This window comes from Mycobacterium dioxanotrophicus (assembly GCF_002157835.1).
In the GTDB taxonomy this organism is placed as follows: domain Bacteria; phylum Actinomycetota; class Actinomycetes; order Mycobacteriales; family Mycobacteriaceae; genus Mycobacterium; species Mycobacterium dioxanotrophicus.
This window is the reverse complement of sequence record NZ_CP020809.1, coordinates 7,190,608-7,248,278: the sequence shown is the minus strand read 5'-3', so window position 1 is coordinate 7,248,278 and position 57,671 is coordinate 7,190,608. Positions and strand designations below refer to the sequence as shown.

51 protein-coding genes and 2 pseudogenes (2 of these 53 only partly in view) are annotated in these 57,671 nt (G+C 66.4%); 29 read left to right on the top strand and 24 right to left on the bottom strand.

Going from position 1 to position 57,671, the window contains the following annotated elements:
- Nucleotides 1–586, bottom strand: partial view of a 1-acyl-sn-glycerol-3-phosphate acyltransferase gene (locus BTO20_RS35015; protein ID WP_087080896.1) — the 5' portion only. The gene continues 224 nt to the left of window position 1, outside the view; the window shows 586 of its 810 coding nt (coding positions 1–586); it begins with the start codon at nt 584–586; its stop codon lies off the left edge, out of view.
- Nucleotides 587–691: 105 nt separating this feature from the next.
- Nucleotides 692–1,264 carry an HD domain-containing protein gene (locus tag BTO20_RS35010; RefSeq protein ID WP_087080894.1) on the bottom strand — a complete coding sequence of 191 codons (573 nt, stop codon included), beginning with the start codon at nt 1,262–1,264 and terminating at the stop codon, nt 692–694.
- Nucleotides 1,265–1,322: 58 nt separating this feature from the next.
- Here BTO20_RS35010 and BTO20_RS35005 point away from each other — a divergent pair.
- From BTO20_RS35005 to BTO20_RS34970, 8 genes and pseudogenes are all read left to right on the top strand, one after another.
- A pseudogene (locus BTO20_RS35005) lies at nt 1,323–2,173 on the top strand (arylamine N-acetyltransferase family protein).
- Between the two features lie 54 nt (nt 2,174–2,227).
- The gene (locus tag BTO20_RS35000; RefSeq protein WP_087080892.1) at nt 2,228–3,139 is read left to right on the top strand and encodes a helix-turn-helix domain-containing protein; all 912 of its coding nucleotides are present in this window, start codon (nt 2,228–2,230) and stop codon (nt 3,137–3,139) included.
- A 2-nt stretch (nt 3,140–3,141) separates the two neighbouring features.
- On the top strand, nt 3,142–3,669 hold the full coding sequence (locus BTO20_RS34995; protein WP_087083136.1) for a dihydrofolate reductase family protein: 528 nt from the start codon (nt 3,142–3,144) through the stop codon (nt 3,667–3,669).
- Between the two features lie 587 nt (nt 3,670–4,256).
- A complete protein-coding gene (locus tag BTO20_RS34990) occupies nt 4,257–4,640 on the top strand; it encodes a cupin domain-containing protein (protein WP_087080890.1) in 384 nt (127 codons plus the stop codon).
- 332 nt (nt 4,641–4,972) lie between these two features.
- A complete protein-coding gene (locus tag BTO20_RS34985; protein WP_087080887.1) occupies nt 4,973–6,457 on the top strand; it encodes an NAD(P)-binding domain-containing protein in 1,485 nt (494 codons plus the stop codon).
- Nucleotides 6,458–6,534: 77 nt separating this feature from the next.
- Nucleotides 6,535–7,155 (top strand): TetR/AcrR family transcriptional regulator, encoded by a 621-nt coding sequence (locus BTO20_RS34980; RefSeq protein ID WP_332460255.1) that lies wholly within the window; start codon nt 6,535–6,537, stop codon nt 7,153–7,155.
- A 343-nt stretch (nt 7,156–7,498) separates the two neighbouring features.
- Nucleotides 7,499–7,909, top strand: a complete 411-nt coding sequence (locus BTO20_RS34975) for a cupin domain-containing protein (protein WP_232490962.1) — start codon at nt 7,499–7,501, stop codon at nt 7,907–7,909.
- A 302-nt stretch (nt 7,910–8,211) separates the two neighbouring features.
- The gene (locus BTO20_RS34970) at nt 8,212–9,702 is read left to right on the top strand and encodes an APC family permease (RefSeq protein ID WP_087080881.1); all 1,491 of its coding nucleotides are present in this window, start codon (nt 8,212–8,214) and stop codon (nt 9,700–9,702) included.
- A 94-nt stretch (nt 9,703–9,796) separates the two neighbouring features.
- On the opposite strand, the gene BTO20_RS34965 is transcribed toward BTO20_RS34970, so the two are convergent.
- Together BTO20_RS34965 and BTO20_RS39650 are read right to left on the bottom strand one after the other, a co-directional pair.
- Nucleotides 9,797–10,459, bottom strand: a complete 663-nt coding sequence (locus BTO20_RS34965; RefSeq protein WP_232490961.1) for a TetR/AcrR family transcriptional regulator — start codon at nt 10,457–10,459, stop codon at nt 9,797–9,799.
- Between the two features lie 22 nt (nt 10,460–10,481).
- Entirely contained in the window at nt 10,482–10,649 is a 168-nt protein-coding gene (locus BTO20_RS39650) for a hypothetical protein (RefSeq protein ID WP_157680407.1), read from the bottom strand.
- A 162-nt stretch (nt 10,650–10,811) separates the two neighbouring features.
- On the opposite strand from BTO20_RS39650, the gene BTO20_RS34960 reads away from it, so the two are divergent.
- Nucleotides 10,812–11,615: a crotonase/enoyl-CoA hydratase family protein gene (locus BTO20_RS34960; protein WP_087083132.1), complete on the top strand. Its 804-nt coding sequence runs from the start codon at nt 10,812–10,814 to the stop codon at nt 11,613–11,615.
- A gap of 85 nt (nt 11,616–11,700) precedes the next feature.
- Here BTO20_RS34960 and BTO20_RS34955 read toward each other — a convergent pair whose 3' ends face one another.
- The 3 genes from BTO20_RS34955 to BTO20_RS34945 form a co-directional block, all read right to left on the bottom strand.
- Nucleotides 11,701–11,922 (bottom strand): hypothetical protein, encoded by a 222-nt coding sequence (locus BTO20_RS34955; RefSeq protein WP_087080879.1) that lies wholly within the window; start codon nt 11,920–11,922, stop codon nt 11,701–11,703.
- A 111-nt stretch (nt 11,923–12,033) separates the two neighbouring features.
- Nucleotides 12,034–13,518, bottom strand: a complete 1,485-nt coding sequence (locus tag BTO20_RS34950) for an aldehyde dehydrogenase (protein ID WP_198344181.1) — start codon at nt 13,516–13,518, stop codon at nt 12,034–12,036.
- A 57-nt stretch (nt 13,519–13,575) separates the two neighbouring features.
- A complete protein-coding gene (locus BTO20_RS34945) occupies nt 13,576–14,337 on the bottom strand; it encodes a class I SAM-dependent methyltransferase (protein ID WP_087080877.1) in 762 nt (253 codons plus the stop codon).
- A gap of 33 nt (nt 14,338–14,370) precedes the next feature.
- Here BTO20_RS34945 and BTO20_RS34940 point away from each other — a divergent pair, with 33 nt between their 5' ends.
- Nucleotides 14,371–15,531 carry a glycosyltransferase family 4 protein gene (locus BTO20_RS34940; RefSeq protein ID WP_087080874.1) on the top strand — a complete coding sequence of 387 codons (1,161 nt, stop codon included), beginning with the start codon at nt 14,371–14,373 and terminating at the stop codon, nt 15,529–15,531.
- A 70-nt stretch (nt 15,532–15,601) separates the two neighbouring features.
- Entirely contained in the window at nt 15,602–16,606 is a 1,005-nt protein-coding gene (locus tag BTO20_RS34935; protein WP_232490960.1) for an NADP-dependent oxidoreductase, read from the top strand.
- Here the strand turns inward: BTO20_RS34935 and BTO20_RS34930 are convergent.
- Both BTO20_RS34930 and BTO20_RS34925 read right to left on the bottom strand, forming a co-directional pair.
- Nucleotides 16,603–18,228, bottom strand: coding sequence for a hypothetical protein (locus tag BTO20_RS34930; protein WP_198344610.1), 1,626 nt, complete (start codon nt 18,226–18,228; stop codon nt 16,603–16,605). The two genes, BTO20_RS34935 and BTO20_RS34930, sit on opposite strands and share 4 nt — an antisense overlap.
- A 17-nt stretch (nt 18,229–18,245) precedes the next feature.
- On the bottom strand, nt 18,246–19,442 hold the full coding sequence (locus BTO20_RS34925) for a DUF3068 domain-containing protein (RefSeq protein WP_087080873.1): 1,197 nt from the start codon (nt 19,440–19,442) through the stop codon (nt 18,246–18,248).
- A gap of 228 nt (nt 19,443–19,670) precedes the next feature.
- On the opposite strand from BTO20_RS34925, the gene BTO20_RS34920 reads away from it, so the two are divergent.
- Entirely contained in the window at nt 19,671–20,798 is a 1,128-nt protein-coding gene (locus tag BTO20_RS34920) for an acyltransferase family protein (protein ID WP_198344609.1), read from the top strand.
- 17 nt (nt 20,799–20,815) lie between these two features.
- Here BTO20_RS34920 and BTO20_RS34915 read toward each other — a convergent pair whose 3' ends face one another.
- Nucleotides 20,816–21,556 carry a FadR/GntR family transcriptional regulator gene (locus BTO20_RS34915; protein ID WP_087080868.1) on the bottom strand — a complete coding sequence of 247 codons (741 nt, stop codon included), beginning with the start codon at nt 21,554–21,556 and terminating at the stop codon, nt 20,816–20,818.
- Between the two features lie 145 nt (nt 21,557–21,701).
- Here BTO20_RS34915 and tcuA point away from each other — a divergent pair, with 145 nt between their 5' ends.
- From tcuA to BTO20_RS34890, 5 genes are all read left to right on the top strand, one after another.
- Nucleotides 21,702–23,198, top strand: a complete 1,497-nt coding sequence (gene tcuA, locus BTO20_RS34910) for an FAD-dependent tricarballylate dehydrogenase TcuA (protein ID WP_087080866.1) — start codon at nt 21,702–21,704, stop codon at nt 23,196–23,198.
- A gap of 250 nt (nt 23,199–23,448) precedes the next feature.
- Nucleotides 23,449–24,792, top strand: a complete 1,344-nt coding sequence (locus tag BTO20_RS34905; protein ID WP_087080864.1) for an MFS transporter — start codon at nt 23,449–23,451, stop codon at nt 24,790–24,792.
- A gap of 87 nt (nt 24,793–24,879) precedes the next feature.
- The gene (locus BTO20_RS34900) at nt 24,880–25,341 is read left to right on the top strand and encodes a hypothetical protein (RefSeq protein WP_087080862.1); all 462 of its coding nucleotides are present in this window, start codon (nt 24,880–24,882) and stop codon (nt 25,339–25,341) included.
- Nucleotides 25,338–27,011 (top strand): GMC family oxidoreductase, encoded by a 1,674-nt coding sequence (locus BTO20_RS34895; RefSeq protein WP_198344180.1) that lies wholly within the window; start codon nt 25,338–25,340, stop codon nt 27,009–27,011. The genes BTO20_RS34900 and BTO20_RS34895 overlap by 4 nt, the downstream gene beginning before the upstream one ends.
- On the top strand, nt 27,008–28,510 hold the full coding sequence (locus tag BTO20_RS34890; protein ID WP_087080860.1) for an aldehyde dehydrogenase: 1,503 nt from the start codon (nt 27,008–27,010) through the stop codon (nt 28,508–28,510). Before BTO20_RS34895 ends, BTO20_RS34890 begins: the two co-directional genes overlap by 4 nt.
- Before the next feature lie 6 nt (nt 28,511–28,516).
- Here BTO20_RS34890 and BTO20_RS34885 read toward each other — a convergent pair whose 3' ends face one another.
- From BTO20_RS34885 to BTO20_RS34875, 3 genes are read right to left on the bottom strand one after another with little or no spacing between them, the layout of a single operon-like run.
- Complete coding sequence (locus BTO20_RS34885) at nt 28,517–29,494, bottom strand: phosphotriesterase family protein (protein ID WP_087080858.1); 978 nt, start codon at nt 29,492–29,494, stop codon at nt 28,517–28,519.
- A 19-nt stretch (nt 29,495–29,513) separates the two neighbouring features.
- Nucleotides 29,514–29,930, bottom strand: coding sequence for a PPOX class F420-dependent oxidoreductase (locus tag BTO20_RS34880; RefSeq protein WP_087080856.1), 417 nt, complete (start codon nt 29,928–29,930; stop codon nt 29,514–29,516).
- The gene (locus BTO20_RS34875) at nt 29,927–30,412 is read right to left on the bottom strand and encodes a MarR family winged helix-turn-helix transcriptional regulator (RefSeq protein WP_087080854.1); all 486 of its coding nucleotides are present in this window, start codon (nt 30,410–30,412) and stop codon (nt 29,927–29,929) included. The genes BTO20_RS34880 and BTO20_RS34875 overlap by 4 nt, the downstream gene beginning before the upstream one ends.
- Before the next feature lie 110 nt (nt 30,413–30,522).
- Between BTO20_RS34875 and BTO20_RS34870 the strand changes: the two genes are divergently transcribed.
- Nucleotides 30,523–31,137, top strand: a complete 615-nt coding sequence (locus tag BTO20_RS34870) for a class I SAM-dependent methyltransferase (RefSeq protein WP_087080852.1) — start codon at nt 30,523–30,525, stop codon at nt 31,135–31,137.
- On the opposite strand, the gene BTO20_RS34865 is transcribed toward BTO20_RS34870, so the two are convergent.
- Nucleotides 31,134–31,451 carry a GNAT family N-acetyltransferase gene (locus BTO20_RS34865; RefSeq protein WP_198344179.1) on the bottom strand — a complete coding sequence of 106 codons (318 nt, stop codon included), beginning with the start codon at nt 31,449–31,451 and terminating at the stop codon, nt 31,134–31,136. The two genes, BTO20_RS34870 and BTO20_RS34865, sit on opposite strands and share 4 nt — an antisense overlap.
- Before the next feature lie 40 nt (nt 31,452–31,491).
- On the opposite strand from BTO20_RS34865, the gene BTO20_RS34860 reads away from it, so the two are divergent.
- From BTO20_RS34860 to BTO20_RS34850, 3 genes and pseudogenes are all read left to right on the top strand, one after another.
- Nucleotides 31,492–33,078, top strand: a complete 1,587-nt coding sequence (locus BTO20_RS34860; protein WP_087080850.1) for an MFS transporter — start codon at nt 31,492–31,494, stop codon at nt 33,076–33,078.
- A gap of 54 nt (nt 33,079–33,132) precedes the next feature.
- A pseudogene (locus BTO20_RS34855) lies at nt 33,133–33,850 on the top strand (TetR/AcrR family transcriptional regulator).
- On the top strand, nt 33,823–34,761 hold the full coding sequence (locus BTO20_RS34850) for a R2-like ligand-binding oxidase (protein WP_087080845.1): 939 nt from the start codon (nt 33,823–33,825) through the stop codon (nt 34,759–34,761). Before BTO20_RS34855 ends, BTO20_RS34850 begins: the two are co-directional and overlap by 28 nt.
- Here the strand turns inward: BTO20_RS34850 and BTO20_RS34845 are convergent.
- Genes BTO20_RS34845 through BTO20_RS34830 form a run of 4 tightly spaced genes read right to left on the bottom strand, consistent with a single transcriptional unit; the run spans nt 34,695 to nt 42,041 of the window.
- Entirely contained in the window at nt 34,695–38,981 is a 4,287-nt protein-coding gene (locus BTO20_RS34845; RefSeq protein ID WP_232491299.1) for an alpha-(1->3)-arabinofuranosyltransferase, read from the bottom strand. The two genes, BTO20_RS34850 and BTO20_RS34845, sit on opposite strands and share 67 nt — an antisense overlap.
- Before the next feature lie 18 nt (nt 38,982–38,999).
- On the bottom strand, nt 39,000–39,173 hold the full coding sequence (locus tag BTO20_RS34840) for a DUF2613 domain-containing protein (RefSeq protein WP_064941712.1): 174 nt from the start codon (nt 39,171–39,173) through the stop codon (nt 39,000–39,002).
- 46 nt (nt 39,174–39,219) lie between these two features.
- Entirely contained in the window at nt 39,220–40,989 is a 1,770-nt protein-coding gene (locus BTO20_RS34835) for a SulP family inorganic anion transporter (RefSeq protein ID WP_087080842.1), read from the bottom strand.
- Nucleotides 40,989–42,041, bottom strand: coding sequence for a sulfate ABC transporter substrate-binding protein (locus tag BTO20_RS34830; RefSeq protein ID WP_087080840.1), 1,053 nt, complete (start codon nt 42,039–42,041; stop codon nt 40,989–40,991). The genes BTO20_RS34835 and BTO20_RS34830 overlap by 1 nt, the downstream gene beginning before the upstream one ends.
- A 179-nt stretch (nt 42,042–42,220) precedes the next feature.
- Here BTO20_RS34830 and BTO20_RS34825 point away from each other — a divergent pair, with 179 nt between their 5' ends.
- Entirely contained in the window at nt 42,221–43,357 is a 1,137-nt protein-coding gene (locus BTO20_RS34825; RefSeq protein WP_083168626.1) for a glycoside hydrolase family 3 N-terminal domain-containing protein, read from the top strand.
- A 3-nt stretch (nt 43,358–43,360) separates the two neighbouring features.
- Here the strand turns inward: BTO20_RS34825 and BTO20_RS34820 are convergent, their stop codons facing one another.
- From BTO20_RS34820 to BTO20_RS34800, 5 genes are read right to left on the bottom strand one after another with little or no spacing between them, the layout of a single operon-like run.
- Nucleotides 43,361–44,812, bottom strand: coding sequence for an aminotransferase class I/II-fold pyridoxal phosphate-dependent enzyme (locus BTO20_RS34820; RefSeq protein WP_232490959.1), 1,452 nt, complete (start codon nt 44,810–44,812; stop codon nt 43,361–43,363).
- On the bottom strand, nt 44,809–45,981 hold the full coding sequence (locus BTO20_RS34815) for an amidohydrolase family protein (protein WP_087080838.1): 1,173 nt from the start codon (nt 45,979–45,981) through the stop codon (nt 44,809–44,811). Before BTO20_RS34815 ends, BTO20_RS34820 begins: the two co-directional genes overlap by 4 nt.
- A complete protein-coding gene (locus BTO20_RS34810) occupies nt 45,968–47,263 on the bottom strand; it encodes an aspartate aminotransferase family protein (RefSeq protein ID WP_087080836.1) in 1,296 nt (431 codons plus the stop codon). The genes BTO20_RS34815 and BTO20_RS34810 overlap by 14 nt, the downstream gene beginning before the upstream one ends.
- On the bottom strand, nt 47,260–48,756 hold the full coding sequence (locus BTO20_RS34805) for an APC family permease (RefSeq protein WP_087080833.1): 1,497 nt from the start codon (nt 48,754–48,756) through the stop codon (nt 47,260–47,262). The genes BTO20_RS34810 and BTO20_RS34805 overlap by 4 nt, the downstream gene beginning before the upstream one ends.
- A gap of 49 nt (nt 48,757–48,805) precedes the next feature.
- Nucleotides 48,806–50,116, bottom strand: coding sequence for a type I glutamate--ammonia ligase (locus tag BTO20_RS34800; protein WP_087080831.1), 1,311 nt, complete (start codon nt 50,114–50,116; stop codon nt 48,806–48,808).
- A 118-nt stretch (nt 50,117–50,234) separates the two neighbouring features.
- Between BTO20_RS34800 and BTO20_RS34795 the strand changes: the two genes are divergently transcribed.
- Genes BTO20_RS34795 through BTO20_RS34785 form a run of 3 tightly spaced genes read left to right on the top strand, consistent with a single transcriptional unit; the run spans nt 50,235 to nt 52,559 of the window.
- Nucleotides 50,235–51,032 carry a class II glutamine amidotransferase gene (locus tag BTO20_RS34795; protein ID WP_087083120.1) on the top strand — a complete coding sequence of 266 codons (798 nt, stop codon included), beginning with the start codon at nt 50,235–50,237 and terminating at the stop codon, nt 51,030–51,032.
- 5 nt (nt 51,033–51,037) lie between these two features.
- The gene (locus BTO20_RS34790) at nt 51,038–51,922 is read left to right on the top strand and encodes a MurR/RpiR family transcriptional regulator (protein WP_232490958.1); all 885 of its coding nucleotides are present in this window, start codon (nt 51,038–51,040) and stop codon (nt 51,920–51,922) included.
- 16 nt (nt 51,923–51,938) lie between these two features.
- Nucleotides 51,939–52,559 (top strand): TetR/AcrR family transcriptional regulator, encoded by a 621-nt coding sequence (locus tag BTO20_RS34785; RefSeq protein WP_087080829.1) that lies wholly within the window; start codon nt 51,939–51,941, stop codon nt 52,557–52,559.
- 160 nt (nt 52,560–52,719) lie between these two features.
- Here BTO20_RS34785 and BTO20_RS34780 read toward each other — a convergent pair whose 3' ends face one another.
- On the bottom strand, nt 52,720–53,808 hold the full coding sequence (locus BTO20_RS34780) for a methyltransferase (protein WP_198344178.1): 1,089 nt from the start codon (nt 53,806–53,808) through the stop codon (nt 52,720–52,722).
- A gap of 62 nt (nt 53,809–53,870) precedes the next feature.
- Here BTO20_RS34780 and BTO20_RS34775 point away from each other — a divergent pair, with 62 nt between their 5' ends.
- The 4 genes from BTO20_RS34775 to BTO20_RS39645 form a co-directional block, all read left to right on the top strand.
- On the top strand, nt 53,871–54,308 hold the full coding sequence (locus BTO20_RS34775; protein WP_232490957.1) for a hypothetical protein: 438 nt from the start codon (nt 53,871–53,873) through the stop codon (nt 54,306–54,308).
- A gap of 205 nt (nt 54,309–54,513) precedes the next feature.
- The gene (locus tag BTO20_RS34770) at nt 54,514–55,428 is read left to right on the top strand and encodes a type VII secretion target (RefSeq protein WP_232490956.1); all 915 of its coding nucleotides are present in this window, start codon (nt 54,514–54,516) and stop codon (nt 55,426–55,428) included.
- Nucleotides 55,429–55,762: 334 nt separating this feature from the next.
- Nucleotides 55,763–56,779, top strand: a complete 1,017-nt coding sequence (locus tag BTO20_RS34765; protein ID WP_232490955.1) for a hypothetical protein — start codon at nt 55,763–55,765, stop codon at nt 56,777–56,779.
- Nucleotides 56,780–56,899: 120 nt separating this feature from the next.
- On the top strand, nt 56,900–57,671 hold the 5' end (the start) of the coding sequence (locus BTO20_RS39645) for a hypothetical protein (RefSeq protein WP_198344177.1). Its footprint extends 1,367 nt past the window's final position; 772 of the gene's 2,139 nt are visible here — the first part of the coding sequence; it begins with the start codon at nt 56,900–56,902; its stop codon lies off the right edge, out of view.

Genomic DNA, 57,671 nt, shown 5'->3' with positions numbered 1-57,671 from the left:
TCTTGGTGCGCGCCAACCGCGCGATCGGTCCGAGCGCCTTGGCGATCCCGGTGCCACGGGACAGGAAGATCTGCGTCTCCTGGCCACCGATACCGACCATGGGCACGATCGGCACGCCGGCGTTGATCGCGGCCTTGACGTAGCCGCGCCGGCCCGCGAAATCGATCCTGTTCGCGGCCAGGGTGGGGCGGTAGACGTCGTAGTCGCCGCCGGGAAACACCACCACGACGCCGCCGGAGCGCAGTGCCTCGTCGGCGTTCTCGTGGTTGGCCCGGATGAAGCCGGTCTTCTTGAAGAACGCCGCGGTCGGACCGGTCATGAGCATGTCGTGGCTGAGCGTGTACACCGGCCGCTCATAACCGAACTTCTCGTAGAAGCCCGTCGCGAACACCGGCACGTCCAACGCGAACAGGCCACCCGAATGGTTCGACACCACGAGCGCGCCGCCCTTGGGGAAGTTCTCCAGACCGCGTACCTCGGAGCGGTGGTAGCCCTTGATGAGCGGACGCAGGACGCCCATGACCTTCTCGGTCAGGCCCGGATCCCACTTGGTGATTTCGGACGGGTTGATGTCGGTCGCGGCCACCGGGTCCCCCTGGGGTGAATTGGAACGTGTTCTAATTTTCCATGATAGCCAGGTAGTGGGGTAAAAGCCGATTCACTTCTGCACGCTGGGGCTCATCGGTGCATGTCAGCTGGTCAGCGCGGCAATCTCGGCAGTCACATTGCGCCGGGCCTGCTCCTCCCAGCGATTGCGGCCGGGCATCGTGTGGAAGATCGACCCGCCCAGCAAGTCGGTGAGAATCCGCGCCCGGGCCGGCTTGAACACGTCGTCGGGGACCGCGTCGTACTCGGCGCGCACGGCGGCCGCGTAGCGCTCATAGCGCGCCGCGTTCGCGCCGAGCACCGACAGATCGGCGTCGCTGAGCACCGCCGCGTTGATGTCGCCGTCGGCGACCTTGTGGCTCTTGGTGGCCATCACCAGCCGGGCCACCTCGTCGCGCATCGGCGACGACCACAGCAGCTCACGTGCCAACTCGGCCGAGCGGTCCTCGTTGTCGTCACGACCGATCTCGTAGATCGCATCGTGGAACCACGCCGCCAGTTCGACGGCCTCCCGATCGAAACGCAGCCCCTCCTCGGCCAGCGACTGGACTGCGTCCAGGAGTTCGTGCAGATGTGTGACGTTGTGGTGCTTGCGATGGGACTCCGACCAGCGGGCCAGCAGATCTTCCCGCAGGTCCTCGGTGAGATGCGCGGACATGATGCCAGTCTGCTCCGGTTTGACCTGAACCGCTGTTGAGGACGCATCATTGGCGATCGTGGGCACATCGGCACTCGACCTCGACGGATACTTCGGCAGGATCGGCTACCCCGGACCCGCGCGTCCCGACCTGGACACGTTGCAAGACATCGTCGCCGCGCACAACCGGTCCATCCCCTTCGAAAACCTCGACCCGTTGCTCGGCGTCCCCGTGGCCGACCTGAGCGCGGAGGCGCTGGCCGACAAGATGGTGAACCGGCGCCGCGGCGGCTACTGCTACGAGCACAACGGCCTGCTCGGGTATGTACTCGACGCGTTGGGTTTCGGAGTCGACCGGTTGGCGGGCCGGGTGGTGTGGATGCGCCCCGCGCACGCGAGGAGCAGATCAAGCCACTGCCTGCCGAAACGCACAACGTGCTTGCGGTGACGGTGCCAGGTCTTGGCGACCGCTACCTGGTCGACGTCGGGTTCGGCGGGCAGACGCTGTCGTCGCCGATCCGGCTGGTGGCCGGCCCGGTGCAACAGACGCGACATGAGCCGTACCGGCTGCTCGAACACGAGGGCGGCCTGGTCCTGCAGACGTTGATCCACGACGACTGGAAGTCGCTGTACACCTTCACCACCGCACCGCGCCCACGCATCGACCTTGAGGTCGGAAGTTGGTATGTGTCAACGCATCCCGGTGGCATCTTCGTGGTGGGGCTGACCGCGGCGCTGATCACCGACGACGCACGATACAACCTGCGGGGCCGCAACCTGGCCATCCACCGGGGCGGCGCCACCGAGCGGATCCGGTTCGACACCGCGGCCCAGGTGCTCGATGCGTTGACCGGCCGATTCGGCATCGACCTGGGCGACGTCGACCGGTCGGTGCTCGCCGCGAGGGTCCACGACGTGCTCGACAGCTGACACAGCAGGAATCGTCATGTCGCAGACGGCGCAAGGCGACCATACTCGGACAGCGTGAGCGCGCCACCGAACGGACGAGACCGACTGCGAGAGTTGCTCGACGCCGTCGTCGATGCCGACAACACCGCCGTCGGCGAGATGGCTCGCAGCAGCTACGTATCGGAGTTCCACTTCTCGCGGGAGGTACGCCGGCTCACCGGTGAGCCGCCCGCCGCGATGCGTCGCCGCATCATGCTCGAACGCGCGGCGTGGCGGTTGCAGCGCGGGCAAGGGGTGGCCGATGTGGCTGCCGCGGAAGGCTGGTCGTCGGCCGAGGTGTTCTCGCGGGCGTTTCGGCGGGCCTTCGGCGTACCGCCGTCGCGGGCAGGCGATGTCGCATTCCGGCTCGCCGCACCCAACGGCGTGCACTTCCATCCACCGCAGTCGCTGTGGTGTGACAGCGACGGGGGCACCGGTGCCGGGCCGGATGTATCGCAGTTCATGCTCGTGCACGACGTCGCCGACACCGAGTACCTGCTCGGACTCGCCGCCGGCCTCAGTGAAAGTCAATGGGTGCAAGAGATTTCACCCGGGCAGGTGGTGCTGGAGTGGGACGGGCCCGAGCCGAGCGTGGCGGCGGTCCTCGGCGCGACGGTGTGGACCAAAGAGGTCTGGCTGGCCACCATCGAGGGCGGGGACTTCCCGTCGCGGACTCTTGCGGCAACCCCGGAGGAACTTGCCGAACGCCATGGCACCATCGGGAAGCGTTGGACCACATTGATTTCCGAGTACTCCGCAGCCGGTCGACTGGCCGACACCGTGATCGACGCGCTGTGTGATCCGCCGGAATCCTTTCAGCTGTACGGCATCGTCGCCCATGTGTTGACGTACTCGGCGCAACGCCGGGGCATTACGCGCGCGATGCTGGCGCGCCACGGCGTGATCGCTGACAACGGTGACCCATTGGCATGGATGAGGAGAGAGTGAACGTGAAAACGGTCTATTACACCGGCTCAAGCCTGGACGGCTACCTCGTGGACGCAGAGGGCAGCCTGGACTGGCTGATCTCCCGGATGATCGACGCCGACGGGCCGTTCGGCTACGACGGTTTCATCAAAACCGTTGGGGCCCTGGCGATGGGCGCGGACACCTACGAGTGGATCGTGAAGAACAACGGGGACTGGTCGTACGAACAGCCGGCGTGGGTGCTCACTCACCGGCCGGACATCGTCGCCGCCGTGGGCGCCGGACATCCGGTGCAGGCTTTCGACGGTGAGGTCACCGACTTGCACCCGCAGCTTGTCGCGGCGGCAGCGGGTAAGGACGTCTGGGTGATCGGCGGTGGTGATGTCGCGGCGCAGTTCGTCGCAGCCGGGCTGGTGGACGAGTTGGTGGTCAGCTACGCGCCGTGCACGCTCGGCGCGGGCTCGCCGGTGCTGCCGTTGCGCTCGGAGTGGGTGCTGGAATCCTCGGCCGTCAACGGTGACTTCGTGTGTGCCCGTTGGACGAGGGCCTGACTCGCCGCCCGAACTCCGCGTAACCGGCTCGGTTTCCGAGTCGTCCTCGGCGTGGCCCCGGAGGTGAAATCGCCTGATTGGCAACCTCTCTGACGTCTTGTCGCACGGTGATCCGCATCTGCCGGGCGACAGTTCGGGGTAACCGCCGATTCGGCAGGGTCCCACACCCCCTGCGGACAACCCGCCGTGTTCGTGCCGGCGGCCGCATGGCGTGGGATACCCCTGCAGGCTCATGCGCCGGCGTGGGTACCGCCCCGTCGGCCTCGCTCAGGTCATGGATCCGTGATCGTTCCTGGCAAAAACCGGGGCGCCGACGTTCCAAAAAAAATCTCTCTTGAACGGTTGACATGAACGGGCGTCCATGTCAGATTCATTGGACACACGAACGTGACTGGCATCACACCGGAGGAGTTAGGAGCAGAATTTCGGTCAGCCCTCCAAGGGGCGAGAACGTCGGATTGCAGACGACTTCGACGCACTCGCATATCTGACCAAGGTGCAAATTCCCAATCCGGAAAGGTGCACCGAAGATCGACAGTTCGGCTGAGTAGTCGGGCTATTTCCACACCACATGAATTGGAGTAACCATGGCAGAAATCACGACCGTCGGAACCCTGACCAAGGCCGGATCCATCCACAAGGTGGAGAAGGGCTACGAGGGGCTGCCGAGCATGAACGAGCCCGGTGTCGTCGCCGCCATCGCCGACTCTTTCCACAACCCGGAGGGCACCGTCATGAGCTCGGGGTTCTTCGAGCTGAAGAAGTCGGAGCCCTTGGTGTACACGTACACCTACGACGAGATGAAGCTCGTCGTCAAGGGTGAGTTCATCCTCACCGACCAGGACACCGGCGAGGTCACCCACGCCAAGGAACGCGACGTGCTGTTCTTCCCCAAGGGCACCACCGTCAAGTTCGAGACCCCCGAATACGGCCTCGGCTTCTTCGCCGGCGACCGCACCTTCGCCCCCTAAGGCTTTCTCCGCTGCGGTCGCTCGGATGGGGAGAAGACCCTCTAATGCGACGAATGCAGGTTCTGTTTTTCTCCGCATCTACCGCCACCGAAACGGTCCAGCCGGTCGGTTCCGAAGCGTCTAGGGATGCGATCAACTGTCCCGGTTATCTCTGACTCTTTCTTCTCGTCAGTGGGTACCTGGAATTCATGTCTGGTCACCGGGAAAATACCCGGGACAAAAGGCATCAGCCGCGACCGGAAACATAATCGCTGAATTACCGGCATTGATACGCGGCCTCCTTCACGACGTTGGATACCAACGTCCCACGAAATCAAGAAGAGGTAAGAAAGATGGCTTTACGAGTCGGAATTATCGGTGCTGGGCCCAGTGGCTTGGCGCAGTTGCGGGCTTTTGAGTCGGCGCGGCAGAAGGGGATCGCGATCCCGCAGATCACCTGTTTTGAGAAGCAGGAGGATTGGGGCGGTCAGTGGAACTATGGCTGGCGCATCGGGTTGGACGCCGATGGCGAGCCGGTGCATTCCAGCATGTACCGCCACCTGTGGTCCAACGGCCCCAAGGAGTGCCTGGAGTTCGCCGATTACTCCTTCGATGAGCACTTCGGCCGTCCCATCTCCTCCTTCCCGCCGCGCGCGGTGCTGGTGGACTACATCAAGGGCCGGGTGGAGAAGTCCGACGTGCGCAAGTACGTCAAGTTCAACACCGTGGCCCGGCACACCAGCTACAACGCCGACACCCAGGAATTCACGGTCACCGTGGAGAACCTCAAGACCCACCAGACCGAAACCCACGTGTTCGACAAGCTGGTGGTGGCCACCGGACACTTCCACGTGCCGGCGGTGCCCGAATTCGAGGGCATCAAGACCTTCCCCGGGGAGGTGCTGCACGCCCACGATTTCCGCGGCGCGGAACGCTTCTACGGCAAGCGGCTGCTGATGATCGGCAGCAGCTACTCGGCCGAGGACATCGGGATGCAGGCCCACAAGATGGGGGCGGCGTCGATCACCATGAGCTACCGCACCAACCCGATGGGCTACGACTGGCCGTGGAACACCGTGGAACGCCCGCTGGTCACCCGCTTCGAGGGCAACACCGCGTTCTTCAGTGACGGCACCCAGGACGATTTCGACGCGGTGGTGCTGTGCACCGGCTATCAGCACAAGTACCCGTTCTTGCCCAGCGAGCTGTCGCTGTCCTCGCCCAACGTGCTCTACCCGGCCAACCTGTACAAGGGTGTGGTGTGGCAGCAGAACACCAACCTGTTCTACCTGGGCGCCCAGGATCAGTACTACACGTTCAACATGTTCGACGCCCAGGCGTGGTTTGCCCGCGATGTGATGACCGGGGTGATCGAACTGCCCGACTACGACAAGCGCGAGGCCGACATCGAGCTGTGGTTGGAGCGTCAGGCCGCGTTGCCCGATCATGACGCCGAGGCCGAGTTCCAGACCGACTACGTGCGTGAGCTGCACGAAGCCACCGACTACCCGTCGTTCGATCTGGATGCGGTGTGCCAGTTGTTCAAGGACTGGATGCACAACAAGCACGTGGACATCCTCGGATACCGCGACGCGCAGCACCGCTCGGTGATCACCGGGACCCTCTCGGAAAAGCATCACACCCGCTGGATCAACGCCCTGGACGACTCCATGGAGCGCTACCTCAACGGGCCCTCCCAGGACGACATCCACGCCCCGGCCGGGTTGACCGACCGCCACCGCGGCGGCCAGGACAACACCACCGGCGCCGGCGCCGGACCATCCCTGGTCCACCACACCGAAGTACTGCAATCCCGCCCGCAACCCACCCATAGCTGACCCCGATGTTCCAGTCTCCTGCAATCGCAAGATGGGAACTTCGCAGCCCAAGCAATAATCTTGGGGAGGCTTCTCAGATGAACCGAAACCAGGAGACTGGAGGGGTGGCTATGCGGGTGTCCGCAGACGAACGACGAGGACAGCTGATTTCAGCGACCCTGGAACTAATGAGGCGTAAAGGCGTTCAGTCAGTGACCATGCGGGCTATCGCCAAGGAGGCCAACGCCCCTTTGGCCACCGCGCACTATTGCTTCGACGACAAGAGCGAACTCATGGACGCGGCCGCCGAGGCGTGGTTGAAGAACTTGAACCTCTTCTCTCACGAGATTTCGGTTCACCTGGGACTTCGTAAGGCCGTGGAACAAGTGGCCGAAGAGTACTGGCGTTCATTGACCGAACAACCTGCAAGCCTCCTCGCCGAGATCGAACTCATTCTGTGGGCAACCCGTAACGCTGAGGTAAGTCCGCTGGCAGCGAAGATCTACCCCGCCTATGTGGTGGAGTTGGGAAATATCTTCTCTGCCGCGGCCAAGAACAACGGTGATCAGTGCCAGATGGAAATGACCACGCTCGTGCGGTCATTCCTGATGATCTACGACGGAGCGGCCATCCAATACATGACCGATCCGACGGCTACCGATTTCCGGTCCATGTTTTTCACGATGTTGGATGCACTTTTGATCAAGGCCGGCGTCTAAACACAACGGCCACAACGGCATCCACCCGACAGGGTGACTTGAACACTCCGCACTGGCAACAGTGAGAGGGTTCAGTTGGTGATGGGTTTTCAGGGCGTGTCTCTTCATTGACGTCGCCCCCGTCAACCTCGAGTCTCATTCGAGGTTTGACGGAAAAGGGGAACGGTTTGTCCGCAAGCCGCCAGAAACACCGCGAATCACCGACGGTCTGATAGACAAGCCGCCCACCGAGGAAGAGGGTTCGGCTCTTGGAATACCGGAAATTCGGTACGAGAAGGGCTCCCCTCAACGATTCACGAGAACTACCCGCAACGCGGATTGCTCTGAAGAAACGGATAGCGAAATGACGAAATCCAGTCCCCAGCCGTCGACGCTGACGACGGGGAATGCCATCGATTCCTGGCCCGCAAAACCCATGAAAGTCATGAAGGCCGAATGGCCCCGGATGCGCTGCAGGTTCATCAACGCCGACCCGATCGGCGCCTGGGACGAATTCGTCCTCTCCGAGTGGGAACTGGAGAGCTGCGGCTGGGAGGACTTCCATCCCCACACCGAGACGGCCTTCGTCGTGGAAGGCGAACTCCACATCGAGTGCGATGGCGAGTCCGTCATCCTGGGACCCGGCGACTCGGCTCGCGTGAACGCCGGACGCACCGGCCGGTACTCGGCACCTGTATACGCCCGGATGCTCGCCACCTACGGACCCAATCCCGATGGCATGGAATCCCACTCCTTCCGATACTTCGAAATCTGAGTTCGGTGTCCCCGCACAGCCGCGCAAGCCCAGGATCCTGACGATCTCTCCTCACCAGGCGCCGACGTGAGCCGGCCGTGGGAGAGAAGCCAGGGACGTGTTCCCGACTCCAACTGAATATGGCCGACCGATATCCGCGCACAACCCCGTGTCGTACCTCTCTACGGCGGTCAAGGATGCCGCGAGAAGCGTGCATCTCAAGAGCTGCCGGCCCGATTCATCCTGCCGGGCGCTCGCAGATCAGCCCCTCCCGCTAGCCAGCAGGACTGATTAAAGTTTCACCGCTACCAAAGGAAAATCTCATGAGTCAAGATACTTTGGATGGAGTTGATCACCTGAAAAGGTCGATCGACTGGAAGCAGGGCCTGGCCATCGCGCTGGGTGTGCCCTTGCTGATCCTGCCGTCCTTGGGCTACCTGCCGAGCTACGTGGCTGCCGCCGCGATCATGGTCTGGGGACTGTCGATCCTTCAGACCTTCTTCCAGAACACCGCCTACGCCGAATTGGCCACCACCTTCCCCGAAGCCTCTGGCCTGCCCGGTTTCGTGCAGCACGTGTTCCGCACCAAGAACTACAAGGGCAAGTACGACAAGGGCAAACTGCTCGGCGGCTTCAGTGCCTGGAGCTACTGGTTCGCCTGGAACCCCGTGCTGTCGATCTTCGCCATCCTGGTCGGCAACTACCTGCACGGGCTGTTTCCCGCGCTGGCCGCACACTTCACCGAATACCAGCTCGGCCTGCTCTCGGGCCTGGTGATCTTCACCGGCTTGTCGGTGGTGAACTGGTTCGGCCTCAGGGACGGCGCCATCCTCGGCTACATCCTCGCCGCAGTTTCCCTGATCCCCCTGGCCGTCCTGACCATCGCCCCGTTCGCCACCGGACACGTTGACATGGCCAACATCACCGGCAACTGGGTACCGGCTGACTGGGCCTGGGACGCGCACCACATCCTGATCATCTTCGGCATCTTCTCCATCGCCCTGTGGAGCACCGGCGGCTGGGAAACTGCCGCCATCTACGCCCCCGAATACAAGAAGCCCGGCAGGGACGTCCCCAAAGCGCTGTACACCTGTGGCGTCATCTGCTTCTTCTCGTTCGTGCTGGTGGAAGCGGCAGTCATCGGCGTCCTCGGCGTCGACGGGGTACTGGCCGAACCGATCTCGCCTCTCATCCCGGTCGCCCATGCCGTTTTCGGCCAAGCCGGCACCACCGTCACCATCGTCATGCTGATCGCGGCGATGATCCTGATCATCCAAACCGCTTACCTGGGTTCCGCCCGCGCCCTGCACTCCATGGCGGAGGAAGGCAACTTCCCCAAGGTGTTCGGCAAGACGAATCGGCAGGGAACCCCCTTCGTTGCCATGTTCGTCACCGCGGCATTCAACATGGCGCTGATCTTCACCGGATCCATCCCGGCGATCCTGGCAGCCGCAGCCATCGGCTACACCTGCGCCAACGGCATCAGCCTGTTCGCCTACGTCAAGGCAAAGACGAATCCGGCTTTCGCCAAACTGGAACGGCCTTTCAAGGCACCCAATGGCTGGAAGTGGGTCGCGCTGGCCTTCGGTCTGTTCAATGTGCCGCTCTGCCTGGTTGGTGTGGTCTACCTGAACAGCCTCGAAATCGGTTGGACCTCAACGTGGCTCGGCTTCGTCGTGCTGGCGATATTCATCCCGATCTGGCTGTACACGCAGCGTGAGGTGCGGTCGGACGCCGAGAAAGAGCTGAGGTCCGGCGCAGCCGGCTCAGACGATGTCGTCGCCACCCAGCAGGTGGACCGGAGCACGATCTGACTGGTGTCGTAACCGGATAATCAAAGGCCCTGCAGTTGACCAACTGCAGGGCCTTTGATTTGGATCTGTTGCAGCCCAAACCTTTTCGCGGACCTCAGATGGAGGGGGCCTCGGTCGAAGCTCTCGCTGTCGGCAGGCCGTTGCGTCGGACGAATTCGCGTGACTTGATGAGGAATTCGAGTTGCTGAGCGACTTCCCGCAGCGGCTCGACAGTGCGCGAGGATCGGCACAGCACCACGGCGCCTTCGAGTGCCGCGATACACATGACAGCCAGCGACGCGGCGTCGGCTCGGTCGAATCCGTCGGCGGTGAACGCTCGGGCCAGCGCGGCGCGCCAGCGGTCGAAGATCTCGCCTGCTGCTTCGGTCAGTTGCGGTTCGTCGTCGATCGGGCCGATCGCTGCGGCGACCACGGGACAACCTGCGGTGAAGTCACTCTCGGCGAGCAGCCGTTCCCAGAACTCGACGAAGGTGCGGACCAGCGGCAGACCTCCGCCGTCGGAGTCCCGGTCGATGACGGTTCCGATGGTGTTGCCCGCCATCTGCAGCGCTTCGGCGAGGATCTGGTTCCGGCCGTCGGGGAAATGGTGGTAGACCGAGCCGCGTGGGGCGCCGCTGCGGGTCAGCACCTCGTCGATCGTGACGCCCGCTGCGCCGCGTTCCCGCAGCACCTCGACCGCGCTGATGAGCATTCGGGTGCGGGTGGAGCCGCGCCTGTTGCGGGGCACCTGGGCGAGCGGAGCGACGGGATCGGGCATGTTGGCGAGCGGAGGGACGGGCTCAGGCAACTCGTTCCTGGAAAAGCTGTGTCGGTCGCCGCAGCAGGCCGCGTGGGCTGACGTGCAGCGTCGGGGCGTGCGGTGTGCGGACCTGGTGGGTGAACCGGTGGCCGGCGATATTGACTTCTATGACCCACATCGTGCACCACCCTTCTATGTCGATGCTCATATTAAGAGATAACCGCCAGCGAGTGACGACCAGCTAACCAGTGTGCTGACAGCGAGCAGACTAGCAGGTTAACAGCCGGAAAAGGTCTTTGCTGGCAAGATTGTGATGATATTGAAACTATGATGACTTGCATAATTTGGCGTTGTGCAGTTGACTCCGTTCATGGCCGGTAACCCTGCGCTGACCCTCGAGACGGTGACCTTGGAGCGGGACGGGCATGTCCTGCTGATCGGGCTGAACCGACCGGAGAAGCGCAATGCCTTCAACGTCACGATGCTCACGGATTTATCCCGGGCCTACGGACTGCTTGAGGCCGACGACGATCTGCGGGCCGCGGTGTTGTTTGCCCATGGCGAGCACTTCACGGCCGGTCTCGACCTCGTCGACGTCGCGCCGCACATCGCGGGCGGCAGTCTGCCTGCGCCGCAGGACGGGCGTGATCCGTGGCGACTCGACGGCGACTGGACCAAACCGATCGTGGCCGCGGTCCAGGGGCGGTGTCTGACGCTGGGCATCGAACTGCTGCTGGCGGCCGACATCCGGGTCGCCGCTGCGGACACCCGCTTCGCCCAGATCGAGGTGCTGCGCGGCATCTACCCGTTCGGCGGAGCCACACTGCGGCTGCCCCGTCAGACCGGCTGGGGCAACGCCATGCGCTGGTTGCTGACGGGTGACGAGTTCGACGCTGCCGAGGCCTATCGGATCGGCCTGGTCCAGGAGGTCGGCGAGGACGCCGCGGCCGCGATCGCCCGGGCTCGCGAGATTGCCCACACCATCGCCGACCGGGCCGCGCCACTCGGCGTGCGAGCCACCCTGGCCTCGGCGCACACCGCCGCCAATGACGGGGACGCCGCGGCCATCGCGCGGTTGCGCCCGGACGTCGCGAAACTGTTCGCCAGCGCCGACGCCGCCGAGGGTGTGCAGTCGTTCATCGAGCGACGCCCCGCGACGTTCATAGGTCGCTAGCTTTGCCGAACAGACGTGAAGGTCCCCCTTTTTGGGCAAAAAGGGGGACCTCCACGTCTGCTCGCGAGGGGAACGCGCAGAAAAATCAGCCGGCGTTCTCCAGCGCCACCAGAGCGGCGGCGACGGCGAAGAACTTGTTGGCACCCAGCTGGCGCACGGTCTTGATGTTGAACGCTTCCTCGAGGTGTTTGGCGTCGGCGTCGGTGACGCCGGCCAGCGCCGCGGGCGACGCATCCAGGATTTCCTTGAGGTTCTTCTCCTCGTAGGCCTTGTCGAGCGATTTGGCCAGATCAACCGAGACTGCCATCGGATTTCTCCCTAGAGTCGTTTGCTACGGGTGGTCGAACGGGCGCCACCGTAGCTGGGCAACCTGGACACCGCCTGCCAGTTTCCTGGCAGGGTCACCGCTCGTCGGGGGTTATTCGGGTGTGTAACCGAACGGCAGCAGCACGCTCTTGGCCTGGCAGTAGGCCTCGATACCCTCGGGTCCGTTCTCCCGACCGATACCCGAATTCTTGTATCCGCCGAACGGCGCGCCCGGGTCGAACGCGTACATGTTGACGCCGTAGGTGCCGGTGCGGATCTTGCTCGCGATCTCCATCGCCTTCGGGATGTCGGTCGTGTAGACGCTGCCGGCCAGTCCGTAGACCGAGTCGTTGGCGATGCGGACGGCGTCCTCCTCAGTGTCGAACGGGATCACCACCAGCACCGGCCCGAAGATCTCCTCCTGAGCGATGGTCATCGCGTTGTCGACGTCGGCGAACACCGTCGGCTGCACGAACCAGCCCGAATCCAGGCCCTCGGGCCGGCCGCCGCCGGTGACGATGCGGGCGCCCTCCTCGACGCCCTTGTGGATGTAGCCCTCGACCCGGTCGCGTTGCTTCTCGCTGATCAGCGGGCCGATCATGGCGGCCGGGTCGTCGGGCAGGCCGACCTTCATGGCCGCCACGCCCGCGGACACCTTCTCGACGACCTCGTCGTAACGCGATCGCGGTGCCAGGATGCGGGTCTGCCCGACGCACGCCTGTCCGCAGTTCATCAGGCCGGAGAAGATCAACATCGGCAGCGTGGAGTCCAGGTCGGCGTCCTCCAGAATGATCGCCGCGGACTTGCCGCCGAGTTCCAGCGTGCACGGCTTGAGCCGTTCGGCGGCGACCTTGCCGATCTCCTTGCCGACGGCACTGGAGCCGGTGAACGTGAACTTGTCGATCTCGGGATTGGCGATCAGGGCGCGGCCGGTGTCGGGGCCACCCGGGACGACAGACAGCACGCCTTCGGGCAGTCCGGCCTCGGCGAACGCCTGGGCCATCGCGAACACCGACAGCGGTGTCTCGGCGGCCGGCTTGAGCACGACGGTGCAGCCGGCCAGCAGCGCCGGGCCGAGCTTGTTGGCGGCCAGGAAGAACGGCACGTTCCAGGCCGCGACCGCGGCGACGACACCGATGGGCTCGCGGGTCACCAAGGTCTGGCCGTAGATACCGTCGCGGATCTCGCTCCAGCTGAACTTGTCGACCGCGGACGCGGCGTAGTAGTTGAACGACGACATCGCCGCGCCGTACTGCATCATGTCGACGATGCTGGCGGGCTGACCGGTCTCGGCGGCCAGCAGGAACTTCAGTTCGTCGGCGCGCTCTTCCATGATCTTGACCGCGCGGGCGAGGATTGCGGCCCGGTCGGCCGGCTTCATGGTGGGCCATGGGCCCTCGTCGAACGCGGTGCGGGCAGCGGCGCACGCGGCGTCCACGTCGCCCTGGGTGGCCAGCGGCACCTTGCCGACCAGCTCACCGGTGGCGGGGGAGTGCACCTCGATCACCTCGGCCGTGGCCGGCTCGACCCACTGGCCGCCGATGAACAGCTTGTCCCACTCGGTCTGAAACGCGGTCGCGGATGAGCTCTGTGTCATGGAGGTCACATTACCCAGTTTCGGGAAAAACGAGAACATGTTCCAATCGGCGGATTCTCAGGGCTGGAGAACCAGCACCAGATTGCTCACCAGAAACTCTCGCAACCGCGGTACAGACGTCATCCACCAGGCCCATCGCGGGTGGTAGCGGGGGAATGCGGCCACCAACGCCCCGGTGCTGGCCGCCCACTGCAGCCCGTCGGCGGCTGACACCGCGAACAACGACGACCCGTAGTCGTTCTTGGGTCGGTGACCGTGTTTGCGGGTGTACATCTGGGCGGCACGCGCCCCACCGAGGTAATGCGTCAGGCCCATCTCGTGACCGCCGAACGGGCCGAGCCACACGGTGTAGGACAACACCACCAACCCGCCCGGCCGGGTGACCCGCAGCATCTCGTTGCCCAACAGCCACGGGTGCGGCACGTGCTCGGCGACGTTGGAGGACAGGCAGATGTCCACGCTGCCGTCGGCGAACGGCAGCGCCATCCCGGACGCCCGCACGAACACCCCGCCGTCGGCGTCACCGGCGGGACCAGCATGCATTTCGCGGGGATCGGGTTCGACGCCGACGTAGCGCATCCCCGCGGTGTCGAACGCGGAGGCGAAGTAACCGGGCCCACCGCCGACGTCGACCACAGTCCGTCCCGTAACGAGCCCACCGGTGCAACCGGTCCACAGATCCGTGACCATCGCGACCGTGTCCTCGGCCAGGGCGCCGTAGAACCTGGCCGGGTCGGTCTGCTCGAAGCGGAACTCGCTCAGCAGACGCACCGAGCGCCGCAGGCCGGCCCGGCGGGCAACGAGTGCGGTGGGCTGCACCCGCCCAACCTACTCACCGGTACGCTCGACACGATGTCTGACCGTCCTGTCCGTGCTGTCCTGCTGCTGTGCTGGCGAGATACCGGGCATCCGCAGGGCGGCGGCAGCGAGGCCTACGTGCAGCGCATCGGTGCCTACCTGGCCGCCCGCGGAGTCGACGTCACCTTGCGCACGGCCCGTTATCCGGGGGCGCTGCGCGACGAGGTGGTCGACGGCGTACGGATCAACCGCGCCGGCGGTCCCTACACGGTGTACATCTGGGCGGGTCTGGCGATGGTGTTGGCCCGGATCGGTCTCGGACCGCTGCGGCGGGTGCGGCCCGATGTCGTCGTCGACACCCAGAACGGCCTGCCGTTCTTGGCCCGCCTGGCGTTCGGCCGTCGTGTGGCCGTGCTGGTGCACCACTGCCACCGCGAGCTGTGGCCGGTCGCGGGCCCGGTGATGGGCCGGATCGGCTGGTTCGTCGAATCGCGGCTGTCGCCGCGGCTGCACCGCCGCAATCAGTACGTCACGGTGTCGCTGCCCTCGGCGCGCGACCTCAACGAACTCGGTGTGGATTCGGGCCGAATTGCCGTGGTGCGCAACGGTCTTGACGAGGCTCCGGCGCCGAGCCTGGGATTGCCGCGCTCGGCCACCCCGCGCGTGGTGGTGCTGTCGCGGCTGGTGCCGCACAAGCAGATCGAGGATGCACTCGAGGCCGTCGCGACCCTGCGGGCCGACATCCCCGACCTGCATCTGGACATCCTCGGCGGGGGCTGGTGGCAGCAGCGGTTGATCGAGCATGCCGAGTTGCTCGGCATCACCGACGCCGTGACATTCCACGGCCACGTCGATGACATGACCAAACATCGTGTGCTGCAACAAAGTTGGGTGCATGTGCTGCCGTCCCGCAAGGAAGGCTGGGGACTCGCGGTGACCGAGGCCGCCCAGCACGGCGTGCCGACCATCGGCTACCGTGCCTCGGGCGGGCTGACCGACTCGATCGTCGACGGGGTGACCGGGCTGCTGGTCGAAGACCGGGACGGCCTGGTCGCCGGGCTCGGCCAGCTGTTGCGCGACGGTGTGCTGCGAGTGCAGCTGGGTAGCAAGGCGCAGGCCCGCAGCGACGAATTCTCCTGGGCGCAGAGCGCCGACGCGATGCGCACGGTGCTGGAGTCGGTGCGCGACGGGCGCTACATCAGCGGCCTGGTATAGCCCGCCCCGGGGGTCCCGCTGAGCGGGAACAGGACACCGGCAGTGGGCTTTTCGCCCCTACCGTCAGCACATGACTTCACAGCCGATGATGCGTGCGATGGTGCTTGACGGGTTCGGCGGCCCCGAGGTACTGCACGAGGCGACGATCGAACGGCCGTCGGCCGCACCGAACGGCGTAGTCGTCCGCGTCGCCTACGCCGGGGTGAACCCGGCCGACTGGAAGAACCGCGAAGGCTGGCTCGCGCAGTTCTTCGAATACCGGTTCCCGTTCGTGCTGGGGTTCGACGCTGCCGGCGTGATCGCCGAGGTCGGTGAGGGCGTGACCGACCTGGTCGTCGGTGACCGCGTGCTCACCGCGTCCAACATGGGCCGCGGGGAGCGCGGCACCTACGCCGAGTACGTGGCCTCCGACCGCGAACGCGTGGTCAGGCTGCCCGACTCGGTCCGGCTCGTCGAGGCCGCGGCGATGCCGACCGCCGGCTGCACCTGCTGGGAGGCGCTGTTCGACGTCGGCGACGTCGGCGCGGGCTCGACGGTGCTGATCAACGGCGGTGCCGGCGGTATGGGCAGCTACGCGATCCAACTGGCCACGATGGTCGGCGCCAGGGTCGCCGCCACGTGCGGGCCCGCCAACCTCGACTACGTGCGTGAGCTTGGTGCCGACCTGGCCATCGACTACCGGCACGCCCCTGTCGCCGACGCCGTGCGGCAGTGGGCACCGGGCGGGGTCGACCTGGTGGTCGACACCGTGGGACAGGGCACCCTGCTCGACTCGATCGAGATGGTCAAGCGCGGTGGCGTCGTCACCCCGATCGCGACGCTGATCGCCGACGAACCCATGCCGGATCCCGCGCGGGCCGCCGAGCTCGGGGTGTCGGTGATCCCGACCATGTCGAACTACGCCAATCAGGAGCGGCAGCTCACCGCGCTGGTCGACGCGCTGGCCGCCGGTCGCATCCGTGCCCCGCAGCTCGAGATCCTGCCGCTGGCAAAGGTCGCGGACGCCCACCGGCGCATCCAAGCCGGTCATGTCCGCGGCAAGATCGTCCTCGAGGTCAACGCAGACCTGGGCTAACGGCGGCGACGCGCCTCACGCACGGTCTGCGCCACCAGCCCCACACCCGCGCCGACCAACAACCCCAACCACACCAGGTGCGCGACGATGAGCAGACCGCGATGCGTCGCCACCGGCGCCGATCCGCCGATCCGCTGAACCACGACGTCACCGTCGGTTTCGCGGACCACCCAGCCCACGCCCGCGTCGGCGAGCTGCTGTGGCGTGGCACCCGAGACCAGCATGTCCTGGATGGCACGGGCGCGCACGCCCTCTCCGGGGACGACGTGCCCGGCGATCGACAGATCACCCGTGCTGAACACATCCGCGCGCAGCCAGCGGGGCAGCGGATCCAGCACCGGGGCGGGCCCCGACCAGGAGAACTGCCTCATCACGTCCGGCGGCAGCACCGCCACCGGCCGTGGGTCGGCGTTGATCTGCGCGGCCGCGGCAGCCCAACCGGCCGGATAGCGCACGGCCCGCATCTGGCCACCCACGCCCCACGCCAGATCGGGCAACACGGCGATCAACGCCACGCAGCACAGCGCGGCCGTCGCGGTCGCCGGCAGCCGTCGCCGCAGCGTCACCGGGGCCGCCGCGGCCGCCAGCGTGTACCCGGGCATGGCCAGGGCCACCCACTTCTGCCCGTCGCGCAGCACGCCGAGCCCAGGAATGGTTCGCACCGCACTCTCCACGAACGCCAGCCCGGGTCCGGTGGCCAGCAACGCCGGGCCGACGACCGCGACGGCGGCCAGGACCAGCAGCGGCAGCGTCATGCGTCTGGCAGGTGTGCGCAACACGACTGGAAGCCCCGCCACCACTACGCCGAGCAGCACCACCGTGGCCAGCACCGCGAACAGCGAGGTACGGGAAGCCGGGGTGGCCGCACTGTTCCAGATGCCGCCGAGGCCGGCCAGGCTGCCGAGGGTGCCGAGCCCCGGTTCGGCCCGCGCGGCGAACGCGTGAATCCCGGCCGACGACTCCGCCGCCGACGCGTTCACGGCGCCGCCGATCAGGGCGGCCGTCAACCAGGGCATTGCGGCCAGCACGGCGGCGGCCAAGCCCGTCGCGGCGACCCGGACGCGTCCCCAGCCGTCGCCCGGGACCGCGACGCAGGTCAGCGCGACCAGCAGGGCCAGCAGCAGACCCGTCGGCGTCAACCCGGCGGCAGCGATCCAGAACACCAGCGCGAACGCCGCTCCTCGCGTGCGGGCCCCCGTGCGCAACCGCAGCACGGCCGTCGCCACCCAGGGCAGGCAGCCGTAGCCGACCAGAAGACTCCAGTGACCCTGCAGCAACCGCTCGGCGACGTAGGGATTCCACACGGCCAGCGTTGCGGCGATGAACTGCCCGGGGAGCCCAGCCGACAGCACCTCGGCGGCCAGCCGTGCCGCGCCCCAACCTGCCAGCCACAGGCCGCCCACCAGCAGCACCTTGACCACCACGCCGCCATCGAGCACCGCCGAGGTCACCGCGATGAAGAAGTCCTGCGGAAGCGCCCGCGGGGCTGCCTCGGACAAGCCCAGCGCGGCGTCGGTCAGATACGAGCGCGGCGTCGAGACCGCGTCGCGCAGCAGCAGGTAGCCGGGCCCCAGCACCGGCGCCGTCACCAGCAGCGACAGCACCAGCGCATAGGCCGGCAGCCAGAACCGGGAGGAAATCAGACCGGTCGGTCCGGGGGCAGGTCAGAGGGACGCTGCGCGGGCAGCTTCTCGGTCTTGGCCTCCGCTCCCGGCACCTGGATGCCCTGGGTGTCGAAGAAGCCGTGGTCCGCGGTGTCGAGGCCCGGGTCGATCAGCGTCGACTCGGCGCGCAGCGCGAAAGAGGCCAGCAGCGCTCCGCCGATCAGCGTGACCAGGCCCAGCGCGGTGAACGTGATGGGCAGGACGCGCGACCACAGCGACACCCGGTCGCGTTCGTCGCGGGCGGAAGCCACCTGCGATTCGATGGTGCTCTCGCTGGAGGTCACCTTGTAGTCGACGTAGGTGACCTCGGGCTTCAGCGGATCGCGGGCGTAGTACTGATAGCCGTGGTCGGTGGCCTTGACGATGGTGCCCGAGACCGGATCCACCCAGAACGTGCGCTGCGCCGCGTAGTAGCGGTTCATCGTGATTTCTTCGTCCGGCTCACCCGGCACACCCCAGACCGAGGCCCGCGCCTTCACGGTGCTGTCGACGTCGTCCTCGTACAGCGAGGCGTACTTCACCGGCTCGACCAGCTTGCCGTCGGCGTCGTAGCCCACGTTCTGCGTGAACCGGTAGGTGGTCAGCCCGTTGACGTCTTCTTCGCCGTCATAGTTCGCGTCGAACGGCTTCTGCGCGATCGGGTCGAACATCTGATAGGTCTTTTTTTCCGTGTCGAACGGGAACCGGTAGGTCAAACCCTCGTGCGGCAGCGCCACGCTGGTGGGCGGCTTCTGGTCTTCCATGCCGCGCGGCTTCTGCACCGAGCCGCCGGGGTTGTTGTCCGACGACACCGCCAGCGCCGTGCTGCGGTTCATGGTGACGGTGTCGACCATCGCCAACAACAGACCGGTGTCCTGCTGGCGATCCGTCCGCCGCAGTGACGTGCCCACCTGCAGGGTCACCACCTCGGCGTTGGACGGAGATTCCACGCTCATCTGCTGTTGCATCGCAACCGGCACATTCCGGTCCACCGAGAACTTCTCGGCCGACAACGACGCCGGATCGAATGCGGTCCCGGTTCCCTCGCTGACCAGCGTGGTGTCCAGGTTGAGCGGGATCTTGGCGATCTTGCCCTTGGTGTAGGTCGTCAGCAGCAGGGCGGCGATCAACAGGGCGGCACCCAGCCCCATCAATCCGCATGCCGCGATACGCAGCGCCACAGCGCGGTTCAAACCGGGCCTCCTTTGGTGTGGGCCATCTTGTCCTCAGGGCAAACCCGTTCGACCCTAACAGCACTATTTAAGGCCATTACTTACGACAACGGCATCCTGTGGTGGCACTTCACCGTCCGTTTGGTGTGTTTGCGTCGTCCCGGCACACTGGTCGTCGTGGCGACCCGGCAATCGGACCCGAACTCCGAGGTCGGCGGGACGAGGAGCTTCCTGCCGGCAGTCGAGGGCATGCGTGCCTGCGCGGCCATGGGCGTCGTGCTCACCCACGTCGCGTTCCAGACCGGCCACACCGGTGGCGGCTTCTTCGGGCGCATCTTCGGCAGGTTCGACCTGGCCGTGGCGGTGTTCTTCGCGCTGTCGGGCTTCCTGTTGTGGCGCGGTCACGCCGCCGCCGCCCGCGGATTGCGCCCGCGGCCGCCGACAGGGCACTACCTGCGGTCTCGGGTGGCGCGCATCATGCCCGGATATGTGGTGGCAGTCGTGGTGATCCTGCTGCTGCTCCCCGAGGCGAAGGCCGACTTCACGGTATGGCTGGCCAACCTCACCCTGACGCAGATCTATGTTCCGTTGACCCTGACCGCCGGGCTGACCCAGATGTGGAGTCTGTCGGTCGAGGTCACCTTCTATCTGGCGCTGCCGTTCCTGGCGCTGCTGGCTCGCCGGCTCCCGGTGCGGGCCCGCATCGGGGTGATCACCGCGGTGGCCGTGCTCAGCCTGGCCTGGGTGTGGATCCCGTTCGACGGCAGCACCGGGCAGAACCCGTGGAACTGGCCGCCGGCATTCTTCTCGTGGTTCGCCGGCGGCATGGTGCTGGCCGAGCTGACGGTCACCCCGTTCGGCCGGGCGCATCGGCTGGGCCGCAACCGCCTGCTGATGGGGCTGGTCGCGCTGGTGGCGTTCGCAATCGGGGCGTCACCCATGGCCGGGATGGACGGGTTGCGCCCGGGATCGGTTACGCAGGTGACGCTGAAGACGGCAATGGGCGCGGTGCTCGCCGCCGCGCTGCTGGCGCCCCTGGTGCTCGACCGGCCCGACACCCCGCACCGGATTCTCGGCAGCCGGGTGATGGTGACCCTGGGCCGCTGGTCCTACGGGTTGTTCGTGTGGCACCTGGCTGCGCTGGCGATGGTGTTCCCGATGATCGGGGAATTCCTGTTCAACGGTGGCATGCCGGCGGTCCTGGTGCTGACGTTGGTGTTCGGTTTTGCCTTGGCCGCGGTCAGCTACGCCCTTGTGGAGTCGCCGTGCCGGGAGGCGTTCCGGCGCTGGGAGTACCGCCATCAGCGTCCCGTCCCGCCGCTGGACAGCTCGATCACCGACGAACCCGAACCGGAACCGCAACCCGCGCTGCGCTGAGGGCGCCGTCGGGCGGCCTACTCGTTGACCAGGTAAGGGTTCGGCGTCGAGGCCCAGATTCGTTCTGCGGCGCGACTGTCCTTGTCCTGCAACGCCTTCAAAAGTTTGTTGTGCAGGGTGAGTGCATGATGGGAGATGCCGTCGGTGACATCCGGCTGCTCGCGCAGCTGGGTCCTGACGGCGCCGCGCAACTCGCTGTACAGGTCGACCAGCAGCACGTTCTTGGTGGCCGCCGCGATCTGCATGTGGAATGCGTAGTCGGCTTCGACGAACGCTTCCGGATCGTCGTGCTGCGCCGCGACCTCGCAGGCCTGCGCGGCCTCCCGCAGGTGTAGAAGGTCTTTCTCGGACCGGTTCCGCGCGGCCAGACCGGCAACCGACATCTCGAACGCGCGCCGCACATCGAACAGTTCGGCAATGCTCGCGCGCCTGATCTTGTCCGTGAGGGTGTCGCCCGCGCCGGGCGTCGCCGAGACGTATGTGCCGTCGCCGACCTGCACCCGGAGCACACCGCTGTGTACGAGGGCGCGTACTGCTTCGCGCACTGTCGATCGTCCGACCCCGAACCGTTCCATCAGCACTGGTTCCGGGGGCAGCCTGTCGCCGACCTTCAACTCACCCTTGGTGATGGCGGTCTGGAGCTCGCTGATGATCTGGTCGGCCAGTCGCAGCCTGCTCACCCGGTTGACGTTGGGAAGGACCGAATCGGCCTTGCTGCCGCCTTGTTTGGCGCGAGACACCACTGACGGGCCCTCCATGAATTGGGGTGATGGTCTGACGTTTCCATGTGGACGATACAACACTGCCCGCTCTGCGGCCGGGCTCCCGGCGGGGATTGACAACGGACCGACTGCCCGTCAATGATCAGACGTCTGCTGATCTGATGGATATGGAGGTAGTGAGATGGCAAAGCGAGTCATCGTTGTCGGGGCGGGCAACGCAGCGTTGGTGGCGGCGCTGGCTGCGTCGGACGCCGGTGCGGACGTCACCGTGCTGGAGAAGGCGCCGCGGGACCAGCGCGGGGGCAACACGCGATACACGGCTGGCCTCGTGAGGTTCGCCTTTGACGAATTGGCGGCCGTGGATGAGCTTTTGGGTAACAATGCAGCAACCAGTGGTGCGGTGACGGTCGAGCCCTATACGGCCGAAACGTTCACCAACGCGATCATGCAGACGTCCAGGGGTGAGGCCGACCCGGATCTCACAGACTGGTTGGTGTCGGAGAGCCAGGATGTCCTGCGCTGGATGAAGGGTCACGGCATCGACTTCGAGTTCGCGCAGTACCTGACGACGGCCGAGGGCGGCAAGACTGTCTACCGCAACGGGTTGGTGCTGCAGTCCGCAGGCGGCGGTGAAGGCCTCACTGCGATGGAGTTCGCTGCCGTCGAACGAGCCGAGTGCGAAATCCGATACGGCACTGCGGCAATCGATCTGATCCGGGACGACATCGGTGGGATCGTCGGGGTCCGGATCCGCAACGACGCCGGCTACACCGAAGACCTCTACGGTGAGGTGATCTTGGGCTGTGGCGGGTTCGAGGCCAATCCCGAGATGCGGACCAGGTATCTGGGTCCGGAATGGAACCTCGTGAAAGTCCGTGGTGTTCCGTACAACACGGGCGAACTGCTCGATGCGGCCTTGCGGGTAGGTGCCGCCACGTACGGGCATTGGGCTGACTGCCATGCCGCACCGATCGACGTGAATTCGCCCAAGCAGGGAACTCTCGAAACGGGCGAGCGGACCAACCGGACAAGCTTCCTGTTCGGCCTCGCCGTCAATGAACAAGCCGAGCGGTTCATCGACGAGGGGCGGGACTGGGCGCCGCAGAACTACGTCGCGGTCGGTAAGGCGGTCCTCAAGCAGCCCAACGGCATTGGGTACCAGCTGTTCGACGAGAAGGTTGCCGACCTGCTGGATCCACGCTATGGCGACGCGACGGTGTACCAGGCCGACACTCTGCCGGAGCTCGCCCGGCGGGCGGGGCTCGACCCGGAGAAGTTCGCGCGGACCGTCCGTGAGTACAACGCGGCTGTCGATGATCTCGTCGCCTTCGACAGCACGGTCAGGGACGGTAAGGCCACGCGCGGAATCGATCCGCCAAAGAGCAACTGGGCGCAGCGAATTGATACACCACCGTTCCGGCTGTACCCGTTCACGGGTGGCATCACGTTCACATTCGGTGGTTTGCGGATCGACCGCGGGGCGCGAGTTCTCGACGCGGGAACCGGGACGCCGATACCGGGCTTGTACGCGATTGGGGAGATGACCGGGGGATTCTTCTATCACAGTTACCCGGCGGGTTCGGGTCTGGTCTGTGGGTCGGTCACCGGCCGGGCGGCAGGGGCCGCCGCAGCTGCCGCTGCGCTGCGCGGGGCGACGACCGCTGCGGCACTTTCTTAGTCGGGCTGCTCCACACCTCTGCTCCCGGGGCAGCGACAGGGCCGCGTACCGCATCCGCGTGGAAGCGGAGCCTTGCCGCCGATTCGACACCGGCGGCGGCAAGGCTCCGTGCTGCCAACGAAAAGCCCCTGATAACAACGGAATTCATCGGAATCGGAACGTAGAAACCGATTGACAGACATCAGACCATCTGATGATATTCCTCTCGTCCGGCCCCAGTGGCACACATCACAGAAGGAGCGCACAGGTCATGGACGAAACGCTCGGGAATCAAAGACACGGCATCACCCGGAAGACACCTATGCACGCCGCGCTGGCGAGCCTCGCCGGCACAGTCGTCGAGTGGTACGACTTCTTCATCTATTCGACCGCCGCCGCGTTGGTGTTCGGTCACCTGTTCTTCCCGAAGGCCAGCCCCACCGCCGGGCTGATGGCATCCTTTGCGACCTTTGCGGTGGGCTACCTCGCCCGGCCGCTCGGCGGCGTGATCTTCGGCCATTTCGGTGACCGCATCGGCCGCAAGCGCACCTTGATCGTCACCCTGTCGATGATGGGCGGCGCGACATTTCTCATCGGGGTACTCCCGACCTACACCGCGATCGGAGTCTGGGCGCCCGCTCTGTTGGTCGTCCTGCGATTCATCCAAGGTCTCGGGCTCGGGGGCGAATGGGGCGGCGCGGTCCTGCTGGCCGTCGAGCACGCCCCGTCGGGAAAACGCGGACTCAACGGCAGCTTTCCGCAGATCGGCGCGCCGGTCGGGCTGCTGCTGGCCACCGGAACCTTCGCACTGCTCGGCGGACTGCCGGAGGATCAGTTCACAGCATGGGGATGGCGCGTGCCCTTCCTCTTCAGCGTCGTCCTGATCCTCCTCGGATTGTTGATCAGAACCAGAATCGCCGAGACCCCGTCCTTTCAACGGGTCAAAGAGGAGGATCAGGTGGCACGCATGCCCATCGTCGAGGTGCTGCGCACACAGAAGAGGGAAGTGCTGCAGGCGCTGGGCATGAGATGGGCCGAGAACATCTCGTTCTACGTCTTTGCGACACTGTTGATCAGTTACGCGACAAAGGAAGTGGGTGTCTCCCGCACCACGGCGCTCGTTGCTGTCACGGTCGCAGGCGCCTTCGGTATCGTCGCTCTCCCGTTCTTTGCTGGGCTGTCCGATAAGGTCGGTCGACGCAGCGTCTACATCGGCGGTGCCATTGGCGTTGCAGCCGTGATCTTTCCGTTCTTCTGGCTGGTGCAGACCGGGCACCCCGCGCTGCTGTGCGTCGCCGCGGTGCTGATGGCCACGCCGTGGGCCGCCATGTACGGACCGCAGGCCGGGTTCTTCGCGGAGATGTTCAGTGCCCGGCACCGCTACAGCGGGATGTCGCTCGGCAGCCAGCTCGCTTCGACATTCGCAGGTGGCCCGACGCCGCTGATCGCCACCGCACTCATGGCCGCCGCCAGTGGATCGCCATGGCCTGTTTGCGTTTACGTCATCGCAACGGCGGCCGTGACGTTGTACGCGGCCGCCTCGACTCGCGAAACCTATCGGGACGACAACGGATTCAGTGGTGTCAGATCGTCGGTTCACGCGCGGAACACCTAGTGGTACGCCATCATTCGCACATGTCCTCGGGCAATGCCGGGAGCCTCCGGCAGGCCTGCCGGCGAGATAGTGAGGAGCACTCTGCAGATGATCAATGACAGCCGACTGGACAGAACGGTGGCAGACGGCCTGATGTCGCTCGCCGACGTTCTGATACCAGAGCAGGCACCCTGGCCGGCACCCTCGTCAACCGGACTCGCCGACTACTTCGTCGACGCGATCAGGGTGCCGCAGGACCAACTCGAGCTGGGAGCACTGCACGCCACGTGGCTGAACATCCCGCGTGACGAGCCGCTTCAGGCGGCGCGAGCGATCGAACAGCGGATGCCCGCGGAGTTCACGCTGTTTCGGCAGATCTGCTACCTGGGCTATTACGCGCAGCCCGAGGTGGTGCGGGTGCTGCAGATCGAGATGGACTGCGACTACCACAGTCCGCCGCAACCGCAGGGCTATGTCATGGATCTCGACGAAGCCATCCCGCCGCCGAAAGTCGGGCATTACACCCCCACCAACCATGTCCGAAACGTTCGTCTGGAGACCGTGTCATGATGCTGGTTACCTCGCCGAAAACCCCGACCGCCGATGTCGATGTCGTCATCGTCGGATCGGGTATGGCCGGCGGCGCCCTGGCCAAGCGACTGAGCGACGGTGGTCTGCGCGTCGTCTGTCTCGAACAGGGACGTCCCCTGCATCCGGCGGAGCTCCGGCATTTCTCCGACACCTGGGAGTGGGATAAACAGCGGGAGTGGAACGTCCACCCGAATGTGCGCAAGCTGCCGCAGGACTACCCGATCGGCGGTGAGCCGCACAGCATCCGCAACAGGAACGATGTCGGGGGCAGCCTCAACCACTGGTCGGCGCACTGGCCGCGATTCAAGCCGGTCGACTTCCGGAAGGGTACCGAGCACGGCCTGGCTCCCGACTGGCCTATCAGCTATGAGGACCTCGAACCGTACTACGACATCAACGACCGGGAGATGGGCATCTCTGGCCGGCCGGGCGACCCCGCCTACCCGCCGCGCACCACTCACACCACGCCGCCGATACCGCTCGGCACCTTCGGCCGGACGATGGCACGCGGCTTCGAGAAACTCGGCTGGCATTGGTGGTGGATGGACAACGCCATCATCACCAAGCCTCTGGACGGCCGGTTGCCGTGCAACCACTGCGGCCAGTGCATTCTGGGCTGCCCGCGGTCATCGATCTCCACTTCTGCAACCGGGTATCTGCCACGGGCCTTGGCCAACGGTGCGCAACTGCGCACGGGATGCCGCGTCGAGCAGATCATCGTCGACGGTGACACCGCGCGGGGTGTCATCTACGTCGATATCGAGACGGGCCAACGATATCGGCAAGACGCCAAGGCGGTCATCGTCGCAGGGAACGGGATCGGCACGCCGCGGCTGCTGTTGGTGTCTGCCAATTCCAGCCATCGAGACGGATTGGCCAACAGCAGCGGACAATTGGGCCGCAACCTGATGTACCACCCCCAGGCCTTCGTCGAAGGGATCTTCGAGGAATCCCTCGACGGTTACAAGGGTGCGCGCGGTGCGCCGCTGTTCAGCCAGCAGTTCTACGAAACCGATCCCAGTAGGGGTTTCGTCAACGGTTTCACCGCGCTGGTGGTCCGTGCCCCGGGCGCAGGCGTTGCCGCGAACGGGTATTGGACCCGGGAACCGGTCCCCTGGGGTCCGGACCATCACAAGGAGTTCGCGCGGCTCTTCGGTCATCACGCCTGGATCATCGTCATGGCCGAAGAACTGCCGTCGCCGACCAACCGGGTGACCCTCGATCCCGAACTCACCGACTCCACCGGCATGCCCGCACCCAAGGTCGAGTACCGGGTGCATCCCAATGACCGGAAGCTCGTCGAGTTCGGCATCGCCAGGAGTCGCGAGGTCATGACGGCCGCCGGTGCCTACGACGTGACCGATTCCGGGCTGCTCGACCCGCCGCCCGGGTATCACCTGCTGGGAACCGCCAGAATGGGCACCGATCCGGCTGATTCGGTGACGAACAGGTGGCATCAAGCCTGGGACATCCCCAACCTGTTCATCTGCGACGGTAGCTCGATGCCCACCAGTGCAGGTGTCAATCCCACCCCCACCATTGGGGCCATGGCGGTTCGGCTCGCCGATTTCCTGGTACGAGAAGGCAACAGCCTTCTCGGCGGCGACAGACCCCGATTGGCCGACGACAGAATGGAATCCGTTCGATGACGACACTCTCCGCCCAACCGACCGTCGAGACACTCAAGATGCTGATCGGAGGCCGCTGGGTCGATGCGCAGGACGGGCGCCGCGCGGACAGCATCAATCCGTTCACCGGAAAAGTGTGGGCCACTGCGCCGTTCGCCGGAGTTGAGGATGTCGACGCCGCGGTCCGCGCGGCCAGGTCGGCATTCGAGGGTCCGTGGGGTTCCATGACCGGTGCCGACCGGGTCAAGCTCCTGCTGCGATTCGCCGACCTGCTCGAGGCGCACGCCGAAGAGCTGGCGGTCATCGAATCTACCGACAACGGCAAGCTGATTCGGGAGATGGGCGCTCAGATGAAAGCCCTCCCGGGTTACTACCGCTATTTCGCCGGCTACGCCGACAAGATCCACGGCGAGACGATCCCCACCGAGAAGCCCAACTTCTTCACCTACACCACGCGAGAACCGCTCGGCGTCGTCGGGGCGATCCTGCCGTGGAACTCGCCGCTGCTGCTGCTCACCTGGAAGCTCGCTCCCGCGCTGGCGGCGGGGTGCACCGTGGTTGCCAAAGCGGCCGACCAGACTCCTGCATCGATCCTGAAGTTCGGCGCGTTGTTTGCAGAAGCCGGTTTTCCACCAGGTGTCTTCAATGTGGTCACGGGCGACGGACCGACGACCGGCGCTGCGCTCGTAGGCAACCCGGGCGTCGACCGGATCTGTTTCACGGGATCGAACGCCACCGGAATCCAGGTGATGAAGAACGCGGCCGACAACATCACCAGGGTGACGCTGGAGCTGGGCGGAAAATCACCCAACATCGTTTTCGCGGATGCGGACCTCGATGCGGTCACCAACGGTGTGCTGGCCGGCATCTTCGCCGCCACCGGCCAAACGTGCGTCGCCGGATCCCGGCTGCTCGTGCAAAGCGAGATCTACGATCAACTGGCAGGACGACTCGTAGAGCGCGCCAAAGACATTCGCCTCGGCGATCCGCTCGACCCGGCCAGCGAGATGGGCCCGGTGGCGTTCCGCGCCCAGCTGGACAAGATCCTGGAGTACGTCCGGATCGGACAGTCCGAGGGAGCGGTGCTCGCCACCGGGGGTCAGCGTCCGACGGCACCGGAACTGGGCAATGGGCTGTTCGTCAGCCCGACGATCTTCACCGGAGTGGACAACGCCATGAGGATCGCCCAGGAGGAGATCTTCGGTCCGGTGCTGTGCATGATCCCGTTCGAGACCGAAGAGGACGCAGTCCAGATCGCGAATGCCACGCCGTTCGGCCTGGGTGCCGGAGTGTGGACCCTCAACGTGCAGCGCGCGCACCGCATGGCCCGTGCGCTGCGGGCCGGCACTGTGTGGGTGAACGCCTATCGCACGCTGTCCTGGGCGGCACCGTTCGGAGGGTTCAAAGGCAGCGGGATCGGCCGCGAACTGGGGCTGGAATCGCTGCATGAATTCACCGAGACCAAGTCGGTGTGGATCGAGACGTCAGGCGCATCTCAGGATCCGTTCCGTATGGGGTGAGGGTGATCAGTACCCGCCCTGGCGATCGAAGATCCGGCGCGGGTTGTCCACGAGCATCGTGGTGATCTGGTCATCGGTGACCCCGCGCTCGCGCAGCGCGGGCAGAACATCGTTGTGGATGTGCAGGTATCCGGTGTTCGGCAGGACCGTGGTGGTCAGCTCGTCGGGCAGGGCGTCGAAATAGCACCAGGTGTCGTGCGAGAGCACCATGTGGTCGGCGTGGCCACGCTCGCACATGGTCGCGACGGTCGCCACCCGGTCCTCGAACGGCAGGTAGACGTCGACGCCGAACCGGTCCATGCCGATGTAGGAGCCGTTGGCGATCAACTCCTCGAGATAGCCGATGTCGGTGGTATCGCCGGAGTGGCCGATGACCACCCGCGACAGGTCGACGCCTTCCTCGGCGAAGATGCGCTGCTGTTCCAGACCGCGGCGGGTGGCGGCATGCGTGTGGGTGGAGATGGGCACCCCGGTCTCCCTGTGGGCTTGTGCGACGGCCCGCAGCACCCGCTCGACACCGGGGGTGACGCCGGATTCGTCGGTGGCGCACTTGAGGATTGCGGCTTTGATCCCGGTGTCGGCGACGCCTTTCTCGATGTCGTGGACGAACATCTCGACCATCGGGTCCGGGCCGGCCAACGCCGTGCCCGGCCCGCGGAACCAGAACGTCATCGGGATGTCGTTGTAGGTGTACAGACCGGTGGCGACGACGATGTTGAGGTCGGTGGCCGCCGCGATCCGCGCGATGCGGGGCAGATAGCGTCCGAGCCCGACGACGGTGAGGTCGACGATGGTGTCCACACCACGGGCTTTGAGCTCGTTGAGTCGCGCGATGGCGTCGGCTTCCCGACGCGTCTCGTCGCCCCAGTTGTCCGGGTAGTTCGCGGTGAGCTCGCTGGTCATGATGAAGACGTGCTCGTGCATGAGCGTGGCGCCGAGTTCGGCTGTATCGATGGGACCCCGTGCGGTGTTCACTGTCGGCACCGCTCCGATGCTAGGCCCGTCAGTCGGTCGCGCGCGGGAGTTCGCCCCAGTTCCGCGCGGTGGTGCCCACACCATCGAGACCCCAGCTGATGATGCGGTGGGGCACGATCCGGATGATGTCGCCACTGAGCCCGCCCTCGACGCTACCGGCTCCGGGTAACGCTGTTGCGGTGCCGCGGATTTCGATACCCCGAGCATCCGGTGGCCGCACCGACAGCACGGTGTCGACGATGAATGCCACCCGGGGGTTGCGGACCACGTTGCGCCACTTCTGGGTTGTCGCGAGCGCATGGCCGACGACGTCGATGGTCACGTCCCCGGGGCCCAGATGCACGCCGACCGGACGGATCTGGGGATCGCCGTCGGCGCCGATGGTGCACAGCCGTCCGATCGGTTCTTCGCGCAGGTAGGCGAGTTCGGCCGAGGTGAACGTCATGGGGTCTGATTTCCGTTGTCGTACTGCAGCTCGTCGCTTTGCAGGTGATCGTGCAGCCGCGTGAAAACCTGTTCGACACAGTCGAGTTCGTCGGGTCTGAGGTGGTCGAAGAACAGCTCGCGCACCGACTCGGTGTGTAGCGGCAGCGCGCGGTGCAGCGCATCGGCGCCGGTGGCGGTGAGCACCGCGCGATAGCCTCGGCGGTCCTCGGGGACCGGCTCACGTAACACCAGGCCGCGCTTGGTCATCGAGTTGATCTGATAGGTGATCCTGCTGCGGGAGAACACCATCTTCTCGGCGAGTTCGCTCATCCGCAACCGGTGGTCGGGGGCGTCGGTGAGCAACATGAGCAGGTGATAGTCGATCAGGCTCAGGCCGGCGGCTTCCCGGAGGCGCTCGTCGAGCAGCGTCTCCAGGCGCAGGCTGGACTCGATGTAGGGCCGCCAGGCACGCTCCTGCGCGGGGGACAACCTGCGCGTCATGGTCCTCCTGCCAACTGATTCAGATTTGAACAGTGTGAAGCACTGCCTTGCCAATCGAACAGGCGCGGCCTACTGTCAATATAGTACAAATTTTAACTAAAAGGAGCGACATGTCTGATCGGATCGACTGGGACGACGCGTATCGGCAGCCGCAGGCCCCGCCGTGGAACATCGGTGAGCCACAACCGGAATACGCGGCGATGATCGACACCGAGGGCGTGGTGCGTGGTGAGGTGCTCGACGCGGGATGCGGGTACGCCGAACTTGCACTTGCCCTGGCGGCGCGCGGCCACGCCGTCGTCGGCCTCGACCTCAGCCCCACCGCCGTTGCCGCGGCGACCGCCGCCGCACGCGACCGTGGACTGGACAACGCGACGTTCGCGCAGGCCGACCTCTCGTCGTTCACCGGCTACGATGGCCGGTTCTCGACGATCTTCGACAGCGGGCTGCTGCACGCCCTGCCGGACGAACGTCGCGACGGCTACCTGCAATCCGCGCATCGCGCGGCCGCACCCGGCGCCCGGTTCTACATCCTGGCCTTCGGCGCCGGCGCGTTTCCCGGCCATGACGGGCCGGGGCCCACGCAGTTCAGCGAAGACCAACTGCGCGAGGTGGTTTCGCGTCATTGGCAGGTCGAGGACATCCGCCCGGCTCAGTTGCACGCCGCGCTGCCCGAGGGGCGCGTACAGATGCCGGGCTTCCTGGTGACCGCAACCAAGGCCTAAGTCGCCGCTTCGACCACGGCGATGACCTCGGGTGTGACCGGGTCGAGGATGTCGTCGAAGTCGTGATGCTGCTTGACGTACTTGGCCACGTACGGGCACACCGGGACGATGCGCTTGCCCGCCGCGCGGGCATCGGTCAACGCCGCGGACACCAGCTCGCCGGCCAAGCCGCGGCCGCCGAACTTGTCGTCGATTTCGGTGTGGTAGAAGATGCGCTGGTCGCCTGAGTCGACATACGCCTCGAGGCCGGCGTGCTCGCCGTCGACGGTGATCTCGTAGTGGTGCGCTGCGGGAATGTTGCGAACTTCAGCCATGTCTTCACTATGCCGCAGCGCCGCTGGCACGATCATGTAGATGGCCGTGCCAGCAACGTCGACGTGGGCGCCGCTGGCGTCGCCGATCTACCGGGCACTGTGGATCGCGCAGTTCGTCTCCAATCTGGGCACGTGGATGCAGACGGTGGGTGCGCAGTGGATGCTGGTCGGGGATCCGCGCGCCCCGGTGCTGGTGCCGCTGGTGCAGACCGCGACGACGCTGCCGGTGATGCTGCTGGCCCTGCCGTCGGGTGTGCTCGCCGATCTGGTCGACCGGCGTCGGCTGCTGGTCGCCACCCAGGCGGCGATGGCGGCCGGGGTGGCGGCGCTCGCGACCCTGACCGGGGCTGGCCTGGCCACCCCGACCGTGTTGCTGACGTTGTTGTTCCTGATCGGGTGCGGGCAGGCGCTCACTGCCCCGGCGTGGCAGGCGATCCAGCCGGATCTCGTTCCCCGCGAACAGATTCCGGCCGCCGCGGCGTTGGGCAGCATGAGCATGAACGGGGCACGGGCGATCGGCCCGGCCGTCGCGGGCGCACTGGTGTCCGCGTCCGGCCCGACACTGGTGTTCGCGCTCAACGCGGTCTCCTTCGTCGGCATCGTGGTGGTGTTGCTGCTCTGGCGTCGCCCCGCCACCGAGCGGTTGTTGCCGGCCGAACGGCCCCTGGCCGCGTTGAGCGCCGGCGGCCGGTTCATCCGCAGCTCGCCGATCATCCGGCGGATCCTGCTGCGTGCAGTGTTGTTCATCGCCCCGGGCAGTGCGCTGTGGGGCCTGCTCGCCGTCGTCGCGCAGCGCCAACTCGGGTTGTCGTCATCGGGGTACGGGCTGCTGCTCGGTGCACTCGGCGTCGGAGCGGTGCTCGGTGCGTTCGTGCTGGGCCGGCTGCAGTCCACATTCGGACAGAACAAGCTGCTGATGGCCGCGGCACTCGGATTCGCCGGGGCCACCGCGGTTTTGGCACTGGTCCACAATTTCGGCGCGGTCCTGGCCGCGCTCGTCGTCGGGGGCGCCTCGTGGCTGCTGGCGCTGTCGACGCTGAACGCCTCGATGCAGTTGAGCCTGCCCGCATGGGTGCGGGCGCGCGGGCTGTCGGTGTATCAGCTGACCTTCATGGGCGGCCAGGCCATCGGCTCGCTGGTGTGGGGCCTGGTCGCGGGCGTCACCACGACTGTCACCGCCCTGTTGATCAGCGCCGGATTGCTGGTGTTCTGCGCGGTGTCGGCGTGGTGGTGGCCGTTGCACGCGCGCACCGGCGATCTGGACCTGACCCCGTCGGCGCACTGGCCGGAGCCGGCGTTGGTGTTCGAACCGGAACCGCCCGACGGGCCTGTGCTGGTGCTCATCTACTACCGGGTCGAACCCGACGACGAGACCGGGTTTTTCGCCGCGATGGCGGTGCTCGGCCGGTCCCGGCAGCGCACCGGGGCTGCGCAGTGGCAGGTGTTCCGCAGCGGCGAGGAGCACAGCACCTTCGTCGAGGCGTTCGTGGTGAGGTCGTGGGACGAACATCTGCGTCAGCACCGCACCCGCCAGACCGGGCAGGACCTCGTCATCGAGCAGGCCGTCGAGCGGTGGGTGCAGGGCGAGCCGATGTCGCAGCACCTGATCGCGGTGAAGACTTCTTGACTGTGAGGGGCATCACAGTAGTATGACCAGTGGTCATCAAGCCTTGGAGGGTAGATGCCAACGGTCACCTGGGCCCGCGTGGATCCCGCTCGTCGAGCGGCAGTGATCGCGGCCGCCGAAGCGGAATTCGGCGCACACGGCTACTCCCGCGGCAGCCTCAACGTCATCGCGAGGCGGGCCGGGGTCGCGAAAGGCAGCCTGTTCCAATACTTTGCGGACAAGCGCGACCTGTACGCATTCATTGCCGATGTCGCCAGCCAACGCGTGCGGTCCCATATGGAAGGCCGCATTCGCGAACTCGATCCGAGCCGCCCGTTCTTCGAATTCCTGCCCGACCTGCTCGACGACTGGGTCGCCTACTTCGCCGACCATCCCAGGGAACGCGCGTTGCATGCTGCCGCGAGCTTCGAGGTCGACGCCGACGCCCGGATCAGCGTGCGCGCGGTGGTCCACCGGCACTACCTCGACGTGCTGCGCCCCCTCGTGCACGAAGCGCGGACCCGCGGCGACCTGCGGGCCGACTGCGACGTCGACGCCTTGCTGTCGCTGATGCTGATGATCTTCCCGCACTTGGCACTTGCGCCGTACGTGCGTGGAATGGACCCCGTCCTGGGCTTGGATGAGCCCAGCCCTGAGCAGCCGGCATTGGCCGTGCGGAGACTCGTCGCAGTGTTGAAGGCCGCCTTCGCAGTGCCAAATTTTCCGGCGGCGCCCCAAGCAGCCCACCAGATCTGAGGAGGTCAGATGTCACACACACATTTCGGCTCGTTGAGCAAGGGTGGTCTCAACTGGGACAGCGTGCCGTTGCGGTTGTTCGCCGGGGGGAATGCGAAATTCTGGAATCCGGCCGACATCGACTTCTCCCGGGACCGGGCGGACTGGGAGGCGCTCACGGAGCGCGAACGGGAGTATGCCACCCGGTTGTGCGCCGAGTTCATCGCAGGCGAAGAAGCGGTCACCAAGGACATCCAGCCCTTCATGACCGCGATGCGGGCCGAGGGCCGACTCGGCGACGAAATGTACTTGACGCAGTTCGCTTTTGAGGAAGCCAAGCACACCCAGGTGTTCCGCATGTGGCTGGACGCCGTCGGGGTCACCGAAGACCTGCACAAGTATTTCGACGACGTACCGGCGTATCGCGAGATCTTCTACGAAGAGCTCCCGGCGTCGCTCGAAGCCCTGTACACCGATCCGTCGCCCGCAGCCCAGGTACGGGCGTCGGCGACCTACAACCACATCGTCGAAGGCATGTTGGCGCTCACGGGATACTATGCGTGGCACAAGATTTGCGTCGACCGAGGCATCCTTCCGGGAATGCAGGAGCTGGTCCGGCGGATCGGCGACGACGAACGCCGCCACATGGCGTGGGGTACGTTCACCTGCCGCAGACACGTCGCCGCCGATGACGCCAACTGGGCCGTGTTCGAAGCCAGGATGAACGAACTCATCCCGCTGGCACTGCGACTCACCGAGGAGGGGTTCGCCCTCTACGCCCCCGACATCCCCTTCGGTCTGGTCGAGGACGAGTTCCTGCAGTACTCCACCGACAAGGGCATGCGCAGGTTCGGCACGATCAGCAGCGCCCGGGGACGCCCGCTCGAGGAGATCGACCTCGACTATTCACCGCTGACGTTGGAGGACACCTTCGCCGACGAGGACGCCGCGGCGCTCACATCGGCCTGAGTCGGCGCGCGTCCGGCACGCGGCCGGAACGCCACCGTCGACGCGGCCACGACGGCCACCGAAATCAGCGCGAGCAACTGCACCCACGGCGAATGCCCGACATACCCGTCGACCGAGCGCCACGGATGCTGCGACAGGGCGGCCCCGGCGACGATCAGCCCGCCGGCCGCCAGGCCGAGGGTGATTCGGTCGCAGCAGGATTCACGGTTACGCAGCCAATAGCGCACACCCAGGGCGGCCGCGACGACAAGCACTCCTGGTACCCCGGAGACGGCCGCGCCGACCGTGAGCACGCCCAGGCTGGTCAGCGCCGGACCGGGGCGCCACGGCCGGCTCGGCGCCGACTCGGCAGATGCGCGCCGCGCCGGCAGCAGCGCCAGCAGTGCCAGTAGCGGCAGCAGCGCGAGCCCACCGATCAGGCCGGCTCGGTACGGCCGGTTGGAGTCGAACGACAGTGTCACCGTGCCCGAGGTTCCGGCCGGGACCACCCAGCCCTGCTGCCAGCCGTTGACGGTCACCGGTTCGAGTCGGGTGCCCGCCGCGTCGCGGGCGATCCAGCCGGGGTTGATGCTCTCGGGCACCACCAGGAGCCGCGAGCTCGACGCGGGCGGCACTTGCACCTCGCGGCGATCCGGCCCCCACTCCGGTGCGTCCGCGAGAGTCGTTGTCGCCGTGGGCAGTTGGTCCTTGGGCGTGGACAGGGCGATGCCGTCGACCACGAACGCCGCCCCCGGGCTGACGAGCAGCTCCTGCTGGCCGGCAGGCAGGGTTATCGGGTCGGTGCGGCACGGCTGGGCCGGGATCGGGTCGCCGTCGAGCAGGGCCGCGACGGTGGTGCGGACCGAGGTCTGGATGAACTGCCCTGCCACGCCGATGATCGGGCCCTGCCCGCAGGGCAGTGAGACGACGCGGGCGCGGTTGGCGGCGGCATCGGCGGCGCCGACCGGCCGACCATGGGTATCGAACACCGAGATATCAGCCAGCCCAGGCGGTTTGAGCTGATCGAAACCGAGCGACGTCCGGTCGATGATGTCGTTCCAGGCCAACAGGGAAACGGTGATGGTGTCCGTCACCCGCGGTTTGAGCTTGAGCGTCTGCGGTTCGAACGTGCCCGGTAGCTGGCGCACCTGCGGGCCGTCGCCCAGGTCGATCGACACCAGCGTCGGATGCGCCGGCGGCTCGGCCTCACCCGGATTGATCCGCAGCGCGCCCACCTCGGTCGGGGCCGGCAGCTTGAGGGTCAGCGTGGGTGGCGACTTGAACTGCACCACCCGCTGCGGAGCCGTCCACGATGTGCGGGGATCGCCGTCGGTGGCGGCGAATGACGAGCCGAGCACGTCGATCGGGTCGGCGTCGCCGAACGCTCGGGTGGTGCCCGGTTGGGCGACCAGGTCGGCCAGCTTGGGTCCTTGGCGGGCCCGCACCCACACCGTCGGGTGTACCTCGGTGGGTTCCGGAACGGTCAGCGTGCGGCTGAGGTTCACCGGTTCCTCGGAGGCCAGCGCCATCGCCGCCGCGCACCGCACCCCGACGGGGCTTTCCGCACAGCCGGGCCTGCCCAGCAGCTCGGTACCCAGATCCCATTGCGCCACAGGCGAACCCGCGGGCGGGCCGGGCACCTCGACGGTGTGCCGCAGGTTGATGGGATGGGCATAGCCCGACGCGTCGTACTGCGTGACGGCCAGGTCGGTGATGCCGAACTGCACGCCAGGGGAACCGTCGTCGGTGGCCACTGCGGTGACCCGGACCCACGGGGATTCCCCGACCGGCAACGGGATGGTCAGCGGCTTACCCGCGGTCTCGAACCGCAGCGTGCTGGTGCCGGTGGCGGTGGCCACCTCGATGCGGCGCACCTGCGCGCCGACCGCGGTGGCGCTCGGGGTGATGGTCAGGGTGGCGTTGGTGATCGGATGGTCGAAATCGATCTGTAGCCATTGGCCGACGGCGGCCTGCAGGGCGTTGGACACCCATGCGGTCGACGGGTCGGCATCGATGGCCGCGGCCGGTCCCGTCGCGGGCGCGACATTGGGCAGCGCCGTCGAATCCGCCGCCGAGCTCGACACCGTCACGCGTCCGCCGCCCCAGCGCCCGTACACCGGGTCGGTCCCGCGGGACGGATAGTCCGGCACCCGGTTGTAGGTATGCCGCGCATCGTCGGGCGTCCGGATCGCCGAGGCATGGTCGTCGACCCGGCCGTAGTCGATCTCGCGGGCCTGCGGGGTGTCGGTCACCACCACGCCGTGGCCGTCGACGGTGATGGGCAGCCCGGCGCGCTGCGCGTCGGCGGTCAGCAACATGGGCCCCAGCGGCGGCAGGTCGGACAGCCGCCGGCGTTCGTCGATACGCAGCAGCGCCTCAGGTGCGCCGTCCACGCGGGCCATGGTGTCTGGGTCGACCAGATACGGTTTGCCCGCCGACGCGGCGCCGTCGACCCGGTAGATCTGCACCGCGGGATAGCGCGGCCGCAACCCGCTGTCGGCGATGAACCCTTCCAACGTGCCCGGTCCGACCGGGTCGCCGAACTCGGCCACTTTGGACAAACCGGGCGAGCCTTCTATCGAACGGTGCACGAGCACCGGGCGGGCCGACCGCGACGTGTCCGGGTCCAGATCGTTACGCACCACAACGTACGAAATACCTTGCCGGGCAAGGGTATCGGCGAGCCCAGCGGAGGGCCGGCCGGCGGCGAACAAGCGCTGCACCGAATCGAGCGCCCGGATGGTCTCCGGCGGGGTCAGCGGGATCGAGTCACGCACACCCCACGGGCTGCTGCCCAGCACCTGCAGCGGTTCGTCGTGGCTGGTGCCCCACACCTGGGTGGCGAACGGGGCGCCCGGCGCCACCAGCACGCGGCCGCGCTCGGTGTTGTGCTCGTCGAGCCAGTCGGCGGCGTCGTGCCAGTACTGCGGGATTGCGCTGAACGTGCCCGGCGGCGCGACGCGGCCGGTCCAGGCGAGCGCCGTGCCCGCGGCGAGCGCCGCCAGCACCACGATGCTGACCGCGACCCGTCGGTCCCGCTCCGGATGGGCGTACGCGCTCACCCACACCGGACGCGGGACAGTGCCCGGTAACGGAACCCGGCCCAGTAGATGGGCCAGGCCGAGGGCCAGCGGCAGCCGGATCACCGGTTCGAGTTTGTGCAGGTTGCGTAGCGGGGTGCCGGTGCCGTCGAGGAAGGCCTGGACCTGATGCGCGACGGGGGAGCCCAGGCCGCCGGAGTAGCCCAGGCCCAGCAGCACGATGCCGATCAGCAGCATGGTGATCAGCCGGCCGCGGGCGGGCATCGAACGCAACGCCAGCCCGGCCAGGCCCGCCGCGGCCACCAGCGTGGTGGCCAGTACCGCCACCGTGCTGGTCACCAGCGATGCGGCGGCCGTTGCGTTGGGCGCGACGAACGGCGTCCAGCTGTCGGTGCCGCGCAACATCTCGGTCAGCGAGGTCCACTGCGTGGTGACGCCGGAGGATTCGATGAAGTCGAGGAACGGCGGGCTGATCCGGCCCAACATCACCAGCGCGATCACCCACCAGGTGACAGCCAGCGCCGTGCAGCCGAACCACCACGCGGTGAACCGCAGCCACAGTTTGTTCGGCCGGTGACAGGCCCACCAGATCAGCGCGGCCAGGCAGCCGGTCAGGGTCGCGACGGCGTTCACCGCGCCCATCAGGGCGACCGCTCCCGCGGATCGGGCCGCCATCAGCCTGATGTTGTGGTGCCCCCGTAAGGCGAGGATCACCGGCAGCAACACCCACGGCGCCAGCATCATCGGCAGCGTCTCCGACGAGATCGCGCCCAGCGTGGTCAGCACCCGCGGGCACAGCGCGAACGCGATCGCGCCGAGCACCCGCGAGCTGGTACTGCCGATACCAAGGACCTCGGCGACCCGCAGCAGGCCCCAGAACCCGACGACCAGGAGCAGCGCCCACCACAACCGCTGGGTGATCCAGCCGGGGATGCCGAGCTCATGGCCGATGAGAAAGAAGGTGCCGTGCGGGAACAGATAGCCGTAAGCCTGGTTCTGCGCCTGCCCGAACGGCAGGTCGCTGTTCCACAGGTTGAACGCGCGGGTCAGGAACCGCAGCGGGTTGGCGGTCAGGTCGAGCTTGGTGTCGGGGGAGATCTGTCCGGGTGACTGCGCGAAAGTCAGGACCAGAGCGACCGCGGTGACCAACCATAACCAGCGCCGGGACAGCGGCGCGGCGGGACTACGTTCGGCGTGCAGGAGCGGAGCGACGGAGTTTTAAGTACGGTCGCCGTACTCGACCCGGTTGAGCACCGATGACGCCGGATCACCCGCCTGCAACGGAGGCTTCGTGTCCTGTTGCACCATCAACGTCACACCGAAGACGGCGGCCGCGCCCAGCAAAAGACCGACAACGACGCTGGCGGCAGACGGGACGACGAACCGATTCACCCGGCCAACCTAGCACGCGCGGCCCTCGGCACCCGATCGCGTGACGTCACACTAGGTAGTACAGCTGCGGATCGGCACTCGCCTCTTCCACGGCTGCTTCGGCGGTGAGGCGGGCCTGAGCGTACCGCACCGCCCGCAGCGTCGCCGAGAACTCGACCTCCTCTTCGGGGAACACCTGCTCGGCCGGGAACCAGCTCGACAGGCCGACGTTGGTCAGTGCCTTCAGGGTGTCGGGCCGCACGCCGGCCAGCAGGACGGTGGCGCCGTGGTCTTCGCGCAGGAAGTGTTCGAGCCGCTCGATGCACACGGCATCGGGGTGGCGCACCCGCTTGAGCCGCAGCACCACGAACTTGACCTCACCGGCGCGGATGCGTTCGCGCAGGGCGTCGAAGTAGCGGTCGAGCTCCGGGGCGGCTCCGAAGAACAGTTCGCCTTCGAGGTCGTAGATCACGATCGACGGGTCGACGGGGTCGTCGGGAACCCGCTCGCGGACCACGCGCTCGGGCGTCACGGTGAGCTCGGCGGCCTTGAGTTTGGCCGCTCGCGGCACGAACAGCAGGATCGACAGCGCGATCCCGAGCAGCACCGCCTTGTCGAGGTCGACGAGCACCCCGGTCAGCGCCGTTACGAGCACCAGGCCCGCGTCGTAACGCGACGTCTTCACCGTGGTGATGAGCCGCCGAAAGTCGACCAGCCGGGCCGCGGTGACCAGCAGCAGCCCGGCCAGCGCGGCCTGCGGGATGTAGTGCAGCAGCGGCGCGAACAGCAGCAGGGCCACCGCAACGGCCGCGGCGGCGAGGATGCCGGAGAACCGGGTGGCCGCACCCGCCTGATAGTTGATCGCCGAGCGGGACAGCGACCCCGAGCCGGGCAGGCTCTGGAAGAACCCGCCGGTCAGGTTGGCCAGTCCCTCGGCCAGGATCTGGCGGTTGTAGTCGATCTTCTGCTGGGTCTGGTGCGCGATGGCCTTGGCGATCGACAGCGCCTCGATCAGGCCGATGAACGCGATGGCCAGCGCGCCCTGGGACAACTCGCCGAGCGAGTGCAGGTCGACGGTCGGGATGTGGAAACCGGGCAGGCTCTGCGGCACCTTGGCCGCCAGGTTCACCGCGGTCTTCCCGTCGGCACCCGGCGTGGACCACCCGGCCAGGTAGGCGATCACCCCGGCGACTATCAGCACGGTCAGCAGATCGATCTGCGGCAGGCCGTAGCGTTTGACCAGCCGGCGCAGCAGCACGGCGATCACCACCGCCGAGACGCTGAGGAACACGGCCTTCGGGTTGATCTTGTCGCCGTGGAACACCGTGAGATACACGTTGGTCAAGATCGGGGTGTGGGCATCGCCCTTGCTCTTCACCCCCAGCGCGTTACCGATCTGGCCGAGGGCGAGGATCAGCGCCGCCGCGGCCATGAACCCGATGATCACCGACTCCGAGATGTAGCGCGTGAGGTCGCCCAGCTTGAGCACGGCGATGAGGATCTGGATGACACCGACGAGGATGCCCAGCAGGAACAGCGCCTCGAAGAGCGCCGTGCGGTTCTCCGGGTCGATGAATGCCAGCGAGCTGAACACCAGCAGTGAGATCGCACTGGTCGGTCCGTTGATCAGGTGTGAAGACGACCCGAACACCGAGGCGACCGCGGTGACGACGATCGCCGAATACACGCCGTACTTCGGGTCGACCCCGGCGATCAGCGCATAGGCGATGCCCTGTGGCAGCGCGACGGCGGCCACGGTGAGGCCGGCGATGAGGTCGCGACGGCCCGTGCGGGCGAGCGAAGCGACGGGGGGAATCCGGGGCCGGGTGTAGCTCATCAGGACGCCGCCTTTGCGGGAGTAGCGATGTTGTCGTAGATCCCGTTGTCGCCGTAGAACTTCTGCCGGGCGTCGTTCCAGTCCTTGGCGATCGCGGTGATCGGGAACAGCGAGATGGCAGGCAACGTGTCGGCATGCTTGGCCAGCACGTCGGGTAGCACCGGGCGATACCCGTACTGCGCGAACAACTCCTGCGCGGGCGGTGTGAACAGATATTGCAGATAGGCCTTGGCACTGGTCGCGGTCTTCGCGTTCGTATCGTTGGCGTCCACCCACGCCACGGCGGGTTCGGCCTTGATGCTCACCGGCGGGTACACGACCTCGAACTCGTCCTTGTTGGCCGCGACTTCGCGCAGTGCCTCGTTCTCCCACGTCAGGTGCACATCGCCGATCTTCTGGTCGGCGAAGCTGGTGGCCGACGTGCGGGCGCCTGCGTCGAACACCGCGACGTGGCGGTACAGCTCGCGCAGGTAGTCCTGGGCCTGTTCCGGGGTGCCGTTGCGGGTGGTCACCGAACCCCACGCGGCCAGGAAGCTCAACTGACCGTTACCGGATGTCTTCGGATTCGGCGTCACCACCGAGACGCCGTCGTGCACCAGGTCGGGCCAGTCGTGGATGCCCTTCGGGTTGCCCTTGTGCACGACGAACACCACCGTCGACGTGTACGGCACGGAGTTGTTGGGCAGGCGCTTCTGCCAGTCGTCGGCGATCAGCCCGCGCTTGCGCAGGGAGTCGACGTCGCTGATCAGCGCCAGGGACACCACGTTGGCCGGCTCGGTGCCGTCGATGACGTTGCGGGCCTGCCTGCCCGAGCCGCCGTGAGACTGCTTGATGTCGAGTGTGATCCCACTCTGGGCGCGGTACTGCGCGACGAACGCCTTGTCGAGTGCGGCGTAGACCTCACGCGTCGGGTCGTAGGAGACGTTGAGGATCTGGTTGGGCGTGTGGTCGGGCAGGTTCTTGACCGTCACCAACACCGCGGCCAGGACGACCGCGGCCACACCGAAGATGCGCAGCCACGGTCGCGTCCGTGGCGCTGACGTGTCTGCCATGGGCAACCCCTTCGTCCGGCGTTTGCTGTGAGTGCTGATAGCGGACAGACACTAGTGATTCACCAGCCGGAAGGCAGTAGCGAAAATCTGACTGATTATTAACTCGCCGGGCGCGGCGGGCGGGCGGCGCCCAGACCGAGGTCCGTTCGCGGCCGCCGCTGTGACTACTCTCAGAACACATGCCCCGCGTTCTGAGTGTGCTTGTCGCGCTGTCCGGACTGTTGCTGGCGTGTTCGCCATCCACGCAGACGTCGTCGGATCACCAACAGGTGAGCAGCAGCAAGCCGCTGCCCAAAGCGCCCGTCGCGCAGAGCTGCGACCTGACCGCGCTGCCCACCCGGGACAAGCTGGCCCAGTTGCTCACCGTCGGCGTGACCGACGGTGACGACGCGCGCAAGGTCGTTAGTGAACAGCACGTCGGCGGCATCATGATCGGCAGCTGGACCGATCTGTCCATGTTGTCCGACGGCTCGCTGAAGGAGATCGCCGACGCGGCAGGCCCGCTGCCTCTCGCGGTCAGCGTCGACGAGGAAGGCGGCCGGGTGTCGCGCCTCGCGTCGATCATCGGCAAGCAGCCGTCGCCGCGGGTGCTGGCGCAGACCAACACCGCCGACGAGGTGTACGGCATCGCGCTCGAGCGCGGCAAGAAGATGCACGATCTGGGCATCACCGTGGACTTCGCGCCCGTCGTCGACGTCACCGACGCCCCGGACGACACCGTCATCGGGGACCGGTCCTTCGGCGACGACCCGGCCAAGGTCACCGAATACGCCGGGGCCTATGCGCGTGGTCTGCGCGACGCCGGAATCCTCCCGGTACTCAAGCACTTTCCCGGCCACGGCCACGGATCCGGTGACTCGCACACCAATTCGGTGACCACGCCTCCGCTGGCCGACCTGCAGACCAACGATCTGGTGCCCTATCACACGCTGACCACCGCGGCCCCGGTCGCCGTCATGGTCGGGCACCTGGAGGTTCCCGGGCTGACGGGAACCGATCCGGCCAGCCTCAGCGCGCCGGCCTACGAGCTGCTGCGGTCCGGCAATTACGGCGGCCCGCCGTTCAACGGTCTGGTCTACACCGATGACCTGTCCAGCATGGCGGCGATCAACGAACGCTACGGCGTGTCCGCGGCGGTGCTCAAGGCATTGCAGGCCGGCGCCGACAACGCACTGTGGATCACCACCAAGGAGGTGCCCGCGGTGCTGGACGGGCTCGAAAAGGCTGTGGCGGCAGGCGAACTGTCGATGGACAACATCAACGCATCGCTGCAGCGGAACTCCGCGATCAAGGGCCCGGTGCGCTGCGGCGGCTGACCGTCACCGAACCACCTTGACAGCGCCGAGTTTCGGATCGGATGCGCTGATCGGGTTCCCTGCGTCGCGTAGCGCGCGCAGCAGGTCGATGACCTCGCCGGTGAGCCGTTCGCCTGGCATCACCAGGGGTATGCCCGGTGGGTAGGGCGTGATCGCCTCCGCCGCAACCAGTCCGGTCGCATCGGTGAGCGCCACCGTGTCGGTTTGCGCGAAGAACGCCTCGCGCGGGGTCAGCACCGTGGGTCCTCGCAGCGCCAGCAGATCGGTGGTCAATGTGTCACCGCCGCCGAAGGTGTCGGCACGTCCGGCCCAGCCGGCAACCTCGGTGAACCCCGCGACCAGCCGATCCATGTCGGTATCGGTATTGCCGATGGTCGAGATACACAGGACGTGGCCGGGGCCGCTCAGTTCCGGCTGCACCCCGTGCACGCGGTTGAGTCGCGCGACGATGTCGTGTGCGTCGGCGGCCAGTCCGGTTGTGCCGATGAGCAATTTGGTCTCGTCGAGCTGATGAAAGCCGGTGCCCGCGCCGGACGCGTCCTCGGGGCGCAGCACGCGCAGGCCCGGTGTCGCGGCCAGTCGTGTGGCCGCGTGGCGGGCCCGCTCCAGTGCGCGGCCCAACAGATCTCGACCGTCGATCATCATCTGCCGGCGGGCCAGATCGATCGACGCCATGATGGCGAAATGCGGGCTGGTGGTCTGGATCAGCTGCAGTGCCCGGCGCACCGTCGCCGGATCTATCGCATGCGGATCGATGTGCAGTACCGCAGCTTGGCTGAGGCCCGAGAGCACCTTGTGCACCGACTGCACCGTGGCCGCCGCACCGGATTTCTCAGCGGGCACCGGCAATTCGGGATGGAACGCGAAATGCGGCGAGTGCGCGCCGTCGACCAGGAGTCGAGCGTCGAAGCGCCGGCACAACTCTGACAGCGCGCTGATGTCGGCCGTGGTTCCGTAGTAGGTGGGGTGCAACATCCACAGCGCCGACGCCCCGCTCGCGGCGAGGGCGCGTTCGACCACGTCGGCGTCCAGGCCGTGGGCGATGCCGAACTGCGTGTCCCACCGCGGCTCGAGCCACACCGGCAGCGCGCCGACCTGGACCAGGCCGGCCAGCACGGACTTGTGGGCGTTGCGCTGCACCAGAACCGGCTCACCGGGACGCAGCGCCGACAACGCCACCGCGATGTTGCCGCTCGTCGAGCCCTGAACCAGGATGAAACTCTGCCCGACACGCCACGCGTCGGCGACCAGTTGCTCGGCCTGCAGGATCGGTCCCTCCGGGCAGTGCAGCGTGTCGGTGTCGGGCAGGTTGTTGAGGTCAAGGGCGGCAATGTTTTCCCGGAACCACGGGTCGAGCGTGCGCCCACCCTTGTGGCCCGGGCTGTACAGCGGTGCCTGCTCCCGCTCGACGAATTCTCGGATTGCCTCGAACAACGGCGCCGCGGCGTGATTCACAGCGAGTACACCCGGGTGGCGTTGTGCACCCCGATCATGTCGACGATCCTGATCGCATCGGCCTCGGCGCAGTCGCCCGACCGAATCCATCGGCCGAGAACCAGTCCCATGGCGCGACGCCACAGCACCGAGCCCAGCAGATGCAGTTCGGGCGGGCCGAACGCGTCCGAGGAGAACAGTTGCTTGGCGAACGGGGCGGTCTCCATGGCCTCGGCGACCAGACCGGTCGATCGCACGCCCAGATAGTTGATGCCAAGGCCCACATCGAAATTCACGTGGTCGAAGGCTTGCGCCAGATAACCGGACTGCCGGTGAAACGGATAGCAATGCAGCAGCAGCACCGGAACCGGTGTCATCGATCGCAGCAGCGGTAGCAGCAACATGGGATCGGTGCGGTGCAGATCGAGATCCCGGTCGCCGAAGCCGACGTGCACCTGGATCGGCAACCCGTGCGCGGCGGCCTCGTGCACGCCGAACGCGATCAGCACCGGGCTGTCCACGCGTTGCGACGGCCGGGCGGCCAGCGCCCGCGCATGCTCGATCACCAGAGCGTCGTCGGGCCGCGACCAGTCGATGTCGAATCCGGTGCGGTAGGCCGCAATCGTTTTGGTGCCGACGGTATCTGGTGAATCTGCGGCGGCCTGCAGTGCGGCCCGGAACGCGTCGGGAAACTCCTGCGCGGCGATGCCGGATTCGAGGAGATCCTCGGCGAGACGCTCCAGCCGCAGGATCGACGACGACGGGCTGCCACTGAGTTCGGTGAGCCGTTCGGGCGTCGCGATGAGGTCACCTTTGAAACCGGTGTCGACGATCCAGCGTTCGATGCCCGCGAGCGGCAACATCAGCGCGGCCAGCTCGTCGGGCGTGAATTCGCTGCGCCGCTTCCAGTATTCGTCCGCATCCGCGTGGGCCTGCAGTCCGAGCACCGGCGCGCACCAACGGCGGATGGACAGGCCCAGCGGCGAATCGAACTGCGTCATGAAATCCGGTACGGGATCGGTGGATCCCTCATTGATCGACGCCTCGAAACCGGCCCGGTCGACGGGCTTGTTGAAGCTGCCGTGCACATGGTGGTCGATCAACCGGACCGTGCGCAGGTGTTCGGCGAGCGCGTCGGGTACTTCGGCCTGGACCCCGTCGAACACGTCCGCCAGTTCACCATCCGGCATAGCGCGCCACCTCCTGTGCGTCGACCTTCCCTGCGGCCGCGTCGGCGATCGCCGTCCCGATGATCTCGGCGCCGCGGGCCGCTTCGGCCTCGCTGAGGACCAGTGGCGGGGTGATCTCCAGGACGTTGCCGCCGACGTAGTACACCACCGCGCCCAGTTCCCATGCGCGGTACACCACCTGCGCGGCGAGTCGCGGGTCACGGTCCCCGGTGGCCGGATCGACCAGCTCCACACCGATGGCGAGCCCGCGCCCACGCACCTCGCCGATGGCATCCGATTCCAGCGCCTGCAACGCTTCCTGCAGTACCGCACCGACTTTCGCTGCGCGTTCGGGTAGCTGCTCGCCCACGATGGTGGCCAGTACAGCACGGCCCGCGGCGGTGCACACCGGATTGCCTGCAGTCGTGAGCAGCGCCGCGGCCGGCGGATTGTCGAGCAGTTCCGCAGGGCCCACGGCAGCGGACAGCGGCAGGCCGCCGCCGAGCACCTTGCCGAAGGTCACGATGTCGGGCACCACGCCGTCGTGTTCGAATGCGTGCAATGTGCCCGGCCTGCCCAGGCCCATCTTGACCTCGTCGCAGATCATGGGCACGCCGTGGCGGCGGCACGCCTCGTGCAGCCGGGCCAGAAAGCCGTCCGGTGGAACCACGAGGCCGCCGTCGGACAGGATGGGCTCGACGATCAGGCACGCGATGGAGCCGCCGGCCAGATGCTGCTCGGCGCTGGCGAGGCAGGCGGCGACGTCGGCGTCGATGCCGGCGGAGGTGGGCCGGAAAGGGTTGGGGTACGGCAGGAACACGACGTCGGGGTCCGGCGCGGCACCGGCGTCGACGTGTACGCCGGACACGCCCATGGCGACTCCGACGCCGCCGTGGTAACTGTGCTCGAACGCGATCACGGTGTGCCGCCCGGTGGCGTGGCGGCACGCGCGCAGCGCGACGTCGTTGGCGTCCGAACCGGCATGCCCCAGATAGACCCGCCGCTCACCGCTGCCGGGAACCAACTCGAGCAGGTCCTCGGCCAGTCCCACCGAGTCGGGATGCACGGCGGAAAGCCCACCGGACCCGGGAGCGGTCCGCACGGCCCGGCTGACCGCGTCGGCGATCGCCGGATGCCCGTGTCCCAGACCGCTGGCGGTCCAGGTCGCCGAAAGGTCCAGTAGCTCACGGCCATCGGGGGCCACGAGGGTGCAGCCGTGACCGGAGACCACCTCCAGCGGGAAGAACCTCAGCTTCTCGATGCCGGCGATGACCGCTTCGTCGCGTTCGTAGAGCGTGCTCACTTGGCCTCCGCCTGTACCGGCGGGGTGAGATCCAGTTCGCGCGTCAGCGATTCACCCACCCGTTTCGCGATACCCGATGCGGCGAGGGCGATGACCAGGCCGACGGCACACCAATACAGGCCCAACAGTGGTGCGGCCAGCCAGGTTTCGGCGTCCTTGACGTTGAACCACAGCACCACCAGGATCACCACGGCACCCAGCAGTGGCAGTACCAGGCCTGGCGCCTTGCCCTGACCGCCGTGTACGGCGACGAACTTGGGGGCACCGACGAACCATGCCGCGGCCACCTCGACCAGCAGGTAGCACACCATGAGGCACACCGAACCGGCCACGGCGAACAGGAAATACGTGTCGATGGCGGCGTTGCCCGTGCCCATCACCGGCCAGCCGGACGCCCCGCAGATCAGGTCCACCACCAGGGCCAGGCCGACGACGAGCCAGGTGGCCCGGCGCGGACCCCCGGTGGCTTCGTGGATGTGTGCGAGCGCCTTGGGACCGAAGCCGTCTCGACCGAACGCGTAGAGCATGCGTCCCGACGTCGCGGCGGTGGCCATGTGGCACCCGAACGCGGCGACGGTCGCGGTGAAGATGATGATCAGCGAGAACCACTGACCGATATAGCGACTGCCCAAGTCGCCCAACGTGTTACCCGAACTCTGGAACGCCGCGAGTCCGGCCTCGTCGGTGCCGAACCCGATGACCTGAGCGAACATCACCACCACGAACAGCACACCGGTGAGGATCAGCGTGCCGGCCAGCGCCCGCGGAATGTTGCGGCCCGGGTTGTCGGTCTCCTCGCCCATCGAGGCGCAGGCCTCGAAACCAGCCCAGGACAGGAAGGCGGCGACCACGCCGCTGAGCACTGCGGACGCGGACACACCGCCGGAGAAGGAAAACACGCTGACATCGAACCCGGTGGAAGAGGCACCGCCGCGGGCGAATATCGCGATCACGAGCACGATCATCGCCACGATGCCGACACCTTCGATGCCGAGCAGAATCTTGGCCAACAGCCTGATGTCGCGACCGGCCAGGGCGAACGAGATGATTGCGCCCACCACCACGACGGCCATCCACGGCAGCTGATACGGGTGTTCGTTGCCCGGTTGCAGTTGCGCGACGAAGGCGTTCGTGAAGGCCGCCGTCAAAGCCAATGTGCCGATGGAGAATCCGACATAGGCGCCGAGCATGGCGAATCCGGAGAAGAACCCGGCCCGCGGACCGACGGTGCCGCCCACCAGTGCGTAGGCGGAGCCGGCGTGATTGAGGTGACGGGTCAGGCGCACGAAGCTGTAGCCGACCAGTGACACTCCGATCAGGCCGATGAGGAACACCAGCGGGATGGCCTTACCCACGGTGGCGATGAGGCCCTGACCGTTGCCGGACATGGCCAGGGTCGGGCCGACCGTCGCGACCGACAGTGCCAGCGCCACCCAGAACGGCAGGCGCCGGTGCGGTAGTTGATCGGTGTCGTTGGTGGCGCTGGTGGTCATCGATGTCTCCCTTCGGATTTTGCGCTCCTCGCGTGCGCGGCGGATCGGCTCAACAACTCCAGGCCAAACGCAGTGCCTGGCAGATCTCGGCCGGCGGCCGATCGCCGTAGGTGACGAGCTCGTGATTGCGCACGGCGGCAACACCTTCGATGACCGCAGGCGTCAGCAACTCGGCGGCGACTGCGGAGGTCTGCAGGGTCTTGAGCACGGTGCGCTGATCGGTCGGCAGTGGTTGAAGATCGGCCGTCTGCGCCGGATCGTCGGCGACCTCGGCAGGCAGCTGCAGGCCGAGCTCGATGCCGCGCAGCGCGCTGCGCAGGAAAGCTGCCGCCGCGAGATACGGGTTGGCGCTCGGGTCGATGAGTTTCAGTTCGACATTGGCGCCGTGGGGATTTCCCGGTGTCGCGGCGATGAACCTGACCGCAGCCTCGCGGTTCTCCAAGCCCCAGCATTTGGCGGCGCCCGCCCAGTTGCCGGGCTTGAGCCGTGCAGCCGACAGCACCGAACCCGCATACACGCCAAGGAGATCCGGCAGGGTGTCGAGTACTCCCGCGATCGCGGATTGCCCCGCCTGCCGCATGCCGTGCGGGCCGTCGCCACCGGACAGCAGGGGACCGGCGTCGTCGGCGAACGACAGGTGCAGGTGTGCGCCGTTGCCGGCCTCCCCGGCGAACGGTACGGGGGAGAACGAAATCTTGAGACCGTGGCGGGCCGCGGCCCGGCCGATCACGATCCGCGCCAGGATGACGGCGTCGGCCGCGGCGACCGGCGTCGTCGGCGCCAGCGCCACTTCGAATTGGTCATGGCCGTACTCGGTGTGGAGCTGGTCGATAACCAAGCCCGCGCGTTCGGCGCTCGTCATGAGGTCGACCAGGAACGCGGAGCGGTCCAGGGATGTGCGCATGCCGTAGGGCGACCAAGGCTCGGCGGATGCGTGCTGCGTGTCCGGCGCCAGCATCGTGCACTCCAACTCGGCGCCGATCTTTGCCGTCAAACCCTGTGCGGCTGCCGCCTGTTCTGCGCGGGCCAGCAGCGTGCGCGTACACAACGGAGCCGGTTGCCCGTACTGGTCGTACAGGCTCGCGGGCGCCCAGGCCACGCCGGCTTCCACCACCTGCAGTTCGGTCGGATCGATCCGGATCCGCAGGTCGCCGACCACGCCGATGTCCGGTGTGAAGGCGATGCCGCTGTCGACGCAGAACACGCTCCACGAAGGTGAGACGCCCATACCCGCGGACTGGAAAGAGGAGAGACGCCGCAGCGGCACGTACTTCGCGCGCGTCACCCCTGCCAGGTCGGTCAGCGATCCGGCGACGATCTCGACGCCGTCAGCGCGTAGGTCATCGATCTGCGGCGTCATGGCTCCTCCTGGCTTCCCAAGTCTGCGAGCACGCTATGTCATAAATGTTTCATATTCTTTAATATGAGCGCCAGAGGTTCGATTCATAAAATTTTTTGGGTTCAGAGGGGTGGGTCTCATGTGTCGCTTGCTCGGAGTCGTGTCGGCTGCACCGATCTCCGTCGCCGACGCGGTCGGCGCGCACGTGTTGAAGGACTTCGTCGCGCTCACCAAGGTGCACGGGGATGGTTGGGGTATCGCCCACGTCGACGAGCCGGGCGGCGATCCCCGAGTCGAGGTCTCGGCGGGCAGTGCGCTCGACGACCCGGCCTTCAGCGCGGCGGTGGAGGAACAGCGTCTGACGGCCGGCATGGTCCATCTGCGCTGGGCCACCAACGGCCTGGCCGTGCAACCGCAGAACTCCCACCCGTTTGTCGTCGGCGGAGTTGCTATGGCGCACAACGGATCCATCAAACCGACCGGCCCGCTCGACGAGCTCGTCGAGCGGGGTATCGCCGCCTCGCTGCGCGGCACCACGGACAGCGAGCGGTACTTCGGGGTGATCCGCCAACACCGTCGGACCGCACCGGACCTGGCCGAGGCGGTGCGCCGCGCGGTGGCTCAGCTGCGTGCGCTGTATCCCGGCGCGAGTCTCAATGCGCTGGTGCTCGGCGAGGGGCAGTTGATCGCCGTACACGCGCACGCCCACAGTCAGCTGCCCGCCGAGGACATCGAGGAGATCACTGCGGCCGACCTGCCGACCGAGCATCTCGAGGATTACTTCGCGTTGCGGTGGGCCCGGGCCGGCGACGGCGCCCTGGTGGTGGGTTCGACCGGCTTCGGCGACCTGGATTGGCAACCGTTGCCGCCGGAGAGTGTCACCGCAATCTCGATGGCTGACTTGTCGATGAATTCGGTGCCCGTCATGGCAGATTGAGAACCGTGTCAGAGGACGCTGCGGAGACGGTGGCAAATGTCTCGACGACCGTGGAGGCCAGGGCCACCGCGGCGCTGCCCACGCTCAGCAAGGCTGAACGAAGAGTGGGGCGGGCGTTGCTCGGCGACTATCCGAGCGCCGGGTTGGCCAGCGCGGCCCGGTTGGCCGAACGCGCCGAGGTGAGCCCGCCGACCGTGTTGCGGTTCGCGCAGTCCCTCGGCTACGACGGGTTCGCTGACCTGCAGGTCGCGCTGCGTGCCGAGCTGTCCTCGCGGTCGAACGGCCCGATCACCCGGCTGCCCGACGCCCCGGCCGCAGGCAGCCTGCTCGACCGGCTGCTGCAGCAGGGGCGTGCACAGAACGAGCGGGCCGAGCAGACGTTGGCGCTGCTCGCCGAACCCGCGCTGGAAGCCGCCGTCGCGCTGCTCGCCGACGCCGGACGAACCGTTTATCTGCACGGCGGCCGCTTCTCACATCTGCTGGCCCTGCACCTGGCCGCCCACCTCGAACAGTTGCGGCCGGGTATCCGGGTGCTGGGGGACCCGACGGGCGGGGATCTCGGTGCGCTGCTCGAACTGTCCCGCCACGACGTGGTGGTGCTCTTCGACTATCACCGATACCAGCGCAGCGCCGCCGAGCTGGCCCAACGCGTGCACCGCGCCGGCGCGACCGTCCTGCTCATCACCGACGATCTGAGCTGTCCCGTGGCGCCGGACGCCGAGGTCGTGCTGGCCGCCTCGAGCACCGTGGGCACCACCTACCAGAGCATGGCGGCCGGATTTCTGCTGACCGAACTGCTCATCCCGTTGGTCATGGACGCGATCGGGGAGCCTGCCCGGACCAGGATGGCGCTGTGGGAGGAACAACGGCGCGCTGAGCTTCTGCCGTGACAGTTACCCTGATCGGATGGCAGGTGGAACCAAACGGCTGCCGCGTGCCGTCCGAGAACAGCAGATGCTCGACGCCGCGGTCCAGATCTTCTCGGTCAATGGCTATCACGAGACGTCCATGGACGCGATCGCAGCGCAGGCCGAGATCTCCAAGCCGATGCTGTATCTCTACTACGGCTCCAAGGAAGAGCTGTTCGGGGCGTGCCTGAACCGGGAGCTCACCCGGTTCGTCGATGTGGTGCGCGGGCAGATCGACTTCAGTCAGAGCCCGAAGGACCTGCTGCGCAACGCAGTACTGGCGTTCCTGACCTATATCGACGCCAACCGGGCTTCGTGGATGGTGCTCTACACGCAGGCCACCAGCTCGCAGGCGTTTGCTCACACGGTCCGTGAAGGCCGCGAGCGCATCATCGATCTGGTGGCCAGGCTGCTCAGTACCGGCACGCGTAACCCTGAGCCCGACAGCGACTTCGAGATGATGGCCGTCGCGCTGGTGGGCGCCGGTGAGGCCATCGCCACTCGGGTGAGCTCCGGCGACGCCGACGTCAACGAGTCCGCCGAGCTGATGATCAACCTGTTCTGGCGCGGCCTGAAAGGCAAACCGTCGGAGACCGGATCTCAGTCGGCCGTCGGTTAGCGCGCACGCCACTGGCTCTGCGGTGACGGCGTGGCGCTCTCGCACTTCCACGACGTACACGCAGAGTCAACAGGGCGCGCGCGGTCGTGGGCATTGGCTCTGCGGTGACGGCGCGGTGCTCTCACACCTTTGCGACATACGCGCAGAGTCGATGATCGGCTCAGACTGCGAGGCCCCGCACGAGGCTGAACGGTGACGCCGTCGGCACCACCTCGGTGAGTCGGAAACCCGCCTCCTGGTAGAGCTTTCGGTATTCATCCCCGGTGCGCTCGCGGGCGGCGATGCCGATCAGCATCTCCATGTCGATCCACTTGGCGAGGAACTCGCGATCATGTTCGGGGATAACAGCTTCCACGAGCAGCAGCGTGGCGCCCGCAGTCGCAGCGGCGCGGATATTCCGCAGGATCGTCAGGGCCTGCTCGTCGGGCCAGTCGTGGATGATGTTCTTCATGATGTAGAGATCGGCACCGGCCGGCGCCTTGTCGAAGAACGAGCCGGGCAGGATCTCCACCCGGTCGGCAGTTCCATACTTGGCCAACAGTTTTGGTGCACCCTCGACCACTTGGGGCAGGTCATAGAGGATGCCGTGGGCCGCGGGTGCGGCTTCGAGGATCGCCGAGAGCAGCCGCCCATGGCCGCCGCCCACGTCGGCGATCGTGGCGAACGGGGTGAAATCGAACGCCGCCACCACAGGGGCGATCGCGAGCTCTGAGACGCTGGTCATGGCGTCGTTGAAGATCTCGCCGAGCTCAGGGTCGGAGTTCAGGTACTCGAACGCCGCCATGCCGCGCATCTTCGGGATGACGGCCTCGCCGGTCCGCACGGCCTCACCAAGCTGGCTCCAGTGTTCGCGGTGTTCGGGGGAGCCGACGAATCGCGCCATTCCGGCGATCGAGACCGGAGCATCGGTGCGCAGCGGGTCGGCCAGGGCGTTGAGGGCGTAGCGCCCGTCGCGGGTGCGCCGGAAGATGCCCTCGCTGACCAGGGCCCGCATCAGCCGGTTGAGGGTGTCGGGGTTGGCGTCGACGCGGCGGGCCAGCTCTTCGGGTCGCAGCGGGCCATCGGCCAGCGCGTCGGCAACGCCGAGTTGCACTGCTGCGGTGATCCCCTGGGCCACCCATGCCTTGAGGATCGTCTCCAGCAGTACGGCCGGTGGTGGAGCCGACCGCTGGTGCAGTCGGCGCAGGTGATGACGGATGCGGTCGACGGCACGGACCAGCCCTACCGGGGGCACCTTGGCGGAAGTCACCGCCAGACTGTAGACAAAATTTGCCGCGTTCGGTGCGTTCGTAGCTATGTCAGGGTTGACGTGTGCTGAAGAAACTGGTGTTGCTTCCGATTTTGCTGTGCGTGGCTGCCCTGACCACCCCGACGTGGGCGGCGGCTGATCCGGTTTCGGCGGTACCCGACGGGCCCGCCATCGCGGCGTCAGCCGTCGCCGACGTGACCAAGCAACTCGGCAAGCCCGCCAAGCTCAACGTCTCCACGCTCAACGAGTCGCAGGGCTGGGCCTTTGTCTGGGCCAAGATCACCGATCCCAGCGGCCGGCCCATCAGCTACGACAACACTCCGTTCGCCGATGCCGCGGCCGAGGGCGGGAAGTCGAAGAGCTATGCCGGTCTGTTCCACTCCGACGGCGGTGCCTGGAAGCTGGCCACCAGCAGCGTCGGCCCGACCGATGTCGCATGGACATCGTGGAGCAGCGAATACTCCGCTCCAGCATCGATTTTCAACCTGTCGGGGTCGTAACGGAATTTGCTTGGGCGGGTCGCTCGTAGGTGGGTTTGTGCACGTCAGCGGCGCGAAATTCATGCAATGACCGGGCTGTGAGTTCGGGTAGCATTCGCCTAGCGACATATCGAGGGGGTTGTGTTGATCGTGGGTGCGCCTTACCTGTCATCAGGGTCTTCGCTTGAATTCGCGCGTTGGACGCTGAGACAGGGCAGGTGACCACGTGACCGAAACCTTGCGGGTTGACACCGCACTGGTGAGTGCCGCGGGCAGCAAGCTGGCCGGGATTGCTGGCGAGCTCCCGACGGCCCCGGCAGTGACGAAGCCGACCGGTTCCGATGCGCTGTCGGCAGCGATCGCGGCCAAGATGCCGACGGTGGTCGATCCGGTGGTGGCCAAACTGCCGCAGGTCAAACAGGCCCTGACGAAATACGCCGACAACGTGACGAGCGCCGCCAGCAAGTACGAGACAACCGACGAGCAGGCCGCCCAGACCGTCCGCAAGGCGTTTGGTCTGGTTGACGACGCGGCCGGCCAGGGCGGTGGTTCGCCGGCAGCGCCGGGCGGCGGAGGTGGTTCCACGCCCGGAGGTGGTGGGGGCGGCCAGAAGTCCGGCGGCGGTGGCAAACATCATCGCGGCGGCAAGGGCGGCGACGGCAAGGCGACGCCGGGTTCAGCGCCCGACGCGACCGCGGCGAATCCGGCGGCTGCCGCGGCCGGCGGCGATCCATCCGGCATGGGCCAGATGGGCCAGATGATGCAAATGCCCATGCAGATGGCGCAGCAGGTCGCCCAAGTGCCGACGCAGATGATGGGCGCGTTGGGGCAGATTCCGCAGACCGTGCTCCAAGGTGTGCAGGGCATCGTGGAAGCCGCCAAACAGGGGGCGGACAAGCCCGGCGAGGACGGCGCCGACAAGGACCAGCAGGCCGAGGATCAGAAGCAGAAAGATCCCGCTGCCGAGCACAAGCCCGACGGAACACCGGCCGGTCAAAAACCTGCCGAGCCCGCTCCGACGGCTCAGCATCCGGCCCAGGCAGCGGGGCCGTCGCCGAGTTCTGGTGCTGAGCGGGCGCCTGTGGCGCCGAGTGCGCCGCGTCATGCTCGACCGGAGCCGAGTCCGGAGATTTCTTTGTGATTGATCGGTTTGTTGGTGTTGTTCGGACTGTAGGGGTCGCTCGATGACATTGCCGCCACCGCCGGGTAATTCGCCGCAACCGCCGTATGGCGGCGGTGGCGGTGATCCGTTCGGACCACCCCACGGTGGTCCGGGTGGGTCCTATCCGGGTCCGCCTCCGGGAGGCCCCGGTGGCACGTATTCCGGTCAGCCGCAGCAATCCGGGCCCCCACAGCATCACGCGCCGTCCTGGCAGCCTCCGCAACAGCAACCCCCGCAGGGCCCGCCGCAACCACATTGGGCTGCCGGTCCTGCCGGGCCTCCCGGTCAGCCACCGAAAAAGGGTGGCAACGGCATGAAGTGGGCGCTCGGCGGTGTCACCTTGATCGCCGTCATCGCGATCACCGCGGCGGTCTCCATTGCCCTTACGAAGGGCAGCGGTGGCGGCGGCAATGGCACGCCCAGCGCATCTGCGTCACCGTCCGCGTCTGCTTCGGGGACTGCGAGCAATAATGATTTTGCAAGTGCCAATGACACGGGGCCTGTCAATATCATAAAGGAAGATCCGACGTGCTCGGCGTTCTGGCCCGTCAATAACAACTTTGCAGATACGCAGAAGAATTCAGGATGGGCCAATCGCGACCCATCCGTCCCTGCAACTAATTGGACGCCCGAGGTCCGATCTCAGTATGAGGAGGTCGGGCGGTCTATGCGCGCGACCGCTGACCAGATGGTGCCGCTGTCAAAAGCAACTCCGCATCGAGCTGTGCGCGAACTGTACCAACAATTTATCGTATTCGCGCGCGCGTACAGCGATTCGATCACGAATTATACGGCTGCAGACGATAACTTATCGGGGGTGGCTCTCGCGGCGGCCACCACGATAGCTGATTTGTGTAGTGCGATTGTCAAGGGCTCTGCGCAAGGAAGAGCTATATCGCTCGAGCAACCAGCCCCGCCGTCAGTGCTTGCTGAGTTAGGTAATCCCGCAAATCCGGTTTCGTTTATGAAGACTGCTGATTCCACTTGCGGCGAATGGGACACGATACTTAATGGCTTCATCGCTGATCCCACCGTGGCTCAGTGGCAACGGATAGATGCCGGTATGCCGGCGTCTGGTTTATCGGCCGATCAGCGTGCAATAAACGAGGCAGTTGCGCCGATAATGACTAAGTTTGCTGACGACATAGAGCGTCTGGGCCGGTCGAGTTCCAATCCGACAGTTCAGGATTTCGCGGTGTTGTCCGCACAGTACCGACGCGCATACGTTGCGGCATTGCCGAGCTATACGCCTGCTGATTCTTGGCTTGACGGGACGGCTGGCAGAAGCACTAATGTGATCCTTCGTGCCTGCAAAGCGGCAGGAGGTTAGCTAATGGGAATTGGAAAGCCGGCGGATCCGCATGGTACGACATCCCCAAATGGTTGGCCGGAGATTGACGAAGATTCTTTACGTGTCTTAGCCGATTCTTTCGGTGGGTTATCTCGGACCGTGTCTTTGCAGTTGGATGCAGCTAAGATGGAAAAAACGCAGATGTTTGATGGTGTGGGCATCTGGTCGGGAGGCGCAGCGGGCGCTGCGGCGGGAGCGTTAGGTGCTCGTATTGCAGAGCTGGATTCACTGAAGAAGGCGCTGGATGCCGCGGTCAAATTTTTCAACAGCGCATATGATGCCATAGTAAGTGCCAAGAACAAGATTACCGAAAACGTTGCTAATGCGAATAAGGCTATTGATGCAATCAATCAGAACGATAAGGTGGAGAATAAAAGCGACGCTGTCCAATCGATTGTCGATCAAGCACGTAACGCAAATTCTGCAATAATTTCCTCCGAGGCCGCGCTCGTATCGGGTACTTCGGCGGATAAGGCTGGAGCGCATAACGGCTCACCAAGTTTTGTGGTCAATCCCGCGGGCTTCACTGGCGACAAGGGTGGTTTCACCGATAAGGGCAAAACAAATGACACTGGCATGCAGAGCGTCGTTGGTACGGGCACTGGTGACTCTGGGGGTGGTGGCGACAACTCTGGCAAGGACCAGTCGAACGAGGGTCGTAATCAGACCAACGTTGGCACGGGCACTGGTGACTCTGGGGGTGGTGGCGACAACTCTGGCAAGGGCGAATCGAACGAGGGCGGTAATCAGAACGAGGTTGGTGACGGATCCAACGGCTCCGGCGAGCAACCAGACACACGACTTCCACCGGTAACCACTCCGGGCCCAGGCGTCAACGCCCCACCCACACACCACGTGCCAGGGGTTGGTG

Coding starts and splice junctions, on each gene's coding strand:
- BTO20_RS35010 (WP_087080894.1), bottom strand. CDS start 1,264: ATGTCCGCGCATCTCACCGAGGACCTGCGGGAAGATCTGCTGGCCCGC.
- BTO20_RS34990 (WP_087080890.1), top strand. CDS start 4,257: ATGGCAGAAATCACGACCGTCGGAACCCTGACCAAGGCCGGATCCATC.
- BTO20_RS34985 (WP_087080887.1), top strand. CDS start 4,973: ATGGCTTTACGAGTCGGAATTATCGGTGCTGGGCCCAGTGGCTTGGCG.
- BTO20_RS34980 (WP_332460255.1), top strand. CDS start 6,535: ATGAACCGAAACCAGGAGACTGGAGGGGTGGCTATGCGGGTGTCCGCA.
- BTO20_RS34975 (WP_232490962.1), top strand. CDS start 7,499: ATGACGAAATCCAGTCCCCAGCCGTCGACGCTGACGACGGGGAATGCC.
- BTO20_RS34970 (WP_087080881.1), top strand. CDS start 8,212: ATGAGTCAAGATACTTTGGATGGAGTTGATCACCTGAAAAGGTCGATC.
- BTO20_RS34965 (WP_232490961.1), bottom strand. CDS start 10,459: ATGCCCGATCCCGTCGCTCCGCTCGCCCAGGTGCCCCGCAACAGGCGC.
- BTO20_RS39650 (WP_157680407.1), bottom strand. CDS start 10,649: ATGAGCATCGACATAGAAGGGTGGTGCACGATGTGGGTCATAGAAGTC.
- BTO20_RS34960 (WP_087083132.1), top strand. CDS start 10,812: ATGGCCGGTAACCCTGCGCTGACCCTCGAGACGGTGACCTTGGAGCGG.
- BTO20_RS34955 (WP_087080879.1), bottom strand. CDS start 11,922: ATGGCAGTCTCGGTTGATCTGGCCAAATCGCTCGACAAGGCCTACGAG.
- BTO20_RS34950 (WP_198344181.1), bottom strand. CDS start 13,518: ATGACACAGAGCTCATCCGCGACCGCGTTTCAGACCGAGTGGGACAAG.
- BTO20_RS34940 (WP_087080874.1), top strand. CDS start 14,371: ATGTCTGACCGTCCTGTCCGTGCTGTCCTGCTGCTGTGCTGGCGAGAT.
- BTO20_RS34935 (WP_232490960.1), top strand. CDS start 15,602: ATGACTTCACAGCCGATGATGCGTGCGATGGTGCTTGACGGGTTCGGC.
- BTO20_RS34920 (WP_198344609.1), top strand. CDS start 19,671: ATGCGTGCCTGCGCGGCCATGGGCGTCGTGCTCACCCACGTCGCGTTC.
- BTO20_RS34915 (WP_087080868.1), bottom strand. CDS start 21,556: ATGGAGGGCCCGTCAGTGGTGTCTCGCGCCAAACAAGGCGGCAGCAAG.
- tcuA (WP_087080866.1), top strand. CDS start 21,702: ATGGCAAAGCGAGTCATCGTTGTCGGGGCGGGCAACGCAGCGTTGGTG.
- BTO20_RS34905 (WP_087080864.1), top strand. CDS start 23,449: ATGGACGAAACGCTCGGGAATCAAAGACACGGCATCACCCGGAAGACA.
- BTO20_RS34900 (WP_087080862.1), top strand. CDS start 24,880: ATGATCAATGACAGCCGACTGGACAGAACGGTGGCAGACGGCCTGATG.
- BTO20_RS34895 (WP_198344180.1), top strand. CDS start 25,338: ATGATGCTGGTTACCTCGCCGAAAACCCCGACCGCCGATGTCGATGTC.
- BTO20_RS34890 (WP_087080860.1), top strand. CDS start 27,008: ATGACGACACTCTCCGCCCAACCGACCGTCGAGACACTCAAGATGCTG.
- BTO20_RS34880 (WP_087080856.1), bottom strand. CDS start 29,930: ATGACGTTCACCTCGGCCGAACTCGCCTACCTGCGCGAAGAACCGATC.
- BTO20_RS34875 (WP_087080854.1), bottom strand. CDS start 30,412: ATGACGCGCAGGTTGTCCCCCGCGCAGGAGCGTGCCTGGCGGCCCTAC.
- BTO20_RS34870 (WP_087080852.1), top strand. CDS start 30,523: ATGTCTGATCGGATCGACTGGGACGACGCGTATCGGCAGCCGCAGGCC.
- BTO20_RS34865 (WP_198344179.1), bottom strand. CDS start 31,451: ATGGCTGAAGTTCGCAACATTCCCGCAGCGCACCACTACGAGATCACC.
- BTO20_RS34860 (WP_087080850.1), top strand. CDS start 31,492: ATGGCCGTGCCAGCAACGTCGACGTGGGCGCCGCTGGCGTCGCCGATC.
- BTO20_RS34850 (WP_087080845.1), top strand. CDS start 33,823: ATGTCACACACACATTTCGGCTCGTTGAGCAAGGGTGGTCTCAACTGG.
- BTO20_RS34835 (WP_087080842.1), bottom strand. CDS start 40,989: ATGAGCTACACCCGGCCCCGGATTCCCCCCGTCGCTTCGCTCGCCCGC.
- BTO20_RS34830 (WP_087080840.1), bottom strand. CDS start 42,041: ATGGCAGACACGTCAGCGCCACGGACGCGACCGTGGCTGCGCATCTTC.
- BTO20_RS34825 (WP_083168626.1), top strand. CDS start 42,221: ATGCCCCGCGTTCTGAGTGTGCTTGTCGCGCTGTCCGGACTGTTGCTG.
- BTO20_RS34815 (WP_087080838.1), bottom strand. CDS start 45,981: ATGCCGGATGGTGAACTGGCGGACGTGTTCGACGGGGTCCAGGCCGAA.
- BTO20_RS34805 (WP_087080833.1), bottom strand. CDS start 48,756: ATGACCACCAGCGCCACCAACGACACCGATCAACTACCGCACCGGCGC.
- BTO20_RS34800 (WP_087080831.1), bottom strand. CDS start 50,116: ATGACGCCGCAGATCGATGACCTACGCGCTGACGGCGTCGAGATCGTC.
- BTO20_RS34795 (WP_087083120.1), top strand. CDS start 50,235: ATGTGTCGCTTGCTCGGAGTCGTGTCGGCTGCACCGATCTCCGTCGCC.
- BTO20_RS34785 (WP_087080829.1), top strand. CDS start 51,939: ATGGCAGGTGGAACCAAACGGCTGCCGCGTGCCGTCCGAGAACAGCAG.
- BTO20_RS34765 (WP_232490955.1), top strand. CDS start 55,763: ATGAAGTGGGCGCTCGGCGGTGTCACCTTGATCGCCGTCATCGCGATC.